Annotated in this window: 32 protein-coding genes (2 of these 32 cut by a window edge); 17 read left to right on the top strand and 15 right to left on the bottom strand. The window is 40.4% G+C overall.

Annotation, left to right across the window (positions count from 1 at the left end; all coding sequences use genetic code 11):
* Positions 1-449: the 3' portion of a Fe-S cluster assembly sulfur transfer protein SufU gene (gene sufU / locus HT99x_RS05605; RefSeq protein WP_075066131.1), read on the top strand. The gene continues 10 nt to the left of window position 1, outside the view; only the last 449 of its 459 coding nucleotides appear in the window; the start codon falls outside the window, past its left edge; the stop codon is at positions 447-449.
* The gene (locus HT99x_RS05600) at positions 433-741 is read left to right on the top strand and encodes a Rieske 2Fe-2S domain-containing protein (protein WP_075066130.1); all 309 of its coding nucleotides are present in this window, start codon (positions 433-435) and stop codon (positions 739-741) included. Before sufU ends, HT99x_RS05600 begins: the two co-directional genes overlap by 17 nt.
* Before the next feature lie 42 nt (positions 742-783).
* On the opposite strand, the gene HT99x_RS05595 is transcribed toward HT99x_RS05600, so the two are convergent.
* Positions 784-2,553, bottom strand: a complete 1,770-nt coding sequence (locus HT99x_RS05595; RefSeq protein WP_075066129.1) for a hypothetical protein — start codon at positions 2,551-2,553, stop codon at positions 784-786.
* Between the two features lie 565 nt (positions 2,554-3,118).
* Between HT99x_RS05595 and HT99x_RS05590 the strand changes: the two genes are divergently transcribed.
* Positions 3,119-4,111 (top strand): TraB/GumN family protein, encoded by a 993-nt coding sequence (locus tag HT99x_RS05590; RefSeq protein ID WP_075066128.1) that lies wholly within the window; start codon positions 3,119-3,121, stop codon positions 4,109-4,111.
* 22 nt (positions 4,112-4,133) lie between these two features.
* On the opposite strand, the gene HT99x_RS05585 is transcribed toward HT99x_RS05590, so the two are convergent.
* The 4 genes from HT99x_RS05585 to putP form a co-directional block, all read right to left on the bottom strand.
* Complete coding sequence (locus tag HT99x_RS05585) at positions 4,134-8,999, bottom strand: hypothetical protein (protein ID WP_075066127.1); 4,866 nt, start codon at positions 8,997-8,999, stop codon at positions 4,134-4,136.
* A gap of 112 nt (positions 9,000-9,111) precedes the next feature.
* Positions 9,112-10,866: an SPM autocatalytic domain-containing protein gene (locus HT99x_RS05580; RefSeq protein WP_075066126.1), complete on the bottom strand. Its 1,755-nt coding sequence runs from the start codon at positions 10,864-10,866 to the stop codon at positions 9,112-9,114.
* A gap of 216 nt (positions 10,867-11,082) precedes the next feature.
* On the bottom strand, positions 11,083-14,229 hold the full coding sequence (gene putA, locus HT99x_RS05575) for a bifunctional proline dehydrogenase/L-glutamate gamma-semialdehyde dehydrogenase PutA (RefSeq protein ID WP_075066125.1): 3,147 nt from the start codon (positions 14,227-14,229) through the stop codon (positions 11,083-11,085).
* Position 14,230: 1 nt separating this feature from the next.
* Positions 14,231-15,706 (bottom strand): sodium/proline symporter PutP, encoded by a 1,476-nt coding sequence (putP, locus tag HT99x_RS05570; protein ID WP_075066124.1) that lies wholly within the window; start codon positions 15,704-15,706, stop codon positions 14,231-14,233.
* A 74-nt stretch (positions 15,707-15,780) separates the two neighbouring features.
* Here putP and HT99x_RS05565 point away from each other — a divergent pair, with 74 nt between their 5' ends.
* Together HT99x_RS05565 and HT99x_RS05560 are read left to right on the top strand one after the other, a co-directional pair.
* Positions 15,781-16,707 (top strand): VanZ family protein, encoded by a 927-nt coding sequence (locus HT99x_RS05565; protein WP_083482851.1) that lies wholly within the window; start codon positions 15,781-15,783, stop codon positions 16,705-16,707.
* 126 nt (positions 16,708-16,833) lie between these two features.
* Complete coding sequence (locus tag HT99x_RS05560) at positions 16,834-20,223, top strand: hypothetical protein (protein ID WP_075066122.1); 3,390 nt, start codon at positions 16,834-16,836, stop codon at positions 20,221-20,223.
* Between the two features lie 40 nt (positions 20,224-20,263).
* Here HT99x_RS05560 and lpdA read toward each other — a convergent pair whose 3' ends face one another.
* The 4 genes from lpdA to ampD are packed head-to-tail and all read right to left on the bottom strand — an operon-like array spanning position 20,264 to position 26,665.
* On the bottom strand, positions 20,264-21,685 hold the full coding sequence (gene lpdA, locus HT99x_RS05555) for a dihydrolipoyl dehydrogenase (RefSeq protein ID WP_075066121.1): 1,422 nt from the start codon (positions 21,683-21,685) through the stop codon (positions 20,264-20,266).
* Between the two features lie 31 nt (positions 21,686-21,716).
* Positions 21,717-23,330: a dihydrolipoyllysine-residue acetyltransferase gene (gene aceF, locus HT99x_RS05550; RefSeq protein ID WP_075066120.1), complete on the bottom strand. Its 1,614-nt coding sequence runs from the start codon at positions 23,328-23,330 to the stop codon at positions 21,717-21,719.
* Positions 23,331-23,339: 9 nt separating this feature from the next.
* The gene (gene aceE, locus HT99x_RS05545; RefSeq protein WP_075066119.1) at positions 23,340-26,006 is read right to left on the bottom strand and encodes a pyruvate dehydrogenase (acetyl-transferring), homodimeric type; all 2,667 of its coding nucleotides are present in this window, start codon (positions 26,004-26,006) and stop codon (positions 23,340-23,342) included.
* A 59-nt stretch (positions 26,007-26,065) separates the two neighbouring features.
* Positions 26,066-26,665 carry a 1,6-anhydro-N-acetylmuramyl-L-alanine amidase AmpD gene (gene ampD, locus HT99x_RS05540; RefSeq protein ID WP_075066118.1) on the bottom strand — a complete coding sequence of 200 codons (600 nt, stop codon included), beginning with the start codon at positions 26,663-26,665 and terminating at the stop codon, positions 26,066-26,068.
* A 70-nt stretch (positions 26,666-26,735) separates the two neighbouring features.
* On the opposite strand from ampD, the gene HT99x_RS05535 reads away from it, so the two are divergent.
* Positions 26,736-27,275, top strand: coding sequence for a TIGR02281 family clan AA aspartic protease (locus HT99x_RS05535; RefSeq protein WP_075066117.1), 540 nt, complete (start codon positions 26,736-26,738; stop codon positions 27,273-27,275).
* 409 nt (positions 27,276-27,684) lie between these two features.
* On the opposite strand, the gene HT99x_RS05530 is transcribed toward HT99x_RS05535, so the two are convergent.
* Positions 27,685-29,367 (bottom strand): hypothetical protein, encoded by a 1,683-nt coding sequence (locus tag HT99x_RS05530; protein ID WP_075066116.1) that lies wholly within the window; start codon positions 29,365-29,367, stop codon positions 27,685-27,687.
* 237 nt (positions 29,368-29,604) lie between these two features.
* Complete coding sequence (locus HT99x_RS05525; protein ID WP_075066115.1) at positions 29,605-30,216, bottom strand: hypothetical protein; 612 nt, start codon at positions 30,214-30,216, stop codon at positions 29,605-29,607.
* Between the two features lie 374 nt (positions 30,217-30,590).
* On the opposite strand from HT99x_RS05525, the gene trpD reads away from it, so the two are divergent.
* From trpD to HT99x_RS05495, 6 genes are all read left to right on the top strand, one after another.
* Positions 30,591-31,613 (top strand): anthranilate phosphoribosyltransferase, encoded by a 1,023-nt coding sequence (gene trpD, locus HT99x_RS05520; RefSeq protein WP_075066114.1) that lies wholly within the window; start codon positions 30,591-30,593, stop codon positions 31,611-31,613.
* Complete coding sequence (trpCF, locus tag HT99x_RS05515; RefSeq protein WP_075066113.1) at positions 31,603-32,970, top strand: bifunctional indole-3-glycerol-phosphate synthase TrpC/phosphoribosylanthranilate isomerase TrpF; 1,368 nt, start codon at positions 31,603-31,605, stop codon at positions 32,968-32,970. Before trpD ends, trpCF begins: the two co-directional genes overlap by 11 nt.
* Positions 32,970-34,133, top strand: a complete 1,164-nt coding sequence (trpB, locus tag HT99x_RS05510; protein WP_075066112.1) for a tryptophan synthase subunit beta — start codon at positions 32,970-32,972, stop codon at positions 34,131-34,133. Before trpCF ends, trpB begins: the two co-directional genes overlap by 1 nt.
* Entirely contained in the window at positions 34,133-34,927 is a 795-nt protein-coding gene (trpA, locus tag HT99x_RS05505) for a tryptophan synthase subunit alpha (protein ID WP_075066111.1), read from the top strand. The genes trpB and trpA overlap by 1 nt, the downstream gene beginning before the upstream one ends.
* A gap of 71 nt (positions 34,928-34,998) precedes the next feature.
* Positions 34,999-35,889, top strand: coding sequence for a 1-acylglycerol-3-phosphate O-acyltransferase, YihG family (gene yihG, locus HT99x_RS05500; RefSeq protein WP_075066110.1), 891 nt, complete (start codon positions 34,999-35,001; stop codon positions 35,887-35,889).
* A gap of 274 nt (positions 35,890-36,163) precedes the next feature.
* Positions 36,164-50,092 (top strand): DUF5801 repeats-in-toxin domain-containing protein, encoded by a 13,929-nt coding sequence (locus HT99x_RS05495; RefSeq protein WP_075066109.1) that lies wholly within the window; start codon positions 36,164-36,166, stop codon positions 50,090-50,092.
* Here HT99x_RS05495 and HT99x_RS05490 read toward each other — a convergent pair.
* On the bottom strand, positions 50,064-50,786 hold the full coding sequence (locus tag HT99x_RS05490; protein WP_075066108.1) for a hypothetical protein: 723 nt from the start codon (positions 50,784-50,786) through the stop codon (positions 50,064-50,066). The genes HT99x_RS05495 and HT99x_RS05490 overlap by 29 nt on opposite strands.
* A gap of 85 nt (positions 50,787-50,871) precedes the next feature.
* Between HT99x_RS05490 and HT99x_RS05485 the strand changes: the two genes are divergently transcribed.
* Together HT99x_RS05485 and HT99x_RS05480 are read left to right on the top strand one after the other, a co-directional pair.
* Entirely contained in the window at positions 50,872-51,207 is a 336-nt protein-coding gene (locus HT99x_RS05485) for a glutaredoxin domain-containing protein (protein WP_083482850.1), read from the top strand.
* 10 nt (positions 51,208-51,217) lie between these two features.
* Entirely contained in the window at positions 51,218-51,883 is a 666-nt protein-coding gene (locus HT99x_RS05480) for an endonuclease (RefSeq protein ID WP_075066107.1), read from the top strand.
* 148 nt (positions 51,884-52,031) lie between these two features.
* Here the strand turns inward: HT99x_RS05480 and HT99x_RS05475 are convergent, their stop codons facing one another.
* On the bottom strand, positions 52,032-52,967 hold the full coding sequence (locus HT99x_RS05475; RefSeq protein WP_075066106.1) for a hypothetical protein: 936 nt from the start codon (positions 52,965-52,967) through the stop codon (positions 52,032-52,034).
* Positions 52,968-53,137: 170 nt separating this feature from the next.
* Here HT99x_RS05475 and HT99x_RS05470 point away from each other — a divergent pair, with 170 nt between their 5' ends.
* The gene (locus tag HT99x_RS05470) at positions 53,138-54,058 is read left to right on the top strand and encodes an ATP-binding cassette domain-containing protein (protein WP_075066105.1); all 921 of its coding nucleotides are present in this window, start codon (positions 53,138-53,140) and stop codon (positions 54,056-54,058) included.
* A 45-nt stretch (positions 54,059-54,103) separates the two neighbouring features.
* Entirely contained in the window at positions 54,104-55,459 is a 1,356-nt protein-coding gene (locus HT99x_RS05465; RefSeq protein ID WP_075066104.1) for a hypothetical protein, read from the top strand.
* A gap of 246 nt (positions 55,460-55,705) precedes the next feature.
* Here the strand turns inward: HT99x_RS05465 and HT99x_RS05460 are convergent, their stop codons facing one another.
* The gene (locus tag HT99x_RS05460) at positions 55,706-56,326 is read right to left on the bottom strand and encodes a class I SAM-dependent methyltransferase (protein ID WP_075066103.1); all 621 of its coding nucleotides are present in this window, start codon (positions 56,324-56,326) and stop codon (positions 55,706-55,708) included.
* Positions 56,327-56,337: 11 nt separating this feature from the next.
* Here HT99x_RS05460 and HT99x_RS05455 point away from each other — a divergent pair, with 11 nt between their 5' ends.
* Complete coding sequence (locus HT99x_RS05455) at positions 56,338-57,273, top strand: hypothetical protein (protein WP_083482848.1); 936 nt, start codon at positions 56,338-56,340, stop codon at positions 57,271-57,273.
* Here the strand turns inward: HT99x_RS05455 and murI are convergent.
* Positions 57,226-57,671: the 3' portion of a glutamate racemase gene (gene murI / locus HT99x_RS05450; RefSeq protein ID WP_083482847.1), read on the bottom strand. It continues 442 nt past the right edge of the window; the window shows 446 of its 888 coding nt (coding positions 443-888); its start codon lies off the right edge, out of view; the stop codon is at positions 57,226-57,228. The two genes, HT99x_RS05455 and murI, sit on opposite strands and share 48 nt — an antisense overlap.

Genomic DNA, 57,671 nt, shown 5'->3' with positions numbered 1-57,671 from the left:
TATCAGCACGTTATCAAGAAATCCTCCTTGACCATGGCCAACATCCCCGGCATTTTGGAGAACTGAAAAATCCAACACATGCCGCGTTTGGCTCCAATCCCTTATGTGAAGATGACATTAAGATCTACTTGATACTCACAGGCCAAGCGATTAAAGCCATCCAGTTTACAGGTTCTGGTTGCCATCTATGCATCGCTTCAGCTTCTTTGCTTACTGAACACTTACAAAATAAAACGGTATTAGAAGCGCAAGATTGCTTTGCGGCCTTTTTACAACTCCTTGAAAACAATGTGACCAGCGAAACTTCTGCTTTAGGTAAATTAACCCTCTTTAAGCATATTCATCATTTACCTTTAAAGGTAAAATGCGCCACATTACCTTGGCAGCTATTGAAAGTTGCCTTAATCAAAGAACCGCAAGAAGAGAATTCTTATGTCAGAATGGTTTGATTTTACCACTAAAGAAGCCTGCCAACCTGGACACCCCATCGTTAAAGCCATTAATGGACACCCCATTGCACTCTTTAATCTCAATGGAGAGTATTATGCCATTGAAGATAGCTGCCCCCATCAAGGCTTACCCTTAAGTGACGGTCCAGTTCTTGGGAATGAAATCATCTGCCCTTACCATGGTGCGCGATTCTGCATAAAAACCGGCGAAGTGACTGCTCCGCCTGCCTATGAAGATTTACCCACATTTGAAGTGAGGATCATAGAAGGAATGATTCAAGTAAAAGTATGAATCCCCCTAATGTTAGCTAGCATTCAATAATGAGAACCCACGTTATTTGCCAGGTTTCGGTTTAGCAGGCGGTGCATAATGTTTTACCTCATAAGTGGCAACACCATTTTTAGTATTCACGATACTACCATACAGAAAAGCGATAGCTCCTTGTTCATTTCGTTGTGCAAGCGTTGGAAATAAACGTTTTTTAGTGCTCAATACTTTTCCAACCAAAACTTGTCGCTCTCCCACTTTCATCCATTTAAAACCTTCTTCACCACACGGTGGAACAATTTTAGGCTCAGAGATTAAACTATCAAATAGATATTGATTATCGTGCCGACGATTGGATGCTTCGATTTTACCTTTGACAACGTAAAACACACGTTGACTATCACCCCGCATTCGGCATTCCTGAAAGGCATGCATGCCAAATAACGTACGACTAAACCCATATTTTTCTGCATCACACCTTGGAGCTTGAGTCACTTTGAGAGCAACCTGCTGTCTTTTTTGTGGCTTGCCGCGAGTTTTACGTTTAATAGAAGCTTTTTTAGCGCTGCTAGGTGCTACGGTATCGGTTGAACAAGATGGGATTGATGCCGTATGAGAAGATGAACAAACGGGTAATAGCTCATCTATCGTTAAAGCTTCAATACGGCTTTGCAGTTCCACAATTGGATTTTCAAATGGTCGATTTAGGCGCGTTTGATGCTCTTTTTCCAGCTTGTTTATTGCTCCAATTATCTTTGCCAAGTTTTTAACGCTTACTGATGACAACTTGTGCACTATCAATTTTTCAGGTGCAAAATCAAAAGCAAATTTTCCAGCCAACTGCTTCAATCGAGTGATATACTCTGGCGACCATTCAGGAATAGCTACTGCGATTACCACATGATAATCAGCCGCCATCATCATGCGTTTACTCATTTGTTCTGAGGGCTCTAGCTGGATGGAAGAACTTCGCGTAAGGGTTTCTAAGTATTGCGTCATTTGATCAATATGATCTGCAATTAAATTATCTATCTTTAAATTCAAACCCTGTGTTTCATTAATATTAAACGCTTCTTTGTACCAGGTTATTGCGTCGGAATATTGTCGTTGCTTTGCAAGCTTATTGGCTAGAACTACGCAAAAATCACTGTAGATTCCTGCATTCCTTATGCATTTTTCTCGCTCTAAGCATAGAATCTTTGCAGCTGATACCAAATCATTTATATCTAAATATACTGTCACCATACAATAAATATCGGATAGATATAGACCTTTGTATTGTTCGGTCTGTATAGCATCTACCAAAGAAAATTTCTCTTGTAAATGAAATACCGTTTTTTCTCTTTGATAAACTAATAAATATAAATTTGCAATCTGAGAATGTAAAGTTGCCAATTGAAATCTAAGAATATCTTTAATATCGTTTCCATAGGCATTAATTCTTGTCACTTCATTTAAAACATCACTGATAAAATCAATTAATGGTTTAAATACCCCTTCAAATTGAGTGTTAGCACTCTCATGATCAAATAGCTCATAACAATAAGCAATAAGATCTGAAACCTGCGGTATATCTTCAACCGTACCACCCACGAATGTAAGCAAGATTGCTTTTTTGATTTTAATGGGTTTCGAGCTTTCTAATAGTTGGAAGCATTTTGCTTTATGTTTCGTTACATATTCTACAACCGCTAAGCCAAGCTGTTTCAAGGTCTGGCTAATCATTTCAGGAGGTGGCGATGGCTTTGCATTTAAACTTGCAGCACAATCATCTACGGTTCTTTTAAGATCTTCGTCAAGCCTAACACCGGGTGGTAACAATTGTGTATTTAACATCCCAAACCTACATTAACATTAAAAAGCTGACCTCATATTAGTTATTTAACCATATACTGTCTATTGGTGTTTTTTCTTAGATTGTGTAGAAGAAATTTATTTATTGGCTTTAACCATGCAATAAAATGAAATAATACGAGTACCTACATCTATTCTCTTAAACCTTTGACTGTCCTATAAATCTTTGGCTGTCCTATGAATCTTTGGCTGTCCTATGAATCTTTGGCTGTCCTATGAATCTTTGGCTGTCCTATGAATCTTTGGCTGTCCTATGAATCTTTGGCTGTCCTATGAATCTTTGGCTGTCCTATGAATCTTTGGCTGTCCTATGAATCTTTGGCTGTCCCATGAATCTCTATGGATCTTAATTTTGGATGTCCTGAGAATTCTTTTATAATTGAGGCCACTTCATTTAAGAATAATAAACAATTTTACCAAATTTAGTTAATTAACTAAATAATATATTTTACGAATTTATTTATAAATTGTTTGATCGTCGATCTGCAAAGTGATAATGTTAGCGAACTTTCATTTGCAATAAAACTGAATAATTTTAGGACGAGCTATGCTACAACAATCCTTTACACCACTTTATAACAAAACTACCGCACCATTTGTTGAAGCACCTCAAGTCACCGTTAAATATCCAGCACTCTATCGCGTCAGCAAAGGCAATCAGGTACATCATCTGTTAGGCCATATACATGCGATTCCCTTAGCCTTTATGCCAGAATATGTATTGCAAATCATTCAACACAGCCAGTGTTTATTAACCGAAGGTTTTGCGATACTTCCACCAGAATTTTTCACAAAGATGATCAGCGAGAATCCATGTTATGGATCATATACTTTTTCCTTTACCTATAAGTTAAAAGAAGAAGTTAAGACTCGGTTTACAAAAGATATCCTTGAACTGCTTGAAGTTTTTACCAATACCGATCATCAGCACCTTCAGCTTGAGAATCTATCTTTACCCCTTTTAGAAACTTTTTTTAAAATGTTTATTGAAAACAGAATAAATCCTGAACAATTAATCATTGACACAGCGCTTGTTCAACTTTTTAAAAATCAAGCAAAGCGTATCATTGAATTAAATGACCCCAGTAAAGAAGGATATGTAAACTATTGTAAAATCAACGAACAAGAACTACAAAATCATATTCAACGCCAAGGCAATGAAATACATCACTTAACTCTCAAGTTATCCTCGCTTGCAGAAACAATCAATAAACATTATAGCAATACTGAACAATGCCTTCTTTTACAAAATGAGACTGTTAAACAATTTCTCGAAACAGACATAGAAAAAGAAGGGGTGACACTTGATACAGACTTTCTCGAGCAAGTTAAAACAGAAAACCAACTTTGGTTAAAAGTTTTTCTTAACCAACACAATCAAGGAACTAACAATATGCTTTTAGCTTGTGGTTACAATCATCTGCTCATACCGGAACAAGGGCTGCTCCAATTACTGGCAGAAGAAGGATTTTCTATCGAGAGAGTTTGTGATCCACAATTAGAAAACAAGCATACTGTTAAGCTCAGAACTGTTGTCTAACCTCTTTAATAAAGTGAGCATTTCATTTGCTCACTTTATTAACAAAAACAGATGGCGTTGCGCTTTTATCATTATCAGGTTCCACTTTTTCCGGTTCAACCTTTTCAGGTTCAACTTTTTCCTGCTCAACTTTAATGGGCATCTCATCTAAATTAGCTTTTTGCCTATCATGCGAATGGGTTAAAGGACGTTTACGTTTCTTGACTTCTTTCACTTCTACCTGCGTTCCTTCTATTTCGATATTTTCTTCTTTACTACTCATGACAGGGCCATGTATCTCTTTACCCACAAATTTTGCTAAATACGGTTTTACTTTTTCTTCGGTCAAAACCTTACGCTCTACCAATGTTTTTAATAAAGATTGCATGAGAAAGAAATTTTTTGCGGTAATCTCAGCACCATCTAATTTATTGACTAATTCCAATATTTTAGCAGGTGCCGTCAACATGCTCCAAGTTTGCATGTTTTCTAGAATTTTTAGCCACTCTACTGAGGGGGTGGTTTCATTTTGATATACCGCTAATATTTTATCTAACGTTGCTGTCATCAATGTTTCAATAGGGTTACTCCAAAGTGATGATGTATTGACTTTATGTAAATGTATGAATGCTTGAGTGAAACTATCCACTAATTTCCATTCTCCATTTAAAACAGCAAAATCAAGGCACTGAGCTAAATCCCCATGATAAGCAAGATCGGCACTTTTTGCCTTTAGGACTTCTTGTGAAAGCAATTTATCAAAAAATGCTACCCTTAAAGCTTTCTCTTCACAAATCAGTTCTAAGGGTCTTACTCCTTCATTATTCGGCATATTTAATGAGGCTACACCCAATAAATCAAGAATGGTTATATTTTTCTGCATGGCAAAATTATTAAGTTTTTCAAGAATCACATCCGCATCTGGTCGCTCTAAGAGCAAATGCAGTGGCGTATTACCCTGGCTGTCAACATAAAACTTGGGTTCTATTTTTAACTCCGCGTCTGGGCCACCTGTTATTCGCTTAAAATCAGGAGTTTTATATCTTGTTTCTGTCAATAAGTAACTTTCAATCTCATTCCAAGTACCCGTTTCAAACACATGATGCGCAGCAATTTTTTGTTGGCTATCAATTTGTACCCGTGTTAATCCTGCTTTGCCATACTTTGTTTTGGTAACTTCATCACAAATAGCAACAAAACTTGCTTTGTTTGGCTGCTTAGCCGCAAAAGTAAAGACTGAACCTTCAGGACCGGCTAAGTTCATAAAATTGTTATTAGAGTTCTGATACAAGAACAATGCAATATCGGCTCTGCCTGCTTCAACCGCTAACCATATCAAATTTTTACCGTTAAACTTCTTGTTTTCAGCGATCAATTGTTTAATTAATGCCAAATTATTCGTAGCAATCTGCTTAAACGCTTCAATATTTTGTGAGGTCCCTTCTGATAAAATAGCTTTGAGCAATTTTTGTTCTTCTTTTGAAGGCATCGGATCGCTCGTGCTAATATCTAAAGCGATTGTTTTGATTTTATCGTTATTTTGCTCTTGAGCAAATTGAAACAAAATTGTCTGCTCATTAACATAATTAACTTCCGCTTCAACCAGTTTTTGGCGAACCTCGACATCTAATATCAATTCCTTCATTGAATCACTTAAATATTCACTCTTGCTTAGCCGAGTTAAGAACTGCATGACTTCTTCTTCTGATTTAGGGAAAGGATACCCCTGTGTGCAATGGATTGCCATAGTCGCCAAAATAGCCGAGATCCATTTATCTTTTTCAAAACTTTGTCCCGAACCCGTAGCATAAGAATATATCCTGCTGGTAAACAATTGACTCTTTGATTTTTCTAGTTGCTTTGCGTTAAACAATCCCTCTATTTCATGAACAACGCTAAGGCACACAGGCATAAAGAACAATTCACCGGGCGCTTTTAATCTAATAATATCTTCAAATGTCTTATTCATTAGTTTACAGACGGTAAGATCATTGGGGTAAGACTGTATCATTATTTTGAAAAAGCTATTCAGCAATTCACTATTTTCAGGATTGCTTAATAAGGCTGCATAGACAATACCATTCATGCCATGCTCATCGACATAATCAAAATCAAAACAATTAGCAAAAGGCTCAAAGTTTGTTTCGCGCAATTTTCGCATCATAAATAAAAACATTTCATTGCCAGCGATTGAGTCTTCTGCAAGCAGATGCCAAATTGATTTTCCTTGATATTGCAATATACCCTCATCATCTAGCATTTTTCTTGATAAGGCATCTTTTTGCGATACATTATCTTTACTTTTATATTTGGGCAAAAATACATTTTCAAACCAAAATTGAAATTTTTCATACTCATGTGCTTTTAAGCAATCTGCCGCTTTGGTCACGTTCATATTAGCATTGAGTTTGGTACTTTTTTCTATAAATCCTTCTTGTGCTTTTTCAATATGTAGAGCAGTCTGTTTGCTACCCACTGCAATTTGCGTTAAAGCATCCACTTTATTAAATTTGCTTTTAATCTTTTGCTTTTCAGCTTCATTTTGTGCAACAACTAATGCTTGTTCTTTCAAAGTCATGATAAGTTCTTGCTGCTTCACTGCTTCTTTATTAATTGACACGATGGCTTTAGAGGGTGAAGGCGTCACCGTTTTTTTAACAACCATTTGCCCTTGTTTCACGGGAGCAATGACTAATTGATCTTCTTCAATTTCAGCTTTACCATCATTTTCTTCACTTTTCTTTACAGCTTTATTTTCAGGTTCTTTTTGCGCCCCCTCAATTAAGAGCGTTGTCTCAAACATTTTACTGGAGACTGTTGATGGAAGTAATTTGATTTCAGGCGCTTCTTGAAATTGCAACAACAACTGTTGATCTTGGGAAAGTGTTTTCATGCCATTAGCAAGCATATTAATTGCATTTCTGATTTTATTGGCATGAATTTTATCTTCATGTTCAACCAGCAACATCATGGCTGCCAGATCATGTTTAAGATGTTCTTCAAGATTCAGTCCGTTTGCTGCATTGACTTGCAGTTCAGCTCTATCAGCCCCCCAATTGTCGTGTTTATAGAGATTCGCAATTTCTTTAGCATCTCCTCTTAGCATTTGATAATTACGATAAAAATGCATATAGAGTTGTTTTAATTCATCTCTATTTTCTGGTTCACCGTAGAGTAATTTAACATGTAAATCAAATAAGAGGTTCACGTAAGCATACGCAATAATGTCGGCCCCTTTTTCACCCCATTTTGCTCGCATTCGATCCGTTGGTTCATATTTGGGGTTAAGGCCTGCCATTTCAACCGGATCTTTAAAGTATTCAGCACTAATTTTGTTAGTCTCACCCCATATAAAGGTGACCGTCATTTCCTTCAATTCAGCGATTTTTTCTTTCGCTTGAGAACCAAGCTCTGGCGACATAAAACCCAAAATACCGCCTAGTAAACCACCTCCTAGCATACCCGCCGTTGCCGTTACCGGTGAGAAAATGCCCATACCGGTCACGGCCCCTCCTATACCACCAGCCCCCCCGGCCGCGACTAAACCTGCCATACCTCGTTTGCAGCGATCGGCAAAGGTTTGGGTTGATATCCATTGCAACCAGCCTAATTCAGTCCCTTTTTCTGCCTGCGTTAAGATATAATTCAAATCTTGCTTTGCGGCAGAACCTAGCATCTGTTTTATGCCTTTCACCACTTTATCATTTTCATTCACAGAATTTTTGACAATAAAATCTCCAATAATAATCGCAAGTTTTTGATTAGATTGCTGTTGAATTTCAATGGCTTTCTTCATTTCACCTTCATAATACTCCCTTAAACGTTCATATTCTTTTCCTTGCATTTGATCTCGAATGCCATATTCTTTTAAATTATCAGTTAATTCGCTATAGGCGGCAAATTGTTCACGATAATATGCCAATGCTATTTCATTTTTTTCTCTTGCTTGAAGTAAATCAACATGGTGTCTTAGTAAGTGTTGCATTTCATCTGTAACAGATTCTGGATATTTGAATTCATAGGCACCAAATGTTTCGCCCCTTAAAAATTCCTCCAATATGGGCTCCAGTGCTGACGCAATGATTTTTTCTTCATATTCATTTGAGTTTTTCGATATAGCCTGACTAATATCAAATTGCAATTGTGATGTTTCAATCTGATAAAGAACATAAGCTTTATGCATCGCTTTTTGCAGACCTTCATCTCCAGGATGAGTCATTGCCGCAATTTCTGCTCTTTTTAAATTAACCACATGTTCTACATGCAATAGCTTGAAACGTTCCGTATCTTTTTTTTCTAATTTTTCAAATACAGCTTTCATTTCCTCATTAAATTCTAAAGGAAATTCTTCCAAAATAATTTTTTTGGCCTTTAGCAGCCATTTATTGATAGCATCCTCTATTTCCCAAAGTGCATCATCTGAACCATACTCCACCTTGTCTTCAATATGCTCCTTAATTGTGTCTTTCAAAGATTCTATTTCTTCAGAATCAAATAACACTTTAATAATTCTTTGCAACTTTTCCAATGATTTTTTTGCTGCTTGCAGTTGTGCTTTTTTTCTCTTGAATTCTTGTAAATTTTTTACATCTTCTCCTGATGGAACTAATGAATCCACTTCACGAGCAGCTCTCATTTTCTTTCTTAATTCTTGCATTTCTAGTTCTAATTGCTCAATGTCAGCTTTCTCAGGCACATCAAACGGAACGATTGATTGCAACAATTCTTGCTTTATATCGTCATAATCATCCCTTAGATTATTCTTAAACTCACCATTTCCCTTTTTATTTTTATCAATTTTAATAAGGTCATTTAATATTGACCTCATACCTTCGGTATCATATTTAAACTTCATTTGCTTTGAGTTTGTTTTATTTTTTTCAGGGGAATATTGACCTGTGCCTAGCATTAGAATCACCTTAATATCAAATGAAATATTTATAACTATGACAAGTATAAAAGTTCAATAGTTCATGACACTATTTAATAGTGGATCAAAACGAGATGTTACAAGTAAAAGATTACGTAACTGCCGCAACAGCAGCTTGCTGCGCCACTTGCTCAAGCGTTGACTGCGTTACCGTATCAACCGCGGCAACAGGTGCAGATGCCGCATCTTGGGGAGATGAACTTGCACTTTGACTACTAGGCGCATGACTACTGGATGCATCATTAGCGGCTAATAATGTATCTACCTGTGAAGTACTTTGCAGTACATCTTCGGTTCGTAAAGCGACATCAGCAACCGCCCCTTTAGAGCCATCGGCATAGGTAAAAGAAGAGATACCATTGACAATATTGCCATTATCCATATGAACATTATTATCGGAAACTAAATCTATACTGCTAATCCCTAATTGATCTAGCGTATTATATTCGCCCTTATCGACGACACCATCGTGATTCTTATCTTCCCACACACCAAATTGATTCCATTTTGCATCATCGGCACTAAAAATTTTATCGTTATTACTATCAAAGCCTAAACGCAATGCTTCTAAGTCGGTTTTTGCTTCAGGGACGAAACTGGTTAAAATAAATTCACTTGCATTGGTGACGGTATGATCTTGGTTTTCATCATAAATCAGAAAACCATTACCCTCTCCAATCCATGAGGTTGCGCCTTTTTGACCATCCTGATTCATATCATAAGCAACCCCATCTTGCACAGAGGTAAGATTAATCCCATGACCCGTTAAATCTAGCACGACTGGTGCAGTGGCAGAAGATTCGTATATACCACTTTGATACCAAAAATAACTATTTCCCTCACAATCGGTAAAGTAAGAAGTGTCTTGTAAAAAATTAATGAAATTAGTCGCTGAAATTGGACCGAAATAAGCATTACTTTGCAAAATTTCGTTAACAAATCCAGCTTCATCAAAATGTAGGGTATAATTACAGTCACAATCTAAACTAGGTGCAAAAAAAGTAAAAATATCGGTTACGCTAGAACTACCCTGCTCATGACTATACGTCAACGTTAAGTAACTCTCTTTGAAAGAACCACTGCTTTCACTGCCTTCACTACTTTCAAACTCACAGTTGGTATAACTTAATGAGAATTCAAAGGTATTGGAAGTAATAGGCGAACCGGAGGTGCTCTGTCCAAACCACTCAACCGTCCCTTGATAGGTATAACTCTCACCGTCGAGTTCAGAAGTATAAACAACCGCACCTGAAGCGGAATGCGTTCCCTCTCCATCTGAAGTAAGCACAATTTGCACCACTTCATCTATCATGCAACAACATTCATTACTCCTTGGGGGTAACGATGGTGATTCTGTCGTCGTTACAGCCGTAATTAAAGTAGGCTCAATATGTACCGGGGGATATTCTACGGGAGGGATCCCTAAATCACGCGGCTGGTCTTGCACAATCGCACTATTATTATGATAAATACGAAACAGTTCTTGTGAACCGTCGTCGATTAAAAGCTCCGTGGTTAATTCAATTTTAACCACCTCTGAAGAAGAGCTTGTATCTGAGGCGCCCGATTCATTTACCGGCGGTTTTGCTTCCTCTGATGCTTGATTTGGCTCTTCTTGAATAGCAGGTTGTTCTTCCCCTTTAGCGGATTCCGCATCCTTGGGCCCATCTTTGGGAACGCCTTGCTCGTCGGCATTCGGCTCAACCGCTTTATGCGGAGAATGCCCTTCAGCTGCAACTTTAGTGGTGGGAACATCTGCATCAAATGATAATAAAGTGACTCTTTCTTCATGAGCGATATTTCCCTTACCCTCATTATTATTATTATTGTTATTGTTATTAAACATTGTCGGCCCCCACTTTTGTTATACTCTTTCTGAGTTCAGTGGATTCCCTTCATAAAATGCGTAAATACACATCCTGTCGATCACAAGGATCTAATTTGATGTTATCTTATCTAGTTAACTTTTTAAAGTATTTGATCAAACAGATGCTGACCTATAACGCAATGATGAATTGAAGATGGCACCAGCCATAAGCTGGTGCGAAAAATAAGATAGCAATTACTCTGTTAAGGACATAAGCGTTGCATTGCCACCCGATGCTGTTGTATTGATAGAGACGGTTCTTTCTGTTGCTAAGCGTTGCAAATAATGTGGACCACCCGCTTTGGGACCGGTGCCAGATAACCCTTCACCACCAAAAGGTTGCACACCAACGACTGCGCCAATCATATTACGATTAACATATAAATTACCGACTCGTACCCGATCTCGAATGTAATCAATCGTTTCATTGATGCGACTATGGATCCCCATCGTAAGACCAAAGCCTGTGCGATTGATTTGTGCAATCACCTCATCTAATTCATGACGTTGATAACGCACAACATGCAAAATAGGCCCAAAGACTTCTTCTGTTAATTTATCAAGACTGGAAATTTCAAATAATCTTGGCGCAACAAAAGTTCCTTTCTGACATTCTTCACTTAAGGGCACTTCAAACAGTAATTTTGCTTGATCTTTCATTTTGAGACTATGCGCCAAAAGTTGTTTTTGTGCTGATTCATCAATCACAGGTCCAACATCTGTTGCCAATACGCCAGGGTTACCAATCGCTAATTCCGCCATGGCACCTTGAATCATAGTTAACAATTTATCTGCAATTTCTTCTTGGACAAATAAAACTCGCAATGCAGAACAACGTTGGCCTGCGCTACGAAAAGCAGAAGTGATCACATCTTGAGTTACTTGTTCGCATAAAGCACTTGAATCCACTATCATGGCGTTTTGCCCGCCTGTTTCAGCAATAAAGGGCACAATAACACCATTGCGCGCCGCTAATTGCTGATTGATATTTCGAGCGGTTTCAGTTGAGCCAGTAAACACAACCCCTGCAATTCGTGCATCATTAATTAAGGCATTACCGACTAAAGCGCCACTGCCCGGAAGCAATTGCACAACGCCTTTAGGGATACCTGCTTGATGTAATAATTCAATTGCACGAGAAGCAATAAAAACGGTTTGACTTGCAGGTTTAGCAATCACGCAATTACCCGCAGCTAAAGCGGCACTCACCTGGCCTAAGAAAATGGCTAAGGGAAAGTTCCATGGACTAATACAAGCAATAATACCTCGACCATGTAAACTCAGCTGATTCACTTCACCAGTTGGACCAACCAGGGTTTGCGGTGTTTGAAAATGACATTTGGCTTGCAAGGCATAATAGTGGCAAAAATCAATGGCTTCTCGAACTTCGCTCACCGCATCATCCAGCGTTTTACCACCTTCAAACGTCAGTAAACTATAAAATTCGATAGCATGTTCTTCTAATAGATTAGCCATCGTTTCTAAATAACTAGCGCGCGTTTGTGCATCAATAAACTGCCACTGCATCAATGCTCGACTAGCACTTTGGAGCGTTTCTTCAATATCCGCGGGGTTAGCTAATACAACCGTCCCTAAATGATGCGTTCGTTCTATCGGCGAAGATCTTTCATTCAGATTTCGATGATTACCGGGTGCCATTGTCGTCGGTTTGGCTTGATAGACTTTGCCTCGATTCTGTGCAATTTTCTCAATTACCGGTAAAAAAGCTGATTCTCGATTTAAATCTAAACCATTAGAATTGGCACGGTTAGGTTGAAATAAATCTTTAGGTAAAGGAATACCAGGGTGCGGCTTGCTTGCTAATGCCGCTAATTTATCGACCGGATTAACAACCATCTCATCAATGGGTAATTTTTCATCGACAATGCGGTTAACAAAAGAGCTATTAGCGCCATTTTCTAATAAACGACGCACAAGATAAGCTAATAATTCTTCATGCGTTCCAACCGGCGCATAGACGCGACATGGTTTGGGATTTTCTTTATTCATGACGATTTCATCGTAAAGGGCATCACCCATACCATGCAAACATTGAAACTCGTAATCAGCAACGCCTTGCTGTTTCGCTAATTCATAAACAATCGAAAGTGATAAAGCATTGTGTGTAGCAAACTGTGGATAAATTACATCAGCAGCGGCGAGCATGCGTTTCGCACAAACAATATAGTTAACATCGGTTGCGACTTTACGAGTGAAAACAGGGTAACCACTTAACCCTTGGGTTTGCGCTAATTTGATTTCGGTATCCCAGTACGCCCCTTTTACTAAACGTACCATTAAATGCGCTTTTGCCTTGCGTGCTTTGATAATGAGCCAATCTAATACCGCAGGCGCTCGTTTTTGATAAGCCTGAACCGCCAATCCAAAACCTTGCCATTCACCCAGAATGCCACTATCAATCACTTCCCCAATCAACTCTAACGAAATCATTAACGTATGTGCTTCTTCTGCATCAATCGTTAAGCCAATATTGGCCGCTTTTGCTTGTAATACCAGCTCTTTTAATTTAGGTAACAGCTCGGCATGTAAACGTTCGCGTTTGGCAATCACATAGCGTGGATGTAAAGCAGATAATTTGACAGAAATACCAGGGCCTTGAATCGGGCCGCGGCCATTACTTGCTTCTGCGACGGCGCTTATCGCTTTTTGATAAGCTGCAAAGTATTTTTCAGCATCGGCTTGGGTATAAGCTGCTTCACCCAACATATCAAAGGAATATCGATAGCCTTTTTCTTCTTTGCGTTTGGCGCGTTTTAAGGCACCCTTAATGGTGCGCCCCATGACAAATTGGCGCCCCAGAATTTTCATCGCTTGGTTAATCGCTTGACGAACAATGGGTTCTCCCCCTTTGCTTGCTAAACGTTTTAAGACCTGTGTTAAGCTATTTTCATGAGTTTGGCGGGAAAATCTCGAAGGTACATCGATGATTTTGCCTGTCAGCATTAACGCCCAAGTTGCCGCATTAACAAATAAGGAATGACTTTTTCCTGCGTGCGATTGCCAATTTCCCTGTGCTAATTTATCTCGGATTAAGCTATCTACGGTCTCTTTATCGGGAATGCGTAATAAAGCTTCGGCTAAGCACATCAGTGCAATGCCTTCCTCACTGGAAAGATCGTACTGAAACATAAAAGCATCAATACCACTTTGTGATAACCGTTTCTGCCTAACGGTTTCGACCAGTTGACGTGCTTTGGTGTCAACTGCTTGAAAAAGCGTGGGATCAAGCACTGCTTCTTTTAAAATTTCTGCTACACATTCGGTTTCATCCATTCGATAACGTTTATCGATGGCTTGCATCTCTTTATTAACGACTAACATCTTAATTACCTGTGTTTTTAATTAATTGCCAAGCTTTATCAAATTGCTCTGTGATAGTGGTGTCTGGTGCTTTGTCTAACAAACTGCCAATAACCACGCCCAAGGTACCCAGCACAAATCCTGGAATAATTTCATATAAACTAAAGATCCCCGTTTTGATGGGGATAATTTTCCAAACGATCACGGTGACAGCGCCAAGCAAAATACCACAAATAGCCCCCTTGCGCGTCATTCGCCGCCAAAACAAAGCCCCAACGACGGAAGGACCAAACGAGGCACTCAACCCTGCCCAGGCAAAAGCAACCAGTTTAATGACCGAACTATCAGGATGCATTGCCATCAGTAACGCAATCGCAGCAATCACGATAATCCCCACACGCCCAACCCAAATCAATTCTTTTTGGCTCGCTTTTTTGCGAAACATACGATGATAGATATCTTCTGTCAGGGCACTGGTCGAGGCTAACATCTGTGAATCGATAGCACACATAATCGTTGATAAAATGGCCGCAAATAAAATACCGGCTAGCCAAGGTGAAAATAGCTGGTGAGAAAAGAGAATAAAGATAGATTCTGGATCAATATTGGTTTTTTCTGAAAAATAGGCAATTCCCACAAAGCCGGTGAGAACCGCTCCCACCATGGATAAACTCATCCACGACAAACAAATTCGTCTTGCTATCGGAATATCACGGGTTGTTTTCACCGCCATAAAACGTACCAGGATATGCGGGGTGCCCAAGTAACCTAACCCCCAAGCCATTAAGTTTAATAATAACTTGCCATCAAAATCGGTAAAGGGATTTAAACGATGCTCGCCATACTGAGCAATAGTACTTACCATTTTGTCCCAGCCACCAAATTCATGAGTGGCCACAAAGGGAACAACTAATAAGCAAATAAACATTAAAGTGCCCTGGAAAAAATCAGTCCAACTCACTGCTAAAAAGCCACCCACAAAGGTATAAGCAACAATGATCGTTGTCCCCAGTAATAGGGCTTGATCGAACGTAAGATTAAATCGCTCTAAGAGCATTGCCCCGCCCACTAAGCCAGAGGCGGTATAAAAGGCAAAGAAGAATAAAGTAACTAAGGCTAGTGATACCCGAATAATACCCGATTGATCAAAAAAGCGATTATCTAAGAAGGCAGGAACCGTTAAAGAGTCATTAGCCAGTTCTGAGAAAACCCGTAATGGCTTTGCGATGAAACGCCAGCTGACGAAAGCTCCAAGGGTTAACCCAATGGGTAACCAAATTTGATTTAAGCCAAAAACAAAAACCGCCCCCGGTAGCCCTAGAAGTAGCCAAGCACTCATATCAGAAGCGCCTGCGCTTAGTGCAGCAACGGGGCCTCCTAGCTGACGCCCCCCTAAAACAAAGTCAGAAAGATTACGAGTGATGCGATATGCAACGACTGCGACCATAACGACGAGAAAGAGATAGCTAGTAAAGGCTATAATTGTTGTTGTATTCATATCATAACATCACGTTTTTGTTGCATTTGTAATAATAACTGGCATTATACCCGCCTATATACTCCATAGGAAAGATGAAACCGTCCGTCATGAACAAAGCCGAAATGGGTAAGCATTCTTTTACGGATTCTGCGAAGGATACACAGCTTAAGGCTTCTGTGGCCGTTTTATTGTGTCTGTTTACCGCTTTTATATTTTACGGCGCTTTATACCCTTTTCATGATTGGCGCATTCCTGCCAGGCCAACACTCACTATTTTATTCTTCGATTGGCTGGAGCATATATTCCTATTTGATATCGTACAAAATTTATTGCTCTTTTTACCCTTTGGGTTATTTTTTGCTTGCCATCTATTGCTTAAGCAAACATCAAGCAGAACCGCTTTGTGGTTACCAACGATAGCTTCGTTTTGCATTAGCTTATCTGTTGAATTGCTGCAAACATTCAACCCCGTACGGATCCCTTCTTTGCTCGATCTAGCATTGAACGTCATTAGCGGTTTTTTGGGTGCCAGTATGGCGCACTGGTTCTTACGTTTTTACCCTTTTCTGCTGCGCCAAATCACCAACAGCATCGAGCATTTTGGCAGTAAACAAAACATATGGCCATTTATTGGGATGTTAACCTGGCTCGGTTTTGCTTTTTATCAAATTTATCCTTGCATCCCAACATTACACCCGCATCAATTATGGGAAGGGGTGTCACCTGTTTTTCAATTTTTTAAAGGGGATGTTCCCTTTTTCATCGATCGATTCTTTTTATATGCCTTACAAGGAACCATGTTATTTTTCTCTGCCAAGCTATTTTTAAAGCCCACCCATAGCTTTCCTGCCATGTTAGGTTTCATCACACTCATGTTTCTAGCTAAGATAGCCATTATTGGCCGTTATCTTACTATCGAGATGTTGGTTGGTTGTTACGGCTCCATTTGCTTATTGTGGGCTGCACAAAAAGTGATGGAATTCATCCCTCTGGCAGACAAAGAAGAAATCGAAGTTTGAAAGTAGTTGACTATATAATCAGCATTTTTTCTCGTTAACCTTAAAATTCCTGTCTCTATTATTTACTTCCCACCGTATCTGTATTAAGTATAAGTTATACATATTACATAGCTTGGTGGCGTGCATATGCCCAAATCTAAAAAAACAAAAAGGCGCAAGCGCGACGATGGGGTGCAGTTAACGGAACAATATATTGAGGAACAGAATCCTATTGAAGCATTTCATTTCTACATCAAGATGCTTCAACACCCTAAAAAATTTAAAGCACCACCTGAAGCATTGCATGTTTTTGTTCAAGAAAATATTAATCGCATCGAAGAGAATGTTTTCGTCGATATTATAAAAGGCTCTTCAACAGAGCCCGATAAAGTATATCTTCAACTCTATTATTTATCACAACTCAATGAAACTCTGAATTTACCCGATAAAATAAAAATGTTCTTGGTAGAAAATGTTGATCAAATAAGAGGAAGTTATTTTGATAATTCTAAACATTTCAACCCCAAAGACCCTCTTATTGAATCACTTACTTGGTACAGCCAGCTTAATCTGCCCAAAGGTACTTTGAATAAACCCCATTCCGCTTTAGCTGCTTTTTATGCTGACGCGCGAGATCCCCAATTACTTTCCCAAGTTAACAACCATGTTAGAGGATGTAGTTTTGTTGAACTACAATATTTTGAGTGGGTGGCACATGACTTTAATAAAACAGCAACACGGTTTGCAAAAAAAATCTCAAAAAAATCTGAAAATGAAATTCAAAAATTTAATGAAGATTTACAAGAATTCTTGACTCTGTCTTCTTCTGAGCAACCGTTTGTTACAGAAAAGCTGTCTGAATCAGACAAAGAATCTATGCTTAAAAATATTAAAGATGCCAGGGTCAATATAGCCAAAATCTACTTCCAAACAAAAGTAACTCTATATGACGAAAAAGACTGGCAATTATTCAATGACATTCAAATAATCAAAGCGCTTGATAATAGGAAAGAAATTCTCGAGAAAGCTATATTTGACATAAAAAATCTCAATCCCGATTATTTCAAAGATAAGAATAATTGGCTTGGTATCTTATTAAGCGAGGATAAAGAAGCAATAAAACAACTCAATGACTACGTATTGACCTTAGATGCAATTGATATGAGCTATTTAGCGAGGATGCATAACAAAATCATTGACAATAAGATTACAGATATTAATAAAAAAGAGCACAGAGCTGAACGGGTTAAATTTTTGCGACATGCAGCCTTGCGCGGTGACAGCTACGCGATTAGCAAGCTTCAATCTTTTTCTAAGCAAACTGCGCAAAAAAATGAAATCACCTTTGCTATTAATGATAGAGTTCGAGAGCTAGAAGCACATTTGTCATTTTTGTATATGGCAAGAAGTGCGACTGGACTTAATAAATTAAAGTATGTGGGCTCCACCGATGAAATTAACGATAAAATTAGACTGGTTAAAGAAACAAAAAAAGCGCTTTATCAATTAGGTGACGATTGGTTAGCAGAAGGTGCCGATCCCAACAAAATAGACGAAGTCAAACAAAAAGCCGATAATATTAGTCTTGAATCAAAAAACGATTTTAAAAGAAGACAAAAAAGATTTGATAAAACTAATACGCTTTATAGTGTATTATCATTGGGCATACCTCGCTTACATGGCAAAATAAAGAAAGTTATCGCCAACCAACTCGCTGATTCAAGTACGATGCAAAGTTCAGGCTATAAATATTGGGATAAAAATTACTTTGCGGTGATTGATGCGATGGATAATAACCCCAAAGCATGCAACCGATTAGAGAAAATAGAAAAAAAAGAGATAAAATCAGCTAAACAGCAAATCAAACAAGCAAAAAATAAAATAAAAGAAGCTGAAGCCGCTGTAGCTAAAGAAAGAAAAAGCCTATTAGGTAGAATAGGTATAAAAAGAACTGCGCAAAAAGAACTCGCCAAGGCAAAAAATGAATTAGCTTTTGCTGAAAAACTTAAATATCGCGCCAAAAGAAACAAAGAAAATATTGTTGAAAATTCATTTTTATCTGACAATTTTCCAGGGCTAGAAATAGAACAAAGAACGATACGTACTGATGATGGAGCTCATCTTGATGTTCTGGTTATTAATAACAAGCATGCTCAAGCAAAAAATCCAGGAAAAGTAAAAGATATCATTCATTTTTCTGGTCGAGGGTGCTTTTATAAGCTCGATGATCGGCATTTTCAACATGCTATGGCTAAAGGTTGCAATCTCATTGTCGTACAAGATAGATTAACCAGCTCTCGTAGCTATGCTGTCACATCATCTCAAGAAACGCTCGCACATGATGGCGCAATTGCGGTTAAAGCAGCAATCAAAATGCGCAAAAAAGAAGCTGAAAGTAAAGGAAAGCAATATGATAACGAGCAATTACCGATTATTAATGGTTACTGTGGTGGCGGACCGATTTCAGTGCTAACTTATGAACAACTGCAAAAAGAAGGTTATCATTTAAAATTTTTAGCCGATCGCACTTTTCATTCTTTAAGTGGCATGCTAGAAGGATGGTTTTCGGACGATTCTCGACTTGAACGATTCAAACGCTGGGGAACACAAAGACTTGCTAAACCCTTATTAGCATTATATGGATGGGATGTAGATGTAGCAGGAAAAATCGCAAATATACCTGAAGATAAAAGAATATATGTAGATGTTAATGCTCCAGATGATGAGCAAAATTTATATTACAAAGATGAAACCATTGATAAATCAGCAAGCATCCATACAGGTCTTGAAAAACAGCGTGCAATGAAGCTTGAACAACTTAACACTTACCAACAACGTATTGAACAGTTAAGGGAAGCAATTGCGAGACCTACCTTTGCAGGTAGCGAAAAAGATAGGGCAATGATTTTACGTTGCATAGAAGAACTGAATAAAACAATCGAGTATGTTAAAAGCTCGTACGATATTACACAAATCAAAGCAAAAGAAGACGATGCACATGTTGATGCAACGAAAAATTTCTTACTACGCGACAATACACCGCTAGATGACAGACTGTATGAGTTCATCAATAATCAATCTGAAGTCGGTCGTGATTTTTTTGCTGCAGGTAAATTTAACGATGGGGATCCTTTAAAAGCAGCATTTTATGACTTTTGGGTTGAATCAAGCAAAATGTTCGCTGATTTTTATGATAATGGCAAATTGAATGTAGAACTTAAACATGAGGATTATGATATTCGCTACCGCATTAATGCCCTTATTTACGCAATAAACCTTTATCAGTTTCGTAATACCCCCCAATATCAAGCTGCACAAAATAATGGCTTTACTTTAACGCCTAAAGCAACAAAAGAGTTTATTTCGCCTGAGTTACCTAAAGTGAAGTCTGATGTACAACCTAAAAGACAATCCTATGTACCTTCATATAAGGGAGAAAAAAATTCTTCTAGCATTTTAGTTAAAAAAGCGCCGCAGACAACACCCGTTTTAGAAGAAAAAAAGGAAGCAAGAAAATCTGGGCCAAGCACTCAATAAAAAGTGCTGCAGCACTCAATCGTCATGCTGCAGCACTTTTTTAGCTTTCTTTCTTTTTATTCATCATATCAGTTGCGGTACCTTCAAATAATTCGGTAGCAATCGCAATCGATTCTGACAAGGTAGGATGAGGATGGATAGTAAGCGCAATGTCTGCCGCTTCACAGCCCATTTCAATGGCTAAGCTGACTTCACTAATCAAATCACCGGCATGTGGTCCAACGATACCAGCCCCGAGTACTCGATGGGTTTTCTTATCGAAAATCATCTTGGTGATACCTTCAGGGCGCCCAATCCCTAACGCCCGACCACTGGCTAACCAAGGGAAAACACCCTTATCGTAATCAATGCCTTGCGCTTTGGCTTGCTCTTCGGTTAAACCTACCCACGCCACTTCAGGATCGGTGTAAGCAACGCTTGGAATACACTTAGGATCGAAGAAGTGTTTCTTACCCGCAATTACTTCAGCAGCAACGCGCGCTTCAGGCATCGCTTTATGCGCTAACATGGGGTTGCCCACAATGTCACCAATCGCAAAAATATGGTTTACGTTAGTGCGCATTTGTTTATCAACCGCAATATAACCACGTTCATCCACATTGACGCCCGCTTTATCAGCATCAATCGTTTTGCCATTGGGAACACGCCCTACTGCGACTAAAACTTTATCAAAGCGCTCTGGAGATTTAGGTGCTTGCTCACCTTCAAAGCTGACCCAAATACCATCTTTCTTGGCCTCTGCACCCGTTACTTTGGTTTTTAGAAGAATATTTTCGTATTTTGGTTTTACAAACTTATAAAGCGGTGTTGCAATATCTTTATCAACCCCAGGTAAAATAAAGTCGGTTAATTCAACAACCGTGATCTGGGTGCCTAATGCTTGATACACGGTTGCCATTTCCATACCAATGATACCACCACCAACCACTAACATGCGTTTAGGTATCTCAGATAATTCTAATGCACCGGTTGAATCAATAATACGAGGATCTTCAGGGAAGAATGGTAATTTAATCGGACGTGAACCTGCCGCAATAATGGCATGTTCAAAATTAATCGTGCAAGGATTTTTTCCTTCTACCACTAACGTATTAGGAGAAGTAAACTTACCAAAACCTTCAACCACTTGAACCTTGCGCATTTTGGCCATTTGCGCTAAACCACCGGTTAAACGCTTGACGACGCTTTCTTTATATTCACGAACTTTATCAAGCGCAATATTGGGCTTGCCAAAATCAATCCCATGAGCAGAAATCGCTTGTGCTTCTGTCACCATGCCTGCCATGTGTAATAATGCTTTAGATGGAATGCAACCTACATTCAAGCAAACGCCCCCTAAAACGGAGTAACGCTCAACTAAAACGACCCCTTCGCCGAGTAAATCAGCTGCACGAAATGCCGCTGTATAACCGCCAGGACCACTACCTAATACTACTACTTTTGCTTGAATATTATTTGACATCGCTCTCTCTCTCTTCTCTCTCTCTTTATTTTTAGAGTAATAATTTTCTAATATCTTGTAATTGTTCTACCACATGCACTAAAAAGCGCGCCGCTTCTGCGCCGTCTATGACCCGATGGTCATAAGAAAGCGACAGTGGCAACATTTTACGTGGCACAAAGGCATCTTTCATGTAAATGGGTTTTATCTGAGCTTTTGAAACACCTAATATGGCCACATCGGGCGCATTAATAATCGGTGTAAACGCCGTTCCTCCAATACCCCCTAAACTTGAAATGCTCATGGAACTTCCCGTCATTTCTGCCGGTTTTAATTTACCTTCACGCGCTTTTGCACTGATTTCGCCCAGTTCTTTAGCAATCTCAAATAATCCTTTGTTATCGATATCACGAACAACAGGGACGACCAATCCATTGGGTGTATCAACGGCAATGCCAAGATGGAAATATTTCTTATAAACCAGATCATTACCATTTGCCGCTAATGAGGCGTTAAATTGGGGAAACGCTTTTAACCCAGAAACAACCGCTTTCATGATAAAAATGAGTGGCGTTAATTTGACACCCATTTCATCAGCTGCTTGTTTATTTTCTTGGCGAAATTGTTCAAGCTCACCAATATCTGCTTCATCAAATTGTGTGACATGAGGAATCGTTACCCAATTACGATGCAGATTTTTTGCCGTCCATTTTTTGATGCGATTTAAAGGCTTAACCTCAATAGCACCAAATTGTGAAAAGTCCACTTCAGGTGCTTTCTCAATGGCAAGGCCACCACCGCCCCCACCTTGCTGTAGGGTTTGTAACGCTGTTTTAACATAAGTGTGAATGTCAGTCGTGAGAATACGATTTTTATGACCACTACCTGCCACTTTACCTAAATCAACGCCCAATTCCCTCGCCAGACGACGGGTTGCAGGGCCTGCGTGCGCAAGGCTTGCATCCATCGTGACCGCCGCCGCAACCGGTGCTGGCGTTGGCGCTTTGCTGGGAGCCAGTTCTGGTGCTTTCGCTGGTGCAGGTATTTCTGCACTTGCTTGTGGTTGTGAGGCAGGCGCATTTTCCATACGTGCCTTCATCACAACAATGGGCGTGCCCATGCTGACTTTGTCACCCACTTTAACCAGCACACTTTCCACAACACCTGCATAAGGTGAGGGAATATCCATACTCGCCTTTTCACTCTCTAAGGTAATCAATGTGCTATCAAACGCAATGTCATCCCCAACTTTTACGGCAACTTCAATGACCGTAATTTCATTGGCACCGCCTGTATCTGGCACGGTAACAGTTTGCGTTTGGATTGCCGGAGCCGCATTCGGTTGGGAAGGCGCGACGGTTGTTGCCACTTGCACAACCGGTTGTGGCGCTACCTTCTCTTCTTGAACCGTTGCTTGCACCTCTGCTTGCTGCTCATTTTCTTCAATTAAAACAATCAACGAGCCTTGAGATACCTTATCACCCACTTTTACTTTGACTTCACGAACGACACCCTCTAATGGCGATGGCACATCCATCGTCGCTTTTTCCGTTTCTAAGGTGATTAAGGTGTCTTCTTTTTTAACGACACTACCTGGCTTGACAGCAATCTCTATGATTTCCACCCCAGCGTAGTTACCAATATCAGGTACAGTCACTTCTTTCATGTTTTCATCCTATACCAACACTGGATCACGTTTTTCAGGATCAATTTGCCATTGTTTCAACGCCTTTTCAGCAACATCGGCTTTCAAAGCACCTTCATCCACAAGGGCTTTAATGGCTGTATAAGCGATGTAATAACGATCGACTTCAAAGTGACTACGCAGACGTTCACGGGTATCAGAGCGGCCATAACCATCGGTTCCTAAACAAAGGAATCGTTGTTTAATAAATGGCGCCAATTGTTCTGCATACAACTTCATATAATCGGTTGCTGCAATAATCGGCCCTTTGCTCTTTTCTAGACATTGTTCTACGTAGCTTTGTTTTGGTTTTTGCGTAGGATGTAATAAATTCCATCTCGCAACCGAAAGCGCGTCTTTACGCAATTCATTAAAGCTTGTCACACTCCAAATATCTGCACTAATATCATATTCTCGCAGTAAATCTTGTGCTGCTATCACTTCACGTAAAATGGTACCGCTACCCATTAAATCGACATGATGTTTTAATGGTTTTGGCGCTTTCTGCAATAAATACATCCCTTGAATGATCCCTTTTTCAGCACCTTCTGGCATGGCAGGATGCGTATAATTTTCATTCATTAGGGTAATGTAAAAATACAGATCTTCGTTTTTGTTATACATTCGATCTAAACCATGATGCATGATCACAGCAAGTTCATAAGCATAAGTGGGGTCATAAGTCACACAATTAGGAATCGTTCCCGCTAACAGATGGCTATGGCCGTCTTGATGTTGCAAACCTTCACCATTCAATGTGGTACGACCGGCTGTCCCACCGAGTAAAAATCCTTTGGCACGGCTATCGCCTGCTGCCCAGGCAAAATCACCAATACGTTGAAACCCAAACATAGAGTAGTAAATATAAAAAGGAATCATCGTCTGATTGTGGGTACTATAAGATGTTGCCGCAGCAATCCATGAACAAAATGAACCCGCTTCGTTGATCCCTTCCTCTAAAATTTGTCCATCGATTGCTTCTTTGTAATACATCACCTGATCAGCATCAACGGGTTTATATTTTTGCCCTTCACTGGAATAGATACCAATTTGGCGAAATAACCCTTCCATACCAAAAGTACGTGCTTCATCAGGTACAATTGGCACAACATGTTTGCCAATATTTTTATCTTTCACCAAGGTCGTTAAAATACGCACAAATGCCATGGTGGTAGAAATTTCCCGTTCACCCGTACTTTGCAATTGCGCATCAAACGCATTGAGTTCAGGAAGCACAAGTGGTGCATGAGAAGCTTTTGCGCGACGTTGTGGCAAACTGCCCCCCATTTCTTTGCGCATTTTCTTCAAATATTGCACTTCAGGGCTATTTTCTGCTGGACGATAGAATGAAACGTTTTCGACCATTTCATCGGTTACAGGAATATGAAAACGATCACGAAATGCAAATAATTCATCATGTCCTAATTTTTTCGTGTTATGAGCAATATTTAATGCTTCACCTGCGGTACCCAACCCATAACCTTTAACCGTTTTCGCCAAAATAACCGTGGGCTGCCCTTGATGATTACTTGCTGCTTGATAAGCTGCAAATACCTTTTTAGGATCATGACCACCACGATTCAGTCGCCAAATGTCTTCATCAGACATATGAGCAACCATTTCTTTTAATTCAGGATATTTACCAAAGAAATGTTCGCGCGTATAAGCGCCCCCTTTGGCTTTGTAGTTTTGATAATCACCATCAACGGCTTCTTCCATCCGTTGTTGCATGATCCCTTGCTTATCTGCAGCAAAGAGGGGATCCCAACCGCTGCCCCACAATAATTTGATGACATTCCAATTGCTACCTCGGAAACTGCCTTCTAATTCTTGGATAATTTTGCTGTTACCACGAACCGGGCCATCAAGGCGTTGTAAATTACAGTTGATGACAAATATTAAATTATCGAGTTTTTCACGGCCGGCCAATGATAATCCTGCTAAGGATTCTGGTTCATCCATTTCACCATCGCCACAAAAACACCAAATTTTACGATCGGTTTTGGGGATAAGTCCTCTATTTTCAAGATAACGCATAAAGCGTGCTTGATAGACGGCCTGCATTGGCCCAAGGCCCATTGAAACGGTTGGGAACTGCCATAAGTTTGGCATTAGCCAAGGATGCGGGTATGAAGAAAGTCCTTTTTTATCGACTTCTCGACGAAAATGAACAAGCTGGTCTTCGGTTAAATCGCCTTGTAAAAAAAGTCGTGAATAAACACCAGGAGACGCATGACCTTGAATATAAATTAAATCGCCACCACAAGGATGTTCAGGTCCTCGCCAAAAATGATTAAACCCGACATCATAAAGGGTTGCAGAAGAAGCGAAAGTACCAATATGTCCACCCAATGTGCTATCCACTTTCTGGGCTCTAACAACCATGGCCATCGCATTCCAACGAATCAATGCACGGATCCGCTGTTCAAGTTCTGCATCGCCTCGCATCGCTGGCTCTTCTTGAACGGAAATGGTGTTGGTATAAGCTGTCGTGCGGTGCATATCTAAACGACAACCTGCATCAATTGCTTTCCTGGTTAACTGATCGAGCATAAAACGAGCACGATCTAGCCCTTCCTGCCGAATAAGAGAACCCATCGCCTCAAGCCATTCTTGGGTTTCTTGTGGATCAAGATCCACAGTAGCGGGGTTTTGCATTACAACTTCCCTCTTGGTGTCAAATTAACGAAGAATTATAACATGGTCGCCGCGAATGGCTATGTTATGCTGTTAGCTCTTTGACTACTTTGTTGGTCGACTGATATTTTTTTGCTAACCAGTTGGCGATACAAATCCCAATCAAAAGCCTCCCCTGGATCGGTTTTACGCTGTGGCGCAATTTCTGAATGCCCCACAATTCGCTCTAACGTGATACCCGAATAGGCTTGCATCAGCGCAACGGTTACGAAGGCTAACTGCTGGTATTGTAGTGAAGTATAAGCCAGTGTGTCTGTTCCTTCTAACTCAATACCAATCGCAAAATCATTGCAATTTTCTCGAGATTGAAATTGTGATTGACCCGCATGCCAGGCACGTCGATGAAAAGGCACAAACTGCCATATTTCTCCATCGCGACGAATAAATAAGTGGCTGGAGACTTTCATTTGCGCAATGGTTTCAAAATAAGGATGTTTACTCGCGTCTAACGAATTGCCAAAAAAAGCGATGACATCATCTGAACCAAATTCACCGGGTGGCAAACTAATTCCATGAATAACTAATAAATCAATGCCACCGTCGGAAGGACGCTCATCAAAATTAGGTGAATGACTATATTTAGCCCCCACTAACAATCCATTCTCACGATCAATCTGCATGATTTTCCGATTTTAAATATGAAAGGAGTACTCTATCATGTCTGAGAGCCCATTGCCGATAATCTAAGTTATGACAACACCCGAACCAACAGAACCAGCCCCACCCAGTACCGATGGCCTTGGCCGTTTTATGGTGATTATTACTTGGGTAATTATACTAGCTTTATTAACATTCTTTTTTAATCAGTGGTATAAAAAATACCAAATGAATACCCATGCAACCATCATTACAAGCGATGGTATCCAGCAAACCGTTTTGCAGAGAAACTATTTAAACCACTATGTTGTTGAGGGGTTAATTAATAACCAAAAGGTAATGTTTCTCGTTGATACCGGCGCAAGTCATGTCACGGTGCCAGGTCCCCTGGCTGAAAAATTAAATCTGAAAAAAGGCATGAGAACCACCGCCCAAACAGCGGGGGGTGAAGTTGAAGTCTATCAAACGATTATCGATGAATTAGTGTTGGGACATATTGTTTTACACAGGGTCAAAGCAAGCATTAACCCGCATATGAATGATGATGAAATATTATTAGGAATGAGCGCCCTCAAAAACATTAAATTCATTCAAGAGGACGATACGTTGACACTTATCAGTAATACTCGGTAAGGAATTATTCCCCTTGATTGCAAGCAAAGCCTAGCTTTTGCGCTAGCATATTATTCAGAAAAAGATTCTCAACGAGAATTTCAAAATAAATCAATGGGGGATTATTAAGGGGGAGATTGACACTCTCCCCTTTGATTGCAAGCAAAAGGCTAGCTTTTGCGCAGCATATTATTCAGAAAAAGATTCTCAACGAGAATTTCAAAATAAATCAATGGGGGATTATTAAGGGGGAGAATTGACACTCTCCCCCTTGATTGCAAGCAAAAGCCTAGCTTTTGCGCAGCATATTATTCAGAAAAAGATTCTCAACGAGAATTTCAAAATAAATCAATGGGGGATTATTAAGGGGGAGAATTGACACTCTCCCCCTTGATTGCAAGCAAAAGCCTAGCTTTTGCGCAGCATATTACTATGAATGCGAGACCCCGTTAACATCTTCAAGTAAAACAGATTCTGAATGTTTTTTGATGTCTCTATCAATCAATACTTGATTAAAAGGCTGATTACCACTAGCCGTAGTCATTGCCATTGTCGGCTGCGGATTATCAATTTCTGCTCTGATATTATCCGCAATTTCCATCAGGCTATTTAATTTCTCAACCATTTGCTCACTTGCTCTTGCATGAATCTCGGCAAGTTGTCTGGTATTTTTATCTAAAGAGCCATTTCTTAATTCACTCATGGCACCTAGCCAGCTCTGTCTTAAGTCATCGAAATTTTCTAATAGTTCAACCAAGCGCTTTTTACCTACCGACAAAACTTGCTTTACACTGCTTAATGAATCAATCATTTCATTCGATAATTTTGCAAAATGATTATGCGCTTCTTCAGTGGGTAATGTATTAAATTTTTCCATTAATTTTTGCAATTGTTGAATATACGTTTGATTTTCATGTAATTGCTGAGAAATCAACGTAACCGTTTCAGCATAATTCATGGTTTTATTCAACGCTTCTTCTGCACTTTGAATTGCTGTTTGAACAGAAGCTTTTGATAAAGGATCATAAGTTCTTTCTTTCTCAATTAATAATGCAATCATTTCATTACGAATAACACCTGATTGCTCAACAAGTACGGTAGAAAGCTCATTAAGGTATGCTTTATCATAAGGATCTTTATGGTCACTTGAACGCTGCCAAGCTTCTTCAAACATTTTAAATTCTTGTTTTGAAGGATACTCTACCTCTATCAGATTGCCGATCCATTGATTATTGTCAAAGATAGGTTTAATCGTCCAATCATATACTTTATCGTTAAACTCACAAATAAAGGTTGATATCTTCATTGTATTTAAAGCATTTTGCATAGGTTGAATAACTTCTGGAATAATTTCTTCAATCAAGTCAAAAAAGTTTTTACTCTGCCAAGCATTGCTTTTATCTAGAGCATCGGTTGCTAAAAACAAATTTAACATGGAGGTATTTGCATTTAAAATATTGCCATGGGGATCAATAATAATTCTTGCTTGATTGGTTTGTTCTAATCCTTTATAAATAATCGGATTTTCAAAAACAATAGCCGTGTTTTCAAGTTCTTCAAGGGCTTTAGGGCCTTTTGAGATACATTCAATCACAATCCCCCAACGATGGTTAGTTGGCGTAAATAAAGGTAGAAAATTCCATTCATAAGTGATACCTTCAAATTGGGTATGTGCTTTTAATTTGCTATTCAAAACATCAAAAATTTCTTTAAATTGTTTAATTTTATTTACTTTTTCTAAGGAGTCTAATTGTAAATCAAGCGATGCTAAAAATTCTGGAAAATGGTTATACTCGCTTAATAATTTCGCTAACGGTAATCGCTGAAAGCTTTCATTAACGTATGAAATTTTGTGTTCCAAATCAATAATAATCACAGGCGTTGTGACACGTTGTAATAAAGAGCTTAGTTGTTCACGCCATGTCATATCTTCAAGATTGGAAAAAAACCGATAAAGATACCAACTAATAATCATTGCACCAGTCGTGGTTAACATTAATAAACCAAATGCTGGCAAACTTTTAGAATAGAGTTGAAAAACCGCAAATAAACTAATTGGAATTGCCACCGCGATAAAGCAATCTCGCTTTAATTTTTTAGAATTAATACTCACAAAAAGCCCCCTCCCTACTTTTTGTTTAAGTGTAGTGTCAATCATTAAAATGGCAAATTTTGACAGTAAAACAAAGAGTTAACACTGTAAGTTGTTACAAAATTAGACATGTTTACAGCTTATTTTACTGGGTAAAAAACAAGAATACTGAGAAAATAAACCACTGTATTTCTTTGCGCAAAAGGCAACTTGCCACAGCATTCATGGCAAGTTGGATGAGTGATAAATACGGTGGAATTAGCGGTTTAGAACAGGCACTTTGCCGACATCTTGTTGCTGCAACATCGGTTTTGCTTTAATCGGCTCGAGCGCTTCTTCTTGGTTTTTTATCGTAATTTTCGAGTCATCTAGCTTAAAAATGGCGTGATATTCTGAGCGATCACCGGTGAATGAGAATGCACTATCCGCATTCATGATTTTCGCTGTATTGTCTTTATTAGGGATTGACCATTGGGTGTGCATTTTGCCATCTTCACAAGTCACTTTAAATTCAACCGCCCCTAATAAATCATCCACATTCCAGGGAGGAAGATCAGCTTCAACCAAAGAGATAAGTACATCTGTTTTTTCACATTCAGAGTAGCTTTTTTGCCATAGTGCAATGTTTTTAACATTTTTCAAATAATCAGACATCCAATGGGTTGGATAGCTTGGTATGCGATAATGGCGTGGTGGTTTTTTCTCAGGAAACTCAGTGATACTAAAATAAAGTTCATCACCACTTGCTTCTTGTGCATGGATTTTTTCTAAAACATCAAGTTTAATGGTTAGATCTTTAGCGAATGCTGGAGCACTGGTGAGTGCCATAATCAGCATAATTCCTTGGATCTGTTGCTTTACACCATCCATATGCACCTCATTCCTTCATTTAGGCTAGTTTTATGTCGATTTGTCACGTCAAATCTGCCTTTACCAAAATAATTTAGTGAACTATCATGGTTAAGTATAGTCGTCCTGTCGAGGACTTTGGGCTATCTATTTACTGTGACCGCTTATCTGATGATATATCAAGCTATTGACCTTTGCTAAGTGAATTTGTTAGGTTCTAGGAATGAAAACGCATTTAACCACTCATTTCGTACAATCTTCTTGGTGGCTCCCGCAAATCGGGTGGGCTTACCTACGCACGTCTCTTATCCAGCACCCAGCGTAAAGAATTAACCATTCTAAAAAAGCCCACCCTACCGGTGGGTTTTTTTTTGCCATTTTTTTAAGGAGCTAACATGTATAAATTAGACCAACTCTGTGAAGGCACGAGTTTAAGCCAAGAAGAAGCAACTCAACTCTTTCTGGATTTTCTAAATGGTAAACTCTCTGAGATTGAAATGACGGCCTTGCTGGTTGCCTTGAAAGCCAAAGGGGAGTCAACGACAGAAATCTTGGGCGCTCTCAGTGCAATGCGTCAAAGTGCACATCCTTTTCCCTGTTTAGCTGAGCTTAAAAAACACCATCGCATTCTCGATTGTGTTGGTACCGGCGGTGATAATCAACATTCCCTCAATATTTCGACGCCAACAGCCATCATGGCTGCACAATTAGGGCTAACCGTTGCCAAACATGGCAACCGTGCCGTCTCATCAAAATGCGGCACCGCTGATCTCTTAGAAGCCGTGGGAATGAATATTGCCATGTCGCCCCAAACAGCAAAGCGTTCATTAGAAGAAAATCGATTTACTTTTTTATTTTCACCGCTATATCATCCCGCCACTCAAATGATCAAAAAAGTTCGAAACAATTTAAAAAGTCGCACCCTGTTTAATCTACTCGGACCTTTGCTAAATCCTACTTCTCCTGAGATCTTGCTGATTGGGGTTTACCACCCTTCTCTGTGCGAGCGTTTTGCCAAGGTTTTACAAGCACAAGGATTCCAAAAGGCATTAATTGTTCATGGTGAGGGACTTGATGAAATCGCACTCCATGGGACAACAACTGGCATTTTATTAGACCAAGGACAATTATCTCGCTTCTCACTCACCCCTGAAGAAGCGGGTTTAAAACGTTTTCCGCTAGATGCAATAAAAGGTGGTGAGATTCATTTCAATCAAGCACAATTTCTCAATTTACTTCAGGGCAAAGGAACCAACGCTTATCGCAGTGCGGTGGCCCTCAATACCGGAGTATTACTCTACTTAGCGGATAAAGTTCCAACCATTGCTCAAGGCGTTGAGATGGTTCTTGCTGCGCTAGAAAGTGATGCCGGTTTCCAATTATTGCAAAAAGTCAAAGAGGTAAGTCATGCTCAATGAGATGATCAAAGATCAACATGCTTTGGTTGCGGATTTAATGAAACAACAATCTGAAACTGCATTGCTTAAAGCCGTCATCCCCAGTGACCGTGATTTCTATGCAGCACTACAAAAATCAGGGTCGAAATTTATTTTAGAATGTAAACATCGTTCTCCAAGTGAAGGACGGTTACGCGAAGATTATCCTATTATTGAATTAGCCAAAACCTATGAACCTTTTGCGGATATCATTTCAGTATTAACCAATGAGCGCCATTTTGATGGAAGCTTTACTCACTTACAACAAGTACGTCAACACGTTAACGTTCCTGTTTTATGTAAAGACATCATTGTTGCACCTTATCAAGTTGCATTAGCACGTCAATATGGCGCTGATGCCATTTTATTGATGTTGTCAGTACTCGATGATACCACCTATCTTGCTTGCCAACAGCTTGCTGAAAAGTTGAAAATGGGTATTTTAACGGAGGTTGTTAACCCACAAGAGTTGCAACGCGCTAAAAAACTCAAGGCAAAAGTGATTGCGATTAATCATCGCGACCTTCATACCCTTACATTAGATATGGAACGCGTCGTTTCACTTGCCCCTTTGTTTCCCAAAGAAACCATCATGATTGCGGCATCAGGACTCAATACCCACCAGGATATCGCACGCTTAAAACCTTATGTTAAGGGATTTTTAATTGGAGGCGCATTAAGCAAAAGTCAGGATATTGCAATCACTTTACGAGAATTGCGATATGGTGCAATTAAAATATGTGGCTTAACCAGCTCTATCGATAGCCAATATAGCTATGAACACGGTGCAATATTGGGTGGGCTTATCTTTGCGGCTTCATCACCTCGAACAATTAATCTAGCACAAGCAGAAGAAATCATCAAAGGCGCACCTTTACAATATGTCGGTGTCTTTGCAAAACAACCCATTCATGATGTCATTCATATTGCAACAACACTCAAGTTACATGCGATACAATTGCATGGACAAGAAACAGCTGATTATATTGCAAAGCTTCGTCCATTATTACCAAAATCTTGCCAAATTTGGTTTGCTGTTTCAGGGCACCAACCTTTGCCACTGACTTTGCCACCTCATATTGATAAATTAATTATCGACAATATGGCACCAACGCAATTAGGTGGCACAGGGCGCTCTTTTGATTGGAATAAACTTCGCCACTTTCATTTACGCCAACATTGCTTATTAGCTGGTGGGGTCGGTCTGCATAACATTATCGCAGCAACTCAAACCAAACTCGCAGGACTTGATATTAATTCATCGATTGAACAAACCCCTGGGATAAAAGATCATCTTAAAATCAAACAACTTTTTCAAATGATAAGGGAGAATACATAATGTACTATGGTGATTTCGGTGGTTGTTATGTGCCTCCCATATTGATGCCCGCATTGAATGCCTTATACAAGGCATTTGAGCAGTTAAAACATAATGTCACTTTCAACAATCAGCTACAAACGTTATTACAAGACTATGCAGGAAGGCCTACGCCTTTATATGAATGCCAACGTTTAACCCAAGGTTTAAAAGTCAAGATTTTTCTTAAGCGAGAAGATCTAGTACATGGTGGCGCACATAAAACAAACCAAGTACTCGCCCAAGGATTACTCGCTAAAATGTTGAATAAGCGACGTCTCATCGCAGAAACAGGTGCAGGACAGCATGGTGTTGCAAGTGCAATGGTAGGTGCTTTATTAGGCCTTGAGACACAAATTTACATGGGTGCGAAAGATGTTGACCGTCAACAAGCCAATGTCAAAAGAATGCAATTATTTGGCGCTACAGTAATTGCCGTTGAAGAGGGTGAACGTGGCCTTAAAGATGCCGTCAGCGCCGCATTGCGTGACTGGTCTGCTTCTTATGAAGATACGCATTATTTATTAGGGAGTGTCGTTGGACCTCACCCTTATCCTTTAATAGTGAGAGAATTTCAACGCATTATCGGTGAAGAAGCTCGTGCTCAAATACTCTCTAAAATAGGACGTTTACCTGATAAGGTGATTGCTTGTGTTGGAGGGGGGTCCAATGCGATTGGCATGTTTACCGCTTTCGTACCAGATAACACGGTTGAGCTAATAGGTGTTGAAGCGGCAGGCAGTGGTTTACACTCAAAGCACCATGGCGCAACCTTACAATGTGGAGAACCCGGGATTTTCCACGGCACTAAAAGTCTCTTTTTGCAAACACCTATTGGCCACATTGCTAAAACACACTCTATTGCAGCGGGGCTTGACTATCCAGGGGTTGGTCCAGAACACGCTCATCTACAAGCGATTGGTAGAGCGCAATATGTCGGCGCAACCGATCAAGAAGCAATTGCGGCATTTCATTTACTTGCCAAACAAGAAGGTATTTTACCTGCTTTAGAATCCTCACATGCCCTTGCCTTCGCCCTTAAGTTGGCAGAAGCGGCAACCAAAGAGCAAATTATTCTAGTGAATCTCTCTGGGCGCGGTGATAAAGATATGGATCAAATGATGAAATTAATGGGAGCATCATAATGTCACGATTTACAGAATGCTTTAAAAAAGCTGCGAATGAACAACGACCTGCCTACATCCCTTTTTTAATGTTAGGTGATCCAACACCAGAACTCTCATTGCGTATCATTGATGAAGTGATTGCCAGTGGCATTGATGCCATAGAGCTTGGGATCCCATTTTCTGATCCTATCGCCGATGGACCTATTGTGAGCCTTGCCGCTAACAGGGCATGTCAACACCATTTAACAACGCATCAATATTTAACGTTGATAAGCCGCATTAGAGAAAAGCATCCTTCACTTCCCATCGGTATTCTCGTTTATGCCAATCTGGTTTTTCGTTATGAATATGACACGTTTTATCGACAAGCTAAAGCCTTTGGAGTTGATGGTGTTTTAATCCCCGATCTGCCCTTTATTGAAGCAATGCCTTATTTACAATCTGCAAAACAACATGCCATTGATGCCATTATGCTGGCAACACCTGCTTGCCCCCCCTCTTCTCTCAAGCATGTTGCAGAATACGGTAGCGGTTTTACCTATCTTGTGACAAGACCCGGTGTCACTGGTGTTGAAAGAGAAAGTCAATTTGAGATGACGCAACAAAAGGTTCAGCAACTAGACACTCTCAACGCACCTCCTTGCGTTTTCGGTTTTGGAATTAAAAATGCTCTGGATGTTGCCCGTGCCTATCAAGCGGGTGCCAAAGGAGTCATCATTGGCTCTGCCTTAATAGATGCGATCCAAAAGCAACTGTTAACTCGCAATCCAGGCTCGATTAGTGACTTAACACGTTCGCTGTTTATGGGTTAGTTGCATACATGATTGATACTTCTAGCGAGGTACAATAAGATACGGCCAAACAAGGTTTGGACGATCAAAATATGCTTAGATGGTTACCCGCACCAGTAAAGGGAGCACTGAATGCTCTCTTTATTGCAGTGCACACTTTATTCTGGTGCATCCCACTTTATTTTTTCTTTTTTTTACGGCTGCTGGCGAAAAGCAGTATGTTTCGTCGCTTTTTGAACCGATGCTTGATTCATGTTGGTAACGGTTGGATCCGTTCTAATAATTTGATGATGCAACAAACGATGTCGATAGAATTAGAATCACCCTCGATGGCTCATCTTTCCACCAATCAATGGTATTTTATTATCTGCAATCATCAGTCATGGACTGATATCCTCATTTTGCAACAAATATTTCTTAATAAAATTCCTTTTATTCGCTTTTTTATTAAGAAGCAATTGTTATGGCTACCTGCTATCGGTTTAGCGTGGTGGGCTTTTGATTTTCCTATTATGCATCGTCATTCAAAAGAACAAATCGCAAAGAATCCTTCTCTTCGTGAAAAAGACCGTATTGCAACTCAACAAGCATGTGAAAAATACCATCATATGCCAGTTGCCATTTTAAATTTTCTGGAAGGGACTCGCTTTACAGAAGGAAAACATCGCGCGCAGCAATCAACTTATCAACATTTACTGTTGCCCAAAAGCGGTGGTTTTTCTTTAGCCATTAATGCAATGGATAAAATGATCACCCATATCCTTGATGTAACGATTATCTATCCAGAGGGCAAAGCAACTTTTTGGGATTTCTTATGTGGACGAGTCCATAAAATCGTTGTCAAACTCAAAGAACGCGAGATCCCACCTGAATTACTTCAAGGTAATTACACTGAGGATGAAAAATATCGCACTCAATTTAAACAGTGGATCCATGAATTGTGGTTAGAAAAGGATGCTCTGATTAGCCACGAATTAAAGTAGTGGCAAACAACACAGACTATATATATCCCCCTTCATTTTTATGCAAAATCCATTGATTTATCTGCACTCAAAATTAATTTTAATAAAAGTTTTCATCTAACCGAACTTTATTACAGAGCTTACACTCTATATTTACGTATCTTCATAACTGGTAGTACCAAAGTCCAATGTTAAGTTTATGGGCTTTTATGCTTAATTTTAATTTATAACTCAAGGCGGGGATTTCCCGTGATGTTATGTTATAGGTGAATATTCACGAGTAAGTGAGAAACCCATGAGCAATATAAATGACAAATCGCCGCAAAATAGCAACGAGTCAAACAAAAAAGATGATGCCCATGAGCAAAAAAATGAATACCGCTCCATGTTTGACGAAATAAAGGACTATTTTAAGTCCATTATGCCTGGAACAGCTGAAAGCGTTCCCTCTCAAGAGGCCCCTGATGAAAAGCCTGTCGCTGAAAATGCAAAGCCCGCAACTGATGCAGAAAAGGCGGTAGAAGCGCTTGAGCAAAAAGCACAAGGCGAGGCTGAAGAAGACATTGCGAAAAAGAAAGCGGATGAAGGTGATAAACCTAAAGAGCTCACTTTAGAAGATATTGAAAAAATGCAAGCCGCTGCTGCAGGCGAAGCACAGGATAGTGGTTTTAGTATTCCTCCTACCATCCAACACAATAACCGCGGTGAAGTGGATAGTCTCGCACGCGACTTAGGCCTTAGCCCTTTTCCTCCTGCGTTACAAAAAGTTGAACCTACGCTAGTAACACTACAAACCAAAGAAGATCATTCGGTTTCCATTATTGATTTAACCCCTAAAACCGAAGGCGGTGATGCGGTTGTTAATGAAGATGATCTTTTAGCTTCTCGTGGACCAGGAGAATCTGCAGGTTCGGATCCAACTAAAGAGTCAACCACGGTACAAGGTGATTTTAAAATTATTGCCCCTGATGGTGTAGGCGAATTACGAGTTGATGGACATCTTGTTATCGATGGTGGCACTTTCATACCCACGACAATCGATACCCCATTAGGCAATAAACTTTCGATTACAGGTTATGATCCTAATACTGGCACCGTCACTTATGAATATACTTTATTAGATAATGAACAACATCCCCAAGGGAACGGCACAAATAGTATCTTTGAAGATTTTCATATCTTTTTAAGAGACACTGATGATGACACAGCAGATGGTACTCTCAGTGTTAGAATTATTGATGATGTTCCTTCCATTGTCGTTTCTGATGCCTTAGCTTCATTAATCGTCGATGAAACTAATTTAAATATCAATGCAACCGGATCATTTGCAGGGTTATTCAATTCCGTTGCTGGCGCCGATGGCGCAACGATTGTTTATCAATTAAGCATTAGTCAAGAAGGGGCAGATAGCGGTCTTGTTGATTCTGCCTCCAATAGCCACGTCTTACTTTTTATGGATGGTAATGATGTCGTGGGTCGTGCTGGGAACGATGAAGTCTTTCGGATCAGTCTTGATCCCAATAACGGTAACGTCACTTTAGACCAAAGTCGTGCAATCATTCATGGTGATCCGAATAATCCTGATGAATCAACGACGCTTTCAAGTAGTGATTTAATTAAAATAACAGCAACGATTACCGATGGTGATGGTGATGTCGCCAGTGCCATTCGCGATATCGGTCAATCCTTTATTTTTAAAGATGATGCGCCAAGTGGTACCATTTCGCTTAAACCAGGGACATTTATTGCAACCGATGAAAGCGCAGGACTTCAAGGCCCTGAAACGGCAGCCCCCGCAGGCTCTCTCGGTCAAACGACCGTGGCCTACTCCAATTTTCTGATTGATAATACAAGCTATGGCGAAGATGGCGCTGGAACCAAAACTTATAGTTTATCGGTGGTTGATGGTACGGCCTCAGGCTTTAAAACTTCCGATGGCGCTCAAGATATCGTACTCATCAATAATAATGGCGTGATTGAAGGCCATGTGGGTAATAGCAATGGTGCTTTAGCATTTACCATTAGCGCTGATGCTAATGGGGTTACGCTTACTCAATATTTAGCGGTTGCTCATTCACCTGATTCAGGCCCTAATCAACTCTCTGGCGGCATGAGTCCGGGTGTATTAACACTCGTCGAAACTGTGACCGATGCGGATGGCGATCATATTCAACCCGGGGTTGATCTAGGCTCAATCATTAAATTCTATGACGATGCACCCAGTGGCACGATTTCTCTTAAACCCGATGTATTCATCGCCACCGATGAAAGTGCAGGACAGCAAGGCCCTGAAACGGCAGCACCCGCAGGCACGCTCGGTCAAGCCACCGTAGCTTACAGCGATCTTCTCATCGATAATACGAGTTTCGGCTCAGATGGCGCAGGCACAAAAACCTATAGCTTATCTGTCGTTGATGGCACAGCTTCTGGTTTTAAAACCCCCGATGGCACTCAAGATATTGTACTCGTCAATAATAACGGTGTGATTGAAGGCCATGTGGGTAATAGTAATGGTGCTTTAGCCTTTACCATTAGCGCTGATGCTAATGGTGTGACACTAACTCAATATTTAGCCGTTGCGCATTCACCTGATTCAGGCCCTAATCAACTCTCTGGTGGCATGAATCCGGGTGTATTAACACTCATCGAAACCGTAACAGATGCGGATGGCGATCATATTCAACCCGGAGTTGATCTAGGCTCCGTCATTAAATTCTATGACGATGCACCCAGTGGCACGATTTCTCTTAAACCGGGAGCATTCATCGCCACCGATGAAAGTGCAGGACTTCAAGGTCCTGAAACGGCAGCGCCTGCTGGCACACTCGGTCAAACGACCATAGCTTACAGCAATCTTCTGGTTGACAATTCGAGCTTCGGCTCAGATGGCGCAGGCACAAAAATCTATAACTTATCTGTCGTTGATGGCACAGCCTCTGGCTTTAAAACTTCTGATGGCGCTCAAGATATTGTACTCGTCAATAATAACGGTGTGATTGAAGGCCATGTGGGTAATAGCAATGGTGCATTAGCCTTTACCATTAGTGCTGATGCTAATGGTGTGACGCTGACCCAATATTTAGCCGTTGCGCATTCACCTGATTCAGGCCCTAATCAACTCTCTGGTGGCATGAATCCTGGTGTGTTAACGCTGACTCAAATTGTGACAGACGCTGATGGCGATTCAACCCAATCGGCTGTTGATTTAGGCTCTGCCATAAAATTCTATGATGATGCACCCAGTGGTACGATTTATCTTAAACCTGAAGCATTCATCGCTACCGATGAAAGTGCAGGACTTCAAGGTCCTGAAACGGCAGCGCCTGCTGGCACACTCGGCCAAACAACCGTGGCCTACAGCAATTTTCTCATTGATAATACAAGTTTCGGCTCAGATGGCGCAGGCACAAAAACCTATAGCTTATCTGTCGTTGATGGCACAGCCTCTGGTTTCAAAACCTCAAATGGCGCTCAAGATATCGTATTAGTCAATAATGGCGGTGTTGTTGAAGGTCATGTAGGGAATAGTAATGGTGCATTAGCCTTTACCATTAGCGCTGATGCTAATGGTGTGACACTGACCCAATATTTAGCCGTTGCGCATTCACCTGATGCAGGCCCTAATCAATTGTCTGGTGGCATGAATCCTGGTGTCTTAACGTTAATCCAAGTAGTGACAGACGCTGATGGCGACTCTACCCAATCAGCTGTTAATTTAGGCTCTGCAATAAAATTCTATGACGATGCACCGCATATTGACGTTAATCAAATAGCGGCTCCTTCACTGGTTGTCGATGAGTCTAATTTCTTAATTAACGATAGCAAATCCTTTGCTGGTTTATTTACAAGCAGTTTTGGTTCAGATGGTCCAAAAGATACCGACCAGAATGGGGTTGCTGATAGTGATGCCATTACCTATAAACTAGGTATTTTAGCACCCGGCGCCAATAGCGGTCTTGTCGATACCGATAGTAATCAAGCAGTTGTTCTTTCATTAGAAAATGGGGTTGTGGTTGGACGAGCAGGCATTGGTGGCGCTGAAGTTTTCAAAATTTCCGTTGATGCGGATACTGGTGTTATCACTTTAGATCAAAGCCGCGCCGTGGTTCATAGCAATCAAAACGATCCTAATGATTCAACTATGCTAAGTGCAGATAATCTCATCACTTTAACCGCGACTATCCGTGATGGCGACTTAGATAGTGACAGTGCAACCAAAGACATTGGCCAAGCATTCAAATTCCAAGATGATGGTCCAACAGCGGTTGATGATTGTTTCTCCGTGCCTTTACCCGTACAACCTGCATACAATTTAACCTTTGTGTTGGACGTTTCAGGCAGTATGGATACTACCATAAGCGGTAATAAAACACGTCTTGATTTACTGAAAGAAGCTTTAACAAGCAATGGCGCGTTACTAGATAGCTACGCCGCTGCAAGTAGTGCATTAGCAATTACTATCGTTACCTTTAGCGGCAATGCTCAAATTTCAATGGAATTTCATGATGTCGCTGCTGCTAAAGCTTATATCGATGCTCTCTCAGCAGGGGGTACAACCAATTATCAAGCCGCTGCCAATGTCGCGACTGGCGACATTAATAGCGATAATGCCAATCCTAATTTATCCGGCTATATTGATAGACTTTATTGGTTATCAGATGGTGAACCTAATCCAGCAAATACAGCACTGACCGATGCTCAAGAATTGGCATGGCGCAATCTACTCAATGCCGATAATGTTGAAGCTTACATGTTGAACATCGGTTCTTCCAATCAAGCTGAAATCAATGAAAATTTAGCTGATTTAGATGATGATCAACCCGGCACCGTCATTACCGTTGCGCCTGATTTAAGTAATTTGCAACAAATTTTAATTGATACTATCAATCAATCTGAAGTACAAGGTAATGTGCTCGCCAATGATGCCGCCGGAGCAGATGCACATCCTGCTGTTGTCAATATTTACTTCCTGCTCGCTGATAACGCCGCTGCTAATGCTTATCTTGCGGCTCACCCCGAATTGGTTGGAGCAACCGTCGATGGCAATAAAGTCACTATCCCAATACCCAATGCCGATATTACAACGCCATTAGGTAATATCCTTCATATTGAAACCGATGGTGATTTCACCTATACAACAAAACCTCATGATGATCCCAATCAAGGGGATGAAGATCTCTTGTACTACACCATGAAAGATGGTGACGGTGATAAATCGAGTGCAGAATTTTGCTTTGATGTCGATTTAGGGGTCACCATCACTAACCTCACACCTAAAGCCCAAGGCGGCGATGTCACGGTTGATGAAGACGATCTCTTAGCCAATCGAGGCCCTAATGAATCTGCGGGATCCGATACTACCAAAGAATCAACCACACAACCCGGCAGCTTTAACATTAGCGCACCTAATGGTGTGGATGATGTTACGGTGGGTGGTCATGCGGTGATTACCGATGGTGTATTTACAGCAACCAGTTTTACCACGCCTTTAGGCAACACCTTAAGCATTGTTGGTTATAATTCAGCAACGGGTGAAATTACTTATACCTATACTCTGAACGATAATGAAGCACACCCTAATGCTAACGGTGAAAATGCCCTTTTTGAAGATTTTGCAGTCACGCTTACCGATACCGATGGCGATTCTGCAAATGCAACGCTCTCTGCTCGGATTATCGATGATGTCCCTGATGCTATTAATGATGTCAATCCTAATGTGGCTTCTGAAAATAGTCTTGTCCTCAATGGAAATGTCAGAACCAATGATACGCAAGGTGCTGATGGCGCTTCCGTCACACCTGTTAACCTAGTTGGTACTTACGGTAGCATTGTGATTAATGCTGATGGTAGCTATGTCTATACCCTCAATCCTAATGATGCCGATTTCAAAGCCTTAGGCGGTGGTGGCGTTGGGGTTGAAAACTTTAATTACACCTTAACCGATGCAGATGGCGATGCAGATACCGCTAAATTAACCCTTAATATTAAAAACGATGATGATGGTGTCTTAATCACCGATCTCACACCTAAAGCCCAAGGCGGTGATGCGGTTGTTGATGAAGATGATTTATTAGCAAGCCGAGGACCTGGTGAATCCGCAGGTTCGGATCCCACCAAAGAATCAACCACCACAACAGGCGATTTCAAAATTAATGCCCCTGATGGTATCGCCTCGCTGACGGTTGATGGCCACAATGTGATAGTCAATAATGTATTCACAGCTACCAGCTTTACAACAGCGCTAGGCAACACTTTAAATATCACCGGCTACAATGCGGCTACGGGTACGGTTAGTTACTCATACACGCTCAATGATAATGAAAATCACCCTACCGGCAATGGTGAAAACAGCATCTTTGAAGATTTTGGTGTGGTTCTCAAAGATACCGATGGTGATATAGCGAATGATACCCTATCTGTTAAAATTATTGATGATGTACCCACTGCCGTTGATGATTGCTTTACGATTCCACTACCTGTACAGCCTTCTTACAACTTAACCTTTGTATTAGATATTTCAGGGAGTATGGATACCGTATTACCCAATACAGGCGGAAAAACCCGACTTGAATTACTCCAAGAAGCACTTACCAATAATGGCGCGCTCTTAGATAGCTACGCAGCTGCCAGTACCGCACTTAAAATTACCATCGTTACCTTTAGCAGCAGTGCGCAAACTTCGATGGAATTTAGCGATGTCGCCGCAGCCAAAGCTTTCATCAATGGCTTAGATGCTAATGGCTCCACGAATTACCAAGCAGCAGCCAACGCCGCTACCGCTGATATTAATAGCGATAATGCTAACCCTGCATTAAGTGGTTATATTGATAGGATCTATTGGTTATCCGATGGTGAGCCCAATCCTACCAGCACCGCGTTAACCGATGCACAAGAACTCGCATGGCGCAATCTACTCAATGCCGATCATGTTGAAGCTTATATGTTGAATATCGGCTCTACCAATCAAGCTGAAATCAATGAAAATTTAGCAGATTTAGACGATGATCAACCCGGTACCGTCATTACGGTTGCTCCTGATTTAAGTAATCTACAACAAATTTTGATTGATACGATTAATCAATCTGAAGTCAAAGGCAATGTTTTAACCAATGATACCATTGGTGCAGATGGCAATGGTCAAGTCGTCAATATTTACTTCAGCTTAGCGGACAACGCCGCTGCCAATGCTTATCTTGCTGCTCATCCTGAGCTAAGTGGTGCCAGTGTGAATGGTAATATTGTTACCATTCCAATTCCCAACGCAGATATCACAACACCGCTTGGTAATACCCTGCATATAGAAACCGATGGCGATTTTACTTATACCAGTAAAGTGGAAAATGGTGTAAATGGGGATGAAGATACCTTGTATTACACCATGAAAGATGGTGATGGTGATACTTCAAATGCGGAATTCTGCTTTGATATCGATTTTGGCGTTACCATTACTAACCTTACACCTAAAGCACAAGGTGGCGACGTCACGGTTGATGAAGATGATTTATTGGCAAGTCGAGGTGCTAACGAATCTGCGGGATCTGATTCAAGTAAAGAATCCACGACCCAACCCGGTAGTTTTAACATTAGCGCACCCAATGGCGTAGATGATGTCTCGATTGGGGGACATGCGGTGATTACCAATGGCGTATTTAGTGCTATCAGTTTTGCTACCCCCTTAGGCAACACCTTAAGCATTATTGGTTACAATTCCGCAACGGGTGAAATTACTTATACTTATACTCTGAACGATAATGAAGCACACCCTAATGCTAACGGTGAAAATGCCATTTTCGAAGATTTTGCAGTGAATGTCACTGATATCGATGGCGATTCAGCGAATGCAACCCTCTCTGCTCGCGTTATCGATGATGTCCCTACCGCAGTGAATGATATCAATGCCAGCATAGCTTCTGAAAATAGTCTTATCCTTACAGGGAATGTCAAAACCAATGATACGCAAGGCGCTGATGGTGCTTCCGTCACCCCCCTTAATCTGGTGGGTACCTACGGTAGCATTGTCATCAATGCCGATGGTAGCTATGTCTATACCATCAATCCTAATGATACCGATTTCAAAGCCTTAGGCGGTGGCGGTGTTGGGGTTGAAAACTTTAATTACAATCTCGTTGATGCCGATGGTGATTCAAGCTCTGCTAAATTAACCCTCAACATTAAAAACGATGATGATGGTGTGACTATTACCGATTTAACACCGAAAGCCCAAGGTGGTGACGCATCGGTTGATGAAGATGATTTATTAGCTAGCCGAGGACCAGGGGAATCAGCAGGTTCGGATCCCACCAAAGAATCTACCACCACAACAGGCGATTTCAAAATCAGTGCACCTGATGGTATCGCTTCTTTAACGATTGACGGCCATAATGTGATTGTTAACGATGTCTTCACTGCCACTAGCTTTACCACTGCTCTGGGTAACACCTTAAATATCACAGGCTTTAATGCAGCAACCGGTGTGGTAAGTTATAACTACACGCTCAATGACAATGAAAGCCACCCTGCAGGTAACGGCGAAAATAGCATTTTTGAAGATTTTAACGTTGCACTTCAAGATAAAGACGGGGATTCATCTAATAATACTTTATCTATCAAGATAGTCGATGATGTGCCTGATGCCATCGATGATACCAATGCTAGTGTTGCTTCAGAGAATAACATCATTTTAGTCGGCAATGTCAAAACCAATGATATTCCCGGTGCTGATGGCGCTTCTGTCACTCCCGTTAATCTCGTTGGTACCTACGGTAGCATTGTAATCAATGCCGATGGTAGTTATGTTTATACCCTCAATCCTAATGATGCTGACTTTAAAGCACTCAATGGTGGCAGCGTTGGGGTTGAAAACTTTAACTACACCTTAACTGATGCGGATGGCGATGCGGATAGCGCTAAATTAACCCTGAATATCAAAAATGATGATGATGGTGTTACCATTACCGATTTAACACCTAAAGCCCAAGGTGGCGACGCATCGGTTGATGAAGATGATTTACTCGCTAGCCGAGGACCAGGGGAATCAGCAGGTTCGGATCCCACCAAAGAATCTACCACCACAACAGGCGATTTCAAAATCAGTGCACCGGATGGCATCGGTTCGTTAGTCATTGATGGCCATAATGTGATTGTTAACGATGTCTTCACTGCCACTAGCTTTACTACTGCTCTGGGTAACACCTTAAATATCACAGGCTTTAATGCAGCAACCGGTGTGGTTAGCTATTCTTACACTTTAAATGACAATGAAAGCCACCCTGCGGGTAACGGCGAAAATAGCATTTTTGAAGATTTTAATGTTGCACTTCAAGATAAAGATGGGGATTCATCTAATAATACTTTATCTATCAAGATAGTCGATGATGTGCCAGATGCCATTGACGATACCAATGCCAGTGCCGCTTCAGAAAACAACCTCATACTCTCAGGTAATGTCAGAACCAATGATACGCAAGGTGCTGATGGCGCTTCCGTCACACCTGTTAACCTAGTTGGTACTTACGGTAGCATTGTGATCAATGCCGATGGCAGTTATGTTTATACCCTCAATGCTAATGATGCTGACTTTAAAGCGCTCAATGGTGGCAGTATTGGGGTTGAAAACTTTAACTACACCTTAACCGATGCAGATGGCGATGCAGATAGCGCTAAATTAACATTAAATATTAAAAATGATGATGATGGTGTTACTATCACCGACTTAACACCGAAAGCTCAAGGTGGTGATGCTTCGGTTGATGAAGACGATTTACTCGCTAGCCGTGGTCCTGGCGAATCAGCAGGCTCCGATCCCACTAAAGAATCCACCACCACCACTGGTGACTTCAAAATTAGCGCACCCGATGGCGTTGGTACCTTATCTATCGGTGGTCATAACGTTATTGTGAACGATGTCTTCACTGCGACCAGCTTTACAACACCGCTAGGTAATACACTTAATATTACAGGCTATAATGCAGCAACTGGGGTAGTCAGCTACTCCTATACTTTAAACGACAATGAAAACCACCCTACCGGTAATGGTGAAAACAGCATTTTTGAAGATTTTAACGTTGCACTTCAAGATAGAGATGGGGATTCAACCAATAATAGCTTATCTATCAAGATTGTTGATGATGTGCCTACTGCCGTTGAAGATTGCTTTACGGTTCCACTTCCTGTTCAGCCCGCTTACAACTTAACCTTTGTATTAGATATTTCAGGAAGCATGGATACCATCCTACCTAATACCAATGGCAAAACGCGACTTGAGTTACTCCAAGAAGCACTTACCAATAATGGCGCGCTCTTAGATAGCTACGCAGCTGCCAGTACCGCACTTAAAATTACCATCGTTACCTTTAGCAGTAGTGCGCAAACTTCGATGGAATTTAGCGATGTCGCCGCAGCCAAAGCTTTCATCAATGGCTTAGATGCTAACGGCACAACCAATTACCAAGCAGCAGCGAATGCCGCAACCGTTGATATTAATGCCGATAATGCTAACCCTGCATTAAGTGGTTATATCGATAGGCTCTACTGGTTATCCGATGGTGAGCCCAATCCTACCAGCACCGCGTTAACCGATGCACAAGAACTCGCATGGCGCAATCTACTCAATGCCGATCATGTTGAAGCTTATATGTTGAATATCGGCTCTACCAATCAAACTGAAATCAATGAAAATTTAGCAGATTTAGATGATGATCAACCAGGCACCGTCATTACGGTTGCACCTGATTTAAGCAATTTACAACAAATTTTGATTGATACGATTAATCAATCTGAAGTCAAAGGCAATGTCTTAACCAATGACACCATTGGTGCGGATGGTAATGGCCAGGTTGTCAATGTTTACTTTGCCTTAGCCGACAATGCAGCAGCGAATGCTTATCTTGCAGCGCATCCTGAATTAACGGGTGCCAGTGTGAATGGTAATATAGTGATTATCCCTGTTCCTAATGGTGATATCACGACACCACTTGGTAATACCCTGCATATAGAAACCGATGGCGATTTTACTTATACCAGCAAAGCGCAAAACGGTGTTAATGGGGATGAAGATACCTTGTATTACACCATGAAAGATGGTGATGGTGACACTTCAAATGCTGAATTCTGTTTCAGCATTGATTTTGGCGTTACCATTACTAACCTCACACCTAAAGCACAAGGTGGGGATGTTAGTGTTAATGAAGATGATCTCTTAGCAAGCAGAGGGGCAAATGAGTCTGCTGGGTCGGATACCACTAAAGAGTCCACTAAACAATCAGGAAGCTTTAATGTCACTGCACCCAATGGGTTAACGGATCTCTCTATTGGTGGGCATACAGTGATTGCAAACGGCGTCTTTACCGCAACAAGCTTCACTACCGCTTTAGGCAGTCTGTTGGCCATTACGGCTTATAACCCTGCAACCGGTGAAATCAAGTATGATTACACCTTAATGGATAATGTCAATCATCCCGATGGCAATGGTAAAAACAGCCTCTATGAAGATTTCAGCATCGCTGCAAAAGATGCTGATGGCAGTGTTGCCAACAATACCCTGAGTGTCCAAATTATTGATGATGCACCCGATGCCATTAATGACGCGAATGCTAACTTTGCATCGGAAAGCAATCTTGTTCTAACTGGCAATTTAAAAACCAATGATATCTTAGGAGCAGACGGGGCTGCAGTCACGGCATTTAGCGCAACCGGCAAATTTGGTAGCATTGTGGTTGATGCTGCTGGCAACTATACCTATACCCTTAATACCAACGATGCTGATTTCAAAGCCTTAGGTGGTGGCGGTATTGGTAGCGAAAGCTTCAATTACACTTTAAAAGATGGTGATGGTGATTCAGATACTGCCACTCTCACCCTAAATATCCGCAACAATAATGATGGCGTGCTCATCACCGATGTTACACCCAAAGCAAATGGTGGTGATGCTTCGGTTAATGAAGATGATTTATTAGCTAGCCGTGGAGCAAATGAATCAGCAGGTTCTGATTCCAGCAAAGAATCAACAACCGTTTCAGGTGATTTCAAAATCAGCGCTCCAGATGGCATAGATGATCTCAGCGTTGGTGGACATGCTATTATCACCAATGGTGTATTTAGTGCAACCAGTTTTGCAACTTCATTAGGCAATACCATTAGTTTTACCGGCTATAATGCCGCAACCGGCGTGGTAAGTTATAACTACACGCTCAATGACAATGAAAATCACCCAACAGGAAATGGTGCAAATAATTTATTCGATGATATGCAAATTGTCCTGAGTGATGTTGATGGTAGTTCAGCGACAGATACACTCTCGATTAAAATCATCGATGATGTACCCACTGCAGTTAATGATGCAGCTAATATTGTAAAACCCGCCTTACCTTCCTATAACCTGGTTTTTGTTATCGATGTCTCAGGTAGTATGGATGAAGTGGTTCAAGGCAGTAAAACCAGATTAGATGTACTTCAAGAAGCAATTACCAATAGTGGCGCTCTATTAGATAGCTATAAAGCTAATAGTTCAAATTTAAATATCACTTTTGTGACTTTTAGCACTAATGCACAAACATCATCTTCTTTTACTGATGTACAAGCAGCAAAGAATTTTGTGAATGCTTTAGATGCTAATGGTTCAACAAATTACATCGCGGCCATGTCAAATGCTCAAACCGTTATGAATGCTAATAACAGCAATCCTAACCTTACCAATTATATTGATAAAATTTACTTCCTTTCAGACGGTCAGCCGAATGTAGGAGTTCCTAGCAATAGTCAATATAATACTTGGAGAACAACACTAAGCAATGATAACTTTGATTCGATTGTGCTGAACATCGCACCACCTGCTAACCAACAAAATGTGAATCAATATCTCACACCATTAGCAAATCCTGGCGATAATCCTGCTGTATACAGTGTTAATGCAGATTTAAGTAATCTCCAAAGTATCCTCATTAGCACAATTGCTGATTTGGCACATATCAACGGTAATATCTTAACCAATGATATACAAGGTGCTGATGGTCATCTGGTTGTTAGCCAAATTCAATTTAGCTTTGCAAGCAGCGCTGCTGCCAGTGCTTACTTAAGTGCCCATCCAGAATTAGCGGGAGCAACTGTGAATGGTAGTAGCGTTACCATCCCAGTACCACAAAATGCTGATATAGTCACACCATTAGGCGAAAAATTACATATTGAAACAGATGGTGACTATACCTATACCATTGATGGCAATGCTCAAACTGGTAAAACCGATACCTTTACTTATACCGCTGTGGATACCGATGGTGACCCCACTTCTGCACAAGTACAATTAAGCATCGTTGCTCCACAAACCATGCAAATGACCGTAACCAGTTTTGCTGCATCAACAGATTCGCAAGATAGTTCAAGCTCAGCGAAAATCACTACTGCTGATACTCATGATTCATCAGCTAATAATGATGTTGCCTTCGTCTCCAGTCATTCATCTTATGCTGATAATGTGACATCCAATGATGTTATCGGTGATAAAGGCGCAAAAGTAGTAGAAATTTCATTTGAAACAGAAGATGCAGCTAAATACATCAAAGATAACAATCTTGATAGTCTCAATGCGGTTGCTGATAAAGATGGTAAAACTGTTCATATTGCTTTACCTGGAGATGGCTCTGAAGTTGAATTTAAAACGCCAGACGGTGGTAGCTTAGCAATCAATAGTCATGGTGAGTATGTTTACAGCGTTAATGGCGCGGCTCAAGATCAAGTTGAACACTTTAAATATACCTTGCAAGATTTAGCCTCTGGCAATCTACATCAAGCAAATTTAGATGTTAGCATATTTGAAAATCCTAACTCTCTCGTGAGTCTCATGGGCAGTGATGCTAACGACATCATGAGCACCGCAAACCATAATGCCAGCGTGATTATGATGGAAGCAGGTAAAGGAATTAATGATTTCATTATCGATATCGGAAATGCTCACGCACCTGAAACTATCTTCATTAAAGATTTAGGAATGAACAAACAAAACATCCTCTCATTTGTTGGCGTATCTGATGCGAATCACGATGGAAAAGTAAGCTTCATTGATGCCATTGAAAGCTTCCACCAAGATGCTCCTAATGCTAACATTGAAATTACACTACAAAACAAATCGACACTTATCTTAGAAAATGCAGGCACTGTACCCGGCCATGATATGCAAGCTTTACAACAACATCTAGAAAGCATTACTGCTGAACTACATGTAACGAAGTAAAGGCCTCATCAAAAGCATGTAGCATTTGTTCTACATGCTTTTTCATTTCTGAACTATCAGCATATTGTGGTAACAAGGTTCCCCAGGATTTAATGGTTTGCGCATCTAACGTTAAGATGTTTTGTTCAAACATACCAACTTGTTGCAAAATCATGCTGGGTTTTGTCGAAAAATAAAGTGTTAAAGCCGTATGCCATTGCGTTAAAGCGCTTAACTCTAAACCAAATTTCTTTTCATCTTCAGGAATAGACATCAAATATTTTTTAAATTCAGGCCAACGATATTGACTGTGCAATACTTGATCTTCAATCAATTTAAGAAATGTGCCTTGTTGCGATCTTGGGATTTCTGTAATGGTTTTTTCAATACCAGTTTTTCTAACACAGCGATCACGATATTCATCAACAAAACTATGAAAATACATACCTCGCATGAAAGGAGAATCTGTTGCATAAACCTTCTCCAGCGTCATTCCTTTGAAATGCGTTTGGGTACGCTTAATCACGCCAAGGTAACGAATATCAGGAAATACGGTTCCTAGCAAAAAAAGCTTTTTTTGTTCTTCAGTATATTCTGGTGCAAAAGTCGCTATCCATTTTTCGCCCAGTGTCACATGCATTGCAGGACCTGCTGCTTTTAACGAAAAAGAAAGCAAACCAACTATTATTAGTAATATTACCTTGGTCTTTACCACATATCACCTATAATTTGACTGAACGCATCATTAAATGCTATCAACAGTAATCCTCTCATATCCAGACTAAGGGAACAATTACGTTATGAAAAATGCGCAAAACCTCTTTATTAGGCTAGCCATGCTGCTTAGTCTTATTATTGGCTTTTCAAGCCCTGGTTTGCAGGCAAAAGAAAAACCCGTTGTATTATACAGCACATCTTGGTGCTCTTATTGCAAGCAAGTTCGTGACTTTTTAAAATCGGAAGGCGTTGAATATACCGATTATGACATTGAAAATTCTGCAGAAGGTAAGCGTAAATTTCAGGCAGCGCATGGTCAAGGCGTGCCACTTATTTTTGTTGGTAATACGCGTTTAGATGGATTTGATCGCCAGCAATTAAAAGCAGAGCTTCTCAAACAAGGTATTATCAAACGCTAAGAGCTCAAGTATGCGCTGTTTTGTATGGGTTATTTTGTTGTTAACCTATCCCTTTTCTGGCGCGCACTGCGCGCCATCTTCAAAGCTTCTTTTGCAACTCTACGAAAATAAACACACCACCTTTTTTTGTGATTTACCTTTCTCGGCACAAGGTGACATTGAAGCCATTCATCATAAGCATCACATTATTCAATCCGATAGCATACAATGGATGTCGATTGTCCCATTAAAACAGCTCGCTAAGCATTATGCTTGTTATCAACAAAAATGCTTGGATAAGAAAGGTAAAATCTATCAAGGTATTCGCTGTTGCCAGAAACAAGATTCACAATTCCAACGCATGATGCAGGATCTACATAACATCGTACCCGAAACTCGTGAATTAAAACGGCTACGCCAACGATATACTTTTGCCGAATTTAATCATGAAATGAAAGATGGCTGTCATTTATATATCGATAAAAAGCATAAAATAATAGAGCCCGCCCCTAGTAAACGGGGTCTCATTGCTCGAACCTACTTGTATATGAAAGATACCTATCCATTTGTCCTAACAGAACAAGAAATTGAACTTTATTTAAAATGGCATCAACAATACCCTGTCAGCGAAGCTGAGCGCGAACGAAACGAAAAGATTTTTCAGTTACAAGGGATGAGAAATCATTATGTGGGGTAAAAAATCACTAGTTCCCCTCACCCGCATGCAAGCTGCATGACGACCTCTCCCAAAGGGAGAGGTGATAAGAAGCTAGCAAAACGAGGAAGATAAACTCGATCTCGTCCCGTCCTGCTTCGCTAAAGCTACGCAGGACAAGGAAGAGTTTTTATGCTCGTAGGAATCGATACTGCCACCTGTCGTAAGCCGAATCCACTTCATCTTTGAGACGCGCAATCGCTCTGGCATTAAACATACGCTCTAACATTGCATCGAGTTGATCTTTACCTGATGTTTGTTCTGGTGTTTTAGGACGAGGCAATAATTGATGTAATTTTTTCAGTGCATTCAGATCGCCATGACACGCTCTATCGGTTAAATAATCAAAATGTCGTTCGATTTTTTTATAGGTACTTAATGCAATTTTGTCATACTCATTCTGAAAAAATTCAGCTAAATTTTGCTGCGATTGTGCCCCATTCATTTGCTGAATGATATCTTGCGCTTGTCTTAAAATCCGGCTCTTGGCTTTTTCTCTGACAGCCACTTTCAGTCTTGCGCTGATTTGTTTTGCTCTTTGCACATTTTTTCGTATGGTGACTGCATTTGCTTCATTAAATGAATGCAAAGCAAATAAAAAAATTGTTTTAGCGAATATCCCTAATACCCCACCTAATCCGGCCATCATCCAAATGGTGCTACTTTGCTTTGCAAACAACAGTGACGCCAACATCCCCAGTAAGATCCCTGCGACGGTTTGCCCACTAAATTTATTGATCAATCGTCCCACTTGCCCTTGATAAACCACGGCTGTACGATTTTGATTAAACAACCCTATCAGATAACCAATGACAAATCCTAATGGTCTAAACAAGAAATAAGCAACGTCTTGCCCAAGTTCTTGCAGGATGGAAATACCCGTACAAAACTTGAAAAAGGTTTCAAATCCTTTATGACTAAATGTTGTGCCAACAACTGGCAAACGTTTTAACATGTTGTACATGGCATTTAGCCCATTAGGAATGAAAAGCACGATAGCTTGTGCAATATCTTCTGCAACATCGGCGAACCAAGTTGCCCATCGACCCCGCTCTTTGTTTGTCATTTAACTTTCTCCATTCGCTAAGGCTCTCATTACTAAGAACTCTACCCTTATTTTTTAAAATAATGAATATACCGCTCGCATTTGAGGTGAGATATTTCAGCCAATTGATATATCAGAATGAACTTGGTTATAGTATTCCTTATCTTCTATAACCGAGCGGCGCACGAAAGATGATCCAAATTGATGATCTATGCTACGACTATCCTGGTAAACGTGCCCTTGATCATATTTCATGTCAGATACCAGCCCATTCTATTACTGCTTTGGTTGGGCCAAATGGCGCAGGTAAAACGACCTTATTACGTTGCTTATCCGCACTTGATACACCCATGAATGGCAAAATAACCATTGATGGATGGGATACCGATCGCTTTCCTCGCAAGATCCATGAGATAAGTAGCTATCTTTCAGACTTTTTTGGACTCTATGATGAATTAACGGTAGAAAAAAACTTGCAGTTTTTTGCCTGGAGCCGAAATTGCCCTAGTGACAAAATCGATACATTGATAGAACAAGCACTATCTAGACTACAGCTCAATGAATACCGCAAGGTTACAGCAGGTAAGCTATCTCGTGGTTTGCGCCAGCGCTTAGCCATAGCACAAACGATTATTCACAATCCCAAAATGCTGTTTCTTGATGAGCCGGCATCAGGCCTTGATCCTGAAGCACGTCATCATTTATCGCAGTTACTCTTATCACTACAAGCACAAGGCATGACATTGATTGTCTCCTCACATATTCTCGCTGAATTAGAAGATTACTCGACCCATATGCTGGTCATTCAAAACGGTAAGCTGGTTGAACAATGTGCCTTAAAAGACTATCAACAAAAAGCAGAATCCCTTAGCCTCTCCCTCACCTTAACGAGTGAAGCGGCGCCCTATCAACAAGTAATCAGTCAAATACCCAATGTTACCGTAAAATCCTGTAAAGAAAATACGATGATCTTAGAGCTCAAAGGAGCCAAGCAAGAACAGCAACAATTACTCAAAACATTAATTGCCCAGGATATCCCCGTCTTGAGTCTGCAAGAACATAAACAACGCATGCAAGATGTTTATCTTGAGATAGCAAAGAAAAAAGACTGATTGTTCAACCGTATCCCCCAAGGTAAAGAGTTAACAAGGATTAAAATGATTCACAATCCCGAACTACGACGCAATATCTGGCTTGATTTTTCAATGCATCGACTGTTACTAACACCTATCATCTTAGCCTTAATTACCTATCTGGCTTATCTTACCTCTTCAAAAACCAGTGAAAGTTTTGCCTTTTATTTTGCTTGCTTTTTTATCTTTTTGTGGGGAACCAAAGCTGCCTCTGAAACCGTGATTGAAGAAGTTAATAATAATACGTGGGATTTTCAACGCCAATCGGCTATCTCGCCTTTTAGCATGACGATTGGTAAATGGCTAGGAAGCACTCTCTATACCTGGTATGGGGCAAGTATTTCAATCCTTTTTTATGTGATGGCTTATCATCATATTACACCTGCAGGTCAGGGTTTAATTCCAGAAATTTTTACCCTGATATTAGGTGGGTTATTTGCTCAAGCCTTAGCATTACTGTTCAGCCTGCAAATTTTACCGCAAATCCGCCACGAACATTCTAATAAAACCTTTCGTTATTTCTTCGCAGGCAGTTTTATTGGCATTATAACAACCAGTGTCTGTTTACATGCCTTAAAAGAGCCTCTTTCAATCACTTGGCATCATTTAGAAATCCCTGAAGCACGTTTTTATATATTAAGTTTAGCTGCGTTTCTCATTTGGACAGTGATAGGCTTGTATCGTTCTTTTAGCAAAGAATTACAGTACCAACATATTCCCTGGATTTGGTTATTATTTAATATTTTCTGCATGGGGTATTTTTCAGGATTTGCTTCATTTGATCTCCCAGAGACATCGATTCAAATTGAGAACATCAATGATTTAAAAAATTTGTTTCAAACCACACCCTATTATTTAGCTTTTAGTGTTATTTCATTTCTGACTTACATTGCTTTATTTACCGATACACTAAACAGCATCCGTTATCGAAAGCTACTTGCACGTTTGAATGAAAACAACATCATTGAAACTTTACAACAACTTCCTTGGTGGGTTATTTCATTTGGTTTAACTATTTTAATGGGAATATATACGAGTCTAGTACAAGTGAATTTTACAGGGACTTTTGAAAATGTGTCTCCCAGAATTTTTATCCTGACTAGCCTTTGCTTTCTGTTAAGGGATATTCTATTGGTGCATTATTTCTTTTTAAGCAAAACTCCTAAACGAGCGCAAAGTACCGCCCTTTTATATTTAGGTATTTTATGGATTGCGCTTCCTTTACTGCTAAATGCATCGCACCTTGAGCATTTGCTACCCGCTTTACTCCCTAGTTGGGGACAAAATACCGGGTTAGCGCTGGTTTCAACCCTAACACAAATTGCCATTATCGGTTTCCTGTGCTGGAATAAATGGCAAAATATTTGGAGCAAGATTTAACCTCGAGAACGCGGCTTGTCCGCGGTCTCCAGTGCTCTTCATGGATGCCGCAGTAAGTGACGATCGTTGATTAAGATGAAAATCCCCCAGCTTGTTTTTTAAACAAGCTGCCACCTTTTACAAAGTGGGCAAATGATTCGCTTTGCTCATCTTCTAAACCTAATTGCCTGGGATCCCAGGGAACTTAGCATGGATGCCGCGGACAAGCCGCAGCAAGTAGCTTTCTCATATACTATCACTGGAAATTCAGTTACGCAGGCTATAGTGGAAGCATAGGGAGGAATCCCAAGAACATTCTACTCTGATCACACTCGCCAAAGGCAAACGAGTCAAGGTCGGTAAAGGTCTTAAACTCATCACTTGTTGCACGCTTTGATGTTGATTAATTTTTCGCCCAATTTCCGCTAATAACGATTGTGTGAAACAAGTTGAGCAAGTATAGATGAGTGATGTATCTTCCCAATCTGCTGATAAAAAGTTTTCATGTCGTAGGGAGAATTCTCGCTGATCATCCCAAAAGAAAGGGAAATCCATTTTAGCTTGTTCAGTTATTTTAATGGATTGCGCAAACAAAGCGTCCGAAGCTTCCATCCCAATCACTTTTTTCATGGGGCTTTGCATAAAAACTTGAAGTGCACATTTCCCTAAACCTGAACCTAAATCTAAAAATACATCTTCAGGTTGTGGCTTAAGTGTTTGTAACATTTTTTGAACGCTAGGATATAGCAGCTCACCATAGGTTTGGCTGATATTATTCTGCTTAAAGCGCTCTAACTCTGCTTTGGAATAACTAATATACCCCTGTGTATGTTGGTAGACTTTTGCAAAATAACCTTGGTATAGTGAATCTATTGCTTCTTTATCCATCAAGTTTACTCGTGTCATCAGTTACTGAAAATCAGCAAGCCTTTGCCAAAACTATGTTGGCAAAGCACCCTCATACAAAACCCATACCTGTTTATCAAAATCGGTTTTACCGGCTCTATTTTACCAGAAGATTCTGCGAATGGTTGTTCAGTGCCGTACTCATTTTTAGTGGTCAAGAATTTTTATTACAAAATGGTCTTTATTCTGCCGTTTGGCCTGCTGCCGGAGTGGGTTTATCCGCTCTTTTTTTACGTGGCAATGTCATGTTGCTAGGGATTTTTACTGGCCTATTTGCAAGTTATTTATTTAACCACTTTCCATTCACGGTTTCAATTTCTAATAGTATCTTGTTTACGCTTAATCTTTATCTCATCCGTTACTGTTGCCTACGCTTTTTTGGTTCAATTGCGCCCTTACATACTAGCCGTGTCTGCTTGCAATTAATCAGCGTGGTTGTCGTTTTTTGTGCTTTGCACACGGGCTGGCAATACCTTTTTTATCCAGATTTACCCTGGTTGATGGCCTTCTTTGGTGAGCTTAACGGGATCCTTTGCTTAACCCCACTGTGTCTTGTGCTTGAGCCATTTACAGTTAAACGATTATTTATGAAAGGATCCTTCCCTGCTTGGTTATTCGGCGGGCTCCTTGTCATCGGACATAGTTCGTTATTTTTTATACCTCAGGCTTTTGCCGTGATATGGGCTGCTATTTTATTAATAGGACTGTGCGTTTATGCTTATCAGTTTCGTGGTGCTGCAACGGGAATGCTGTTGCTTGGCACTTCCGTTGTTTATCTTACCGCTACCTTAGAACCCTTTCATCTCTTTCAATACGCTTTTTCACTCAATTCGATTATCACCATTTTAACGCTATTTAGCGTCGGCACTATCATCAGTTTATTACTTGCTTGCCGCTGTACGCGAGTTGATTTCTTGCCGAGCCCGTGATTCATAAGCGGGAACAGAAACTAATTCAACACAATGCTGTGCAATGGGATGCCCTAAAAAGATTTGCGCGACACGTGCAAAACGTTCAATACCATCGGTTGCCATAAAATGGATTGTGGCCTCATCATGAGACTGGCGCTCTAAATCTTGCTGCTTTAGCAACGCAGTGACTTCTTGTGCAACTCGGTAAGCGGGATCTAATACAGGAATATCGCCCCAAATTTTTTGCATAGGTTCTTTTAATACGGGAAAATGGGTACAACCTAAAACAACACAACTGGGTTTTTGTTCCCCTAATTGTAGTCGCAAGGGAGCCAATAATTTCGTAATGATTTCTTCTACCAAATAACCATGACACCATCCCTCTTCAGCAATCGCGACAAGTAATGAGCATGGCC

This window comes from Candidatus Berkiella aquae (assembly GCF_001431295.2).
In the GTDB taxonomy this organism is placed as follows: domain Bacteria; phylum Pseudomonadota; class Gammaproteobacteria; order Berkiellales; family Berkiellaceae; genus Berkiella; species Berkiella aquae.
The sequence above is the reverse complement of the archived record's forward strand: the minus strand, read 5'-3'. Positions and strand labels throughout refer to the sequence as shown.

Excerpts from the sequence above, each read along its gene's own strand:
- trpCF (WP_075066113.1), top strand. The coding sequence starts at position 31,603 with ATGCTCAATGAGATGATCAAAGATCAACATGCTTTGGTTGCGGATTTA.
- aceE (WP_075066119.1), bottom strand. The coding sequence starts at position 26,006 with ATGCAAAACCCCGCTACTGTGGATCTTGATCCACAAGAAACCCAAGAA.
- HT99x_RS05595 (WP_075066129.1), bottom strand. The coding sequence starts at position 2,553 with ATGTTAAATACACAATTGTTACCACCCGGTGTTAGGCTTGACGAAGAT.
- trpA (WP_075066111.1), top strand. The coding sequence starts at position 34,133 with ATGTCACGATTTACAGAATGCTTTAAAAAAGCTGCGAATGAACAACGA.
- HT99x_RS05485 (WP_083482850.1), top strand. The coding sequence starts at position 50,872 with ATGAAAAATGCGCAAAACCTCTTTATTAGGCTAGCCATGCTGCTTAGT.
- HT99x_RS05590 (WP_075066128.1), top strand. The coding sequence starts at position 3,119 with ATGCTACAACAATCCTTTACACCACTTTATAACAAAACTACCGCACCA.
- aceF (WP_075066120.1), bottom strand. The coding sequence starts at position 23,330 with ATGAAAGAAGTGACTGTACCTGATATTGGTAACTACGCTGGGGTGGAA.
- HT99x_RS05465 (WP_075066104.1), top strand. The coding sequence starts at position 54,104 with ATGATTCACAATCCCGAACTACGACGCAATATCTGGCTTGATTTTTCA.
- trpD (WP_075066114.1), top strand. The coding sequence starts at position 30,591 with ATGTATAAATTAGACCAACTCTGTGAAGGCACGAGTTTAAGCCAAGAA.
- putP (WP_075066124.1), bottom strand. The coding sequence starts at position 15,706 with ATGAATACAACAACAATTATAGCCTTTACTAGCTATCTCTTTCTCGTC.
- HT99x_RS05460 (WP_075066103.1), bottom strand. The coding sequence starts at position 56,326 with ATGGATAAAGAAGCAATAGATTCACTATACCAAGGTTATTTTGCAAAA.
- HT99x_RS05470 (WP_075066105.1), top strand. The coding sequence starts at position 53,138 with ATGATCCAAATTGATGATCTATGCTACGACTATCCTGGTAAACGTGCC.
- HT99x_RS05580 (WP_075066126.1), bottom strand. The coding sequence starts at position 10,866 with ATGTTTAATAACAATAACAATAATAATAATAATGAGGGTAAGGGAAAT.
- HT99x_RS05565 (WP_083482851.1), top strand. The coding sequence starts at position 15,781 with ATGAAACCGTCCGTCATGAACAAAGCCGAAATGGGTAAGCATTCTTTT.
- lpdA (WP_075066121.1), bottom strand. The coding sequence starts at position 21,685 with ATGTCAAATAATATTCAAGCAAAAGTAGTAGTATTAGGTAGTGGTCCT.
- putA (WP_075066125.1), bottom strand. The coding sequence starts at position 14,229 with ATGTTAGTCGTTAATAAAGAGATGCAAGCCATCGATAAACGTTATCGA.
- yihG (WP_075066110.1), top strand. The coding sequence starts at position 34,999 with ATGCTTAGATGGTTACCCGCACCAGTAAAGGGAGCACTGAATGCTCTC.
- HT99x_RS05585 (WP_075066127.1), bottom strand. The coding sequence starts at position 8,999 with ATGCTAGGCACAGGTCAATATTCCCCTGAAAAAAATAAAACAAACTCA.
- HT99x_RS05480 (WP_075066107.1), top strand. The coding sequence starts at position 51,218 with ATGCGCTGTTTTGTATGGGTTATTTTGTTGTTAACCTATCCCTTTTCT.
- HT99x_RS05535 (WP_075066117.1), top strand. The coding sequence starts at position 26,736 with ATGACAACACCCGAACCAACAGAACCAGCCCCACCCAGTACCGATGGC.
- HT99x_RS05560 (WP_075066122.1), top strand. The coding sequence starts at position 16,834 with ATGCCCAAATCTAAAAAAACAAAAAGGCGCAAGCGCGACGATGGGGTG.
- HT99x_RS05495 (WP_075066109.1), top strand. The coding sequence starts at position 36,164 with ATGAGCAATATAAATGACAAATCGCCGCAAAATAGCAACGAGTCAAAC.
- HT99x_RS05525 (WP_075066115.1), bottom strand. The coding sequence starts at position 30,216 with ATGGATGGTGTAAAGCAACAGATCCAAGGAATTATGCTGATTATGGCA.
- trpB (WP_075066112.1), top strand. The coding sequence starts at position 32,970 with ATGTACTATGGTGATTTCGGTGGTTGTTATGTGCCTCCCATATTGATG.
- ampD (WP_075066118.1), bottom strand. The coding sequence starts at position 26,665 with ATGCAGATTGATCGTGAGAATGGATTGTTAGTGGGGGCTAAATATAGT.
- HT99x_RS05600 (WP_075066130.1), top strand. The coding sequence starts at position 433 with ATGTCAGAATGGTTTGATTTTACCACTAAAGAAGCCTGCCAACCTGGA.
- HT99x_RS05475 (WP_075066106.1), bottom strand. The coding sequence starts at position 52,967 with ATGACAAACAAAGAGCGGGGTCGATGGGCAACTTGGTTCGCCGATGTT.